Origin of the sequence: Candidatus Aquicultor sp., from assembly GCA_036504445.1 — a bacterium.
Classification (GTDB): domain Bacteria; phylum Actinomycetota; class Aquicultoria; order Aquicultorales; family Aquicultoraceae; genus DASXVE01.
On the sequence record DASXVE010000025.1, the window covers coordinates 229,766 to 287,436 of the forward strand.

Here is a 57,671-nt window from a genome sequence, read left to right on the forward strand (position 1 = left end):
CGGTTATCGCCGCAAAGAAGTTATACACCATCTCAATCTTTACCAGCGATTTCGAAATGTCTCCACAGAATTGGATAAGCGTTTTAATTACCGGAGCGATAATGATATCATTGCCGATCATTAAATTAGCCGCCTTTGCAGCGCCACTTGCCGCACCGGCGATTCCGCTGTTATCTATCGCGTTCGCCGCATCATTCGTCGCAAGAGCGCTGCCGTCGGAGCCATTACCGACGCCGTCGGTAATGGCCGGTGCATCGCCTATTGCAAGCGCCGTATCCGTGCTATTGATCGAGTTTTTTGCGTCCAAACCCTGACCTAAGCTATCACCGCTCGCAGCGACCGCTTCACCGGTTACGATGGCTTTGTAATTGTAGAGGACATCGACGAGTACGCGAGAATCGACGATGTCGCCTTGCGCATTAACGGTTACCGTTGTATCGGGTGTGATAATAACTTTATTATCGTCCATTTTGTTTGAGGCATCGGTATTTCCGGAAGACGCTGCGGCATCTCCCCCGTTTTTGATATCACTTTGGCTATTGTTATCGGCAATCGCGCCTGCCCCATCACCTATCGCCTGCGATCCGGTTCCGCCGCCCTTTTGGTTATCGGTCTTCGATCCGGTTGCGCCGCTATTGCCCGATGTGGCGGACGCTTTGCCGTCGTTTATAACATCAATATTTTCGCCGATTAAGACCTTGACCCCGTCACCATTTGGATCGTTCTGCGAACCTTGGGCACCGACAAGCGGCTCCGGTCCGCTAACGGGTTGGACTGTTTCTTGCTGCGTACCTGCGCCTTGATTATTATTCCCGCCTATTGCCGTGTCGCTAATTGCCACATTCGGCGCCGGCTGTATCAGCTCATCTGCGATTGCCGGTGCTCCTGACACGCTTAGCAAGAGACAAAGCGCGAGTATGCACGATAGTATTTTTCGTTTTAGCATCAATCCACCCCCTTTCACTAAGGAGTAATCTGATTATTTTAAAACTATGAAAGAAAGGGTCACCCCTGCGGGGACATGTAATGCGTTTGGGGAGGGTGACCCTCCCCAAACGCATTCGCTTGCTAGTTTGCACATGCAGAGCCGACTACGCTCAGAGTCTTTGCTGAATTTGCGCTCTTTGAAATAGATAGATTGACATTGTTGGTCGCTGTGTTTGTCGTCGTGGCATTCCCGCTGCGAACATCCGCGTTACCTTCGTTGTTGATCACCGCGCACTCTTTGTTTGTGGCGGTTCCGCCCTCAAGAGCCGTTGCGCTTGAGCAGTTATCGTCGATGATGTTTGCCGAGAGGTTACCGATACCGATAGCCCAACCGCTTGTAGCCTCCGCTTCATTCTTAAATACTACGGTAGCTTCCACATCACCGCTGACGACAGCCGGGCAGCACCCGAATTCGCTGTTGTTGTTATTGTCATGGTTGTCATGGTTGTCATGGCCTCTGCGATCACGGTCAGTATTGCGATCATCACCTGAGACAGTGTCTTGCTCAGCTGCTGTATCTGCCTTTTCGCAAACCGAAATAGTAGCAACGTTGTTCGCTGTATTGAAGACCTCGGCATCACCGCTGTCAACCTTAGCGGTGCCTTTGTTGTTAACGGTCTTGCATACATCATTGCTAGCAAGAGCATCATCGTCCTTAGCAAAAGCCTTGGCTTTAATATCCGTAACTTTGTTAAACGATGCATTACCAGCTGCAACAGCGAGACCGCTTTCTGAGCTAGCTTCATTCTTGAAGATGACCTTCTTCATGACGTCGCCTTTAACAACTGAGCCGCCTTTGAACTTCGCGAACCAATCATTGCCACCGGCAAACGCTACGCCGCTAATGCTGAGCAATACTGCCAGCGCTAGAAGCATTACGAGAAACTTTTTCATGTGTTGTCACCTCCTTTCATCGAATGAGTAATGATCTATGAGCATTTCGTATTACAATCCACGTGCCGTGCGTTCCCGCACGACTACTCCTCGTTATCGATCACGACATCGCGGATTGTGCTCACGATGTCTTTTGCCGACGACCCCTTGAGTAGGTAGGCATCAGCCAGCTCTCCTTCCCCTTTTTCAACCTCATCAAAGGAGTTGAAAATCGACAGGACGATTACTTTGGCAGAAGCGTCGACTTCCCGTATTTTTGCAAGAACGCTGAGCGAATCCCGGTTTACCGAGCTCAGGCCCACAAGAACAACATCCGGATCTGTAGCCCTATACAGGAGTGCCGCCTGATCCATGCCGGAAGCCCTGCCGACAACCTGGATTCCCCGCGAGCCGAGAAGCCTACAGAGTAAGTTCTGGTAAACAACGTCATCATCGACGACAAGCGCTTTTATCATATCTACTTTTGTGTGATGTACTTCGCCTAAACAAATGCTCATGTGTTCGTCGATCCTCGCCCTACAAGTTAAAATCATCCGCTATCTTTATGGTATGACGTCAAACTCTTATTGACTTCCGCCTTCAGTGTAGTTTAGTCCTACACTTACGTTTAGTATCACAACCTTGTACTATGACCATGCGCTTACTGTCCGCGTGCATTCATGCTAAGTCTTACTGCTCAACCTTCCTGCCCATTGAGCTTAAATACAGCCCCACACCGGCTAATGAGATCATGGTGCCGATGAGGTACCAGTTGTAGTCCATTCCGGTGAACGGTAGTCTTTTTCTCTTCTTTACTTCTGCCGTTGTGGTTGTCTGCTTTGGTGCTGTCGTGGTTGTAACCTTAAGCACTGTTGTTGTCACGGGAATAGCTGTCGTAACGGTCGTTGGAGCTACTGTTGTCGGTGCGCACGTCGAAGGCGTAATAACACCGCCCCCGCTGGGCGTTTGTACGGTTGTCGGCACACACGTAGTGCACGTAGCTGGCGGGCACGTTGTTGGTGCCTGGGCCTCGCCAAGCCGCACGCTGATAGCAACCTTTTTCTGTGGATTTTCTGCGGTACCCTCGAGTACCACCTCGGCTGTGGCCATGATCCTGACGTTATCGCCTTTGATGTCCGACGTCGGGATCGAGTAGGAATGATGCTTGCCGCCATCTTTACTGAAGTGACGCGGGCCGCCGGAGTTTCCCATGAGCGTCACAATAGTCTTCTTAAATTCCTTGTCGGTGTCGAAATCGATGGAGATTGAGCCACCCCCTTCCGACATGCTTACACTTCCGACAGTCTGACCATCGAAGACGAGCGGTTCGGATGACCCGGCAACTGCTTGTTGCGGTGACCCTCCAAAGCTAAGAACTGCCGTGACAAGATAGAGCATTATGGCTAATGCCGCTCCCATCGCAATGAATCGTTTTACGTTCACCATACTTTCTTTCCCCCCTATTGATTGCGTTCTTAAACCTGTGACCTGTGTAATGAGAGCACGTTCTTCTATAGACCCATAATAGTGGCGTTGGAGACAAAACTGTCCATCCGTTGGTATATCTTCCGAAAAGCAACGATTCTAAGCCGGACTTAAGGTCAGTATCTTACTATTCAGAAGGTTAGTAACCGCAGGTAGCAACATGTATTTGGGGCTTAAAAAAATTTCCTGATTCAGTATTGAGCTATAAACGCTTAATCGCTTTTTTGCCGTGGTTGTTGGTATTATTGCGATGTATTAAATGCAAGGAGGATAAAGGACCGGGGTGTAGCTTTCTACGTAAAGCTACACCCCGGTACAAATCATACATTATATACATTAACGTAAATCACAGCGGCTTTACGGCTTAGGCAACCGTTGAATTATAGGCGGCTTTTGCGGCTTCGACCCTGTTCTTTACGCCGAGTTTATGAAATACATTTCGAACGTGGAATTTCACGGTGCTCTCCGAAACGTACAGCGCTTTACTGATCTCGGCATTTGAAGCGCCGCTTGCGAGTAGACGCCAGACTTCTTTTTCCCGTGGTGTCAATCGTTCGGATGCCTGATACCGATGACGGGCCATCGGTATAACTTTACCGGTAAGCTGCGGTGAAATTGGGCTTAACCCTTCTGCAGCTTTACGAACCGCGTCAACTAATTCATGCGTGCCGGCGCTTTTTAAAAGGTATCCGTTTGCGCCGCTTTCCAAAGCCCTTATTACATACCGCTCATCATCAAAACCGGAAAACATAAGGACTTTCGCTGACGAGCGCACTCTTATATTTTGCAAGATCGCAATGCCATCGCTATCCGGCAGTTTTACATCCATGATGATAACGTCAGGCTTAACAGAGTCAACCAGCTCGACGGCGGATTTTCCAGTCGAGGCTTCACCGACAACCTGCATATCGCCGGATCTCTCAAGCGCTTTTTTGATACCCATCTGCATTAACGGATGATCCTCAACTACCATGACTTTTAAATGGTCCATCGACCACGCCCCCTCCATGCTGGTATATACCAACTTAGAACTACCGTTAGAACTGTCACTTAGTTTTCTATTTATATGGGAATGCTGAACCGGATACAAGTTCCGTGGCCCGGCGTGCTTTCAACGGTAAAATCGCCGGAAAACTGTGCTATGCGATCCCTCATGCTAATCAAACCGTAGCCGCCAAGTTCGCGCGTGCTTTGCCCGACGTATTTCGGGTCGAAACCGACGCCGTGATCGGCTACCGTACAGCATACACAACTATCGGTAGATGTCACCGCGATAGATGCGCTCGATGCTTCTGCGTGCTTCTGGACGTTGGTGAGCGCTTCCTGTATTACCCTGAATATGTTGATTTCCATAACTTCCGGAAGTTCAATTTCAAACGGCTCGATTACAACATCAATACCGATACCGGTGCACGCAGAAAACTGCTTTACATAGCCAACCAGTTTTTCGCCGAGCCCCCGCCTTGAAAGGCTATGCGGTTTAAGATAATAGATCGAGGCGCGAAGCTCTTGCAGGCTTTGCCCGAGTATATATTTAAGCGACTCGAGCTCGCGCTTAGCTTCCGCCGAGGCTACCAAATCCTCGAGAATATCGGCCTGCAAAAGCGCGCTTGTAATTGCTTGCGCTGGACCATCATGCAAATCAAACGCGAGTCTACGCCCTTCCCGCTCAATAAGCTGGGTTGTGTCAATCAGTGTCTTTCGTATAGAGCGCTTTTCGGTTTCCAGCTTCTCGGCTTGTTGAAACAATGCGGACATAACGTCTGCCGCAAGTGAATCCTGCAGGATACCGACAAGAACGCGGAGCTCACCGTGATCCCGGAACTTTTTACCAACTCCAAAGCTGGTCGGCTCGAACTGCTCGAGAAACGCCCGCGCAAGATTATCTCTTATGATATGGAAACGCTCCGCATCAAGAGGTATGCCTTCACCAAGCAGGCTTTCAGTATACGATGAAATATCCACCCAACCGGCATCTGCAATATGGTCGTGGTCAAGTTGATCGATAATGTATCGTACGCGCTGCTGAAGTATCTCGACCGCACGCTCGTTTACAACACCTTGCAGCGATGCGGCCCACGCCCGAAGCGCGATTTCTGAAACCGTTTTTAGTTTTGATGTTGCTTTATTCAAGGAAAGCGACATTTTCCCACCGGTTATCATACCGTACGGTTGGTTGCTCTAGGAACCAAGTAACCGCACAATGCGTCGTAAACGACGCATAAGCCCCCGCTCTTAACGTGCGACCTATGATTCTAGATAGTCATGGTTATACCTGTTCATGCTTCCATTGTTTACCCGTTCACAATAAGCCTAAACAATAATCTGAGGTATACTGCCCCAAGCATGCTGTAGCTGCCTGCTTTAATAAAATTCCATAGAACAGGCAGCTGAAATGCAAAAAAGAGGCCAAAAGACCTCTTCCTTTACGACATTTCTATTTTATTGGGCAATTTAATAGCGTTTATGCTTCACCTCTAGCGATATACCAGCTTGGCGAGCTTGCGAGCAAGCCACGTTACGCGTCGGCGGCTTTGTCAGATTTCTGTTCGCTTGCTTCTTTTACATCTTCCTTGCCATCCTGCGCTTTTCTAAGCTCTCGGATGCTTTGCCCTACCGCTTTCCCGAGATCAGGAAGCTTCTTCGGGCCGAAGATAATTAGAACGATTACTAAAATAATAATCAGTTCCGTATACCCCAAACCAAACATGGGCCGTCACGACTCCTTTACTAAACGTGCTTTCATAGATAGTAGCACTAATCCGACATCGGCGCTATGAAAACCGTCACGCCGCTTTGTTAGCGCCTAGTACATACTGTCCCTTTTACCTGTTACCGTTATCATATATGCGTTTGGCGTTGTTCCGCCTTAACGCATCTTACTATGGCCTTACGGCTTAATAGTTTTATGGCTTTATGCTGTTACGGCATTTTGACCCGTACCGGCCCTTTTGTGAGGCCGCGTTTTTTCCGAGCCAACTTCTTTTCATTCGCCGATAAGTAGTAAAGTGTGTGTAACAGCTGTTGGACCGGGTCGGTATTATGTAATTGCACGCCCGCGGGAACATTAATCAACGCCGGCGTATAATTCAAGATAACCGATACCCCTCCCTTTGTTAGTAGTTCGGCCGCATCTTGGGCTGCCATCGATGGCACGGCGATAATACCGATCTCGATTCGTGCGTTCTTTACAATACGGGGAAGATCTTTGGAATCAAATATCTCTAAGTGCATGATCGTCTTGCCGACTTTGGACGGATCATTATCAAAGATTGCTGCGATATGAAACCCGTGCTGCAGCAACCCCTCATATGAGGCGATTGCCGAGCCGAGATTACCTGCGCCGACAAGAGCGATTTTATGCGGCTCATCCGATCCAAGGATACGCTGGATGTTTTGAATGAGCGTCTCGACCTCATAACCGACACCTTTCTTGCCGAAATTACCGAAATAGGTAAAATCTCGGCGCACTTCAGCCGGGTTGACGCCACTTGACTGCCCAAGCCGCTCCGATGAGACAGTTTCGATGTTACTCTGCTGAAACTTGATCAAGCAATTAAGGTATGTTGATAGCCGCTCAATTACGCCTTCAGGTATATCGTTCACTCTTATCTCCTCACCTAATCGCTTTATCTCTTGCCCACTTGACGCACGAACCATCACGTTTAGGGCATGAAAACAATTAGTCAGTTTTCTATATTGTAATCAATGCTACATACTATTTCCACAATTATTTTTCAGGGAGTCGAGCTTAGAACGCAAACCACCAACAAATATGAGCCGAAATGAGCGTAAACGACCCTCGCCCGAATTGCAACAATATCTTGCAGTCGTGATACGTCAGCTGTTACATAGTATATATCCTCTGGTAAACACCTTAACATATTTCCGGATATGTCTAATATATGCAAATATTACATACGCGCGCCTTCAAGCGCATTGTAACAACTGCAGTCACGCACTTTAGGAAGTTTTGGGACAAGCGCGAACAAAAGATCTTTGAGTTTGTCGTTATTTTCGGTAAAGACCTTGATAACTTCCTCGTGGCTAACCGGCGGGATATCGGGCATGCCCTCAAGACCGACATCGTAATCGGTAATAAGTGAGATATTGAGGTAACACATCTCAAGCTCGCGGGCAAGATACGCTTCAGGGTACTGGGTCATATTGATGACTTCCCAACCCATCGCTGAGAACCACTTGCTCTCAGCGCGCGTGCTAAAGCGCGGCCCCTGAATAACAACTACCGTCCCGCCGTTTACAACCGGGATTCCCAGCTCTTTAGCGGTATCGGCCGCCAGCTCCCGCATGCCCGCACAGTACGGATCGGCCGCGCTCACATGCGTCGTAAGCGGACCGTCGTAAAATGTGTCTTTGCGGCCGGTGGTGCGGTCGACGAACTGATCGCAAATTACGAACATACCGGGTCTAATTTCCGGCTGCAAACTTCCGCTGGCGCATGGGCCGATAATCTGCTCGACACCGAGAGACTTCATTGCGTATGCGTTCGCGAGGTAGTTAATTGCCTGCGGTGGATACTGGTGGTCGCGCCCGTGGCGCGGTAGAAAAGCGACTTTTGTGCCGCCGATCTCACCGATGGCGACTTTATCACTTGGCGGCCCATACGGTGTTTCAACGGTTACTTCTTCAACGTGGTCCAAGAACTTATAAAAGCCTGAACCTCCGAATATTCCAACCTGGGCTTTCTTCTCCATTTAAGTTGCCTCCTTCACACGACGCTATCTCGCGCCGCCGGTTCCTCTTTTTGTAATCGTATTGTACCCTAATAATGAAACACTACTTATCGAAGTAGCACAAAGCTATTATATAGGTATTACCGCATTTTGCGCTAGAAGTATGCGCCGTTAGTTAGAAACCCGCTGGATACAGCGGGCGGCCTTGTAACGAGGATGTTACGTATACCGGTCGAGACATCTATGATTTGGGCACGACACGTGCGAGCGTATCGCCCTCACCCGGAATTACATCAAAGGCTTGAGAAGGATTTTTCACGAGGATTGCGCATTTGGTTTCCTCTCCGAACTTCCAGCCTTCAACCTTAACCTGGGGCTCGTTCTTGGCTTTGCCGTAACGCGCAGTGAGCGCCGCGGCTTCATGAATCGTTTGCTCGCCAAAAGAGTTGCGGACGATAATGGTGAGCGGTCCGGCTACGTCCTGCGCCTCAAAGATCATATCGCCCTCTTCGGCAAGCTCTATCAGCCGGTGATTTTCCTCTTCGTTTCGCGATACGACGATTATCGCCTCTTCGCTTGAAAGAAACACACGGCCGATTTTCATGAGATTGACTTCTTTTACCGTCGGCTCGCCTTCGACGCGATACAGGTTACGCAGGCGAATCGAGAACATTGGATCGGTAAGGATGCAGCCTCCGGCCGGTGTCGGATACTCATCGATTCCGTATTGTCGCGCCAGTTCCATCTGGGGCTTGCGCGACCTGCCGCGAATCGCGAGCAATCTCTCGCGGTCGGCCAGGCCTTCCTGCTCGACGATGGTTGGGTCAAGCAGCTTGGCCGAAAGAGGCCGGAGCACATAGCCCTTCATTGTGGATTCTTCCTCGACAATACCGAGCGCCTGGCGGTTTTGTGATTTCGGACGCTCTCCGAGCACCTCACCTGTGGCAATAAAATCGGCGCCGATCTCACGCATAAACTCACCGGCGCGCTTAATCATGAGCGCATGGCAATCGATGCAGGGATTCATGAAACGCCCGTAACCATGTTTTGGCGTTTTTAACATTTTTAAGTGCTCTTCGGTAATATCGATGATATGAACCGGGATGCTCAGTATTTTCGCGGCTTTCTCGGCGTTGACCGAATCAAAAAACGGCGTCACGAAGGTGACCGCCTCTACCTCTATCCCCTGTTCCTGAAGAACCTTAACCGCCAAGATACTATCTAAACCGCCCGACATCAGAACCAGTGCTTTTGCCATACATACACCTCAATGCGCCCGTGCGGGCATCTTATTCAATAGCAGATTTCGCACCTGCATATCCTGCAATTATGCGCCATCTACCCGGTCAAATCCATATGTTCAGTAACACTGCTACTTACGTGCGAGGGCTTTAAACGAGCGCACGCGCCCGGCGAAGGTTGCGAACATATCGTAGCCGGCCTGCCCCGCCACCGCACATGCCCGTTCAAACGCCATACCCACCTCGCCGGGCGCGTGCGCGTCCGAACCGAAGGTTATCGGAATGCCGTTCTCAAAGCAACGCTTCAATATCTCACTACCGGGATATATCTCACCGACGGGTTTGCGCAAACCGGCCGTGTTGATCTCCACGCACATCCCGGCATCATGAATTGCGCCTAGCGCCTTGCCGACGAGCGTTGTTACATCCTGCTCAGGTACAAATCCATACTTCTTAACCAAATCTATGTGACCAATAATATCAAAAAGACCGGTGCGAGCCGCTGCTTCCAGCAGCTCATAATAGGCCTTGTAAATATCGAAAATATCGCGGGTTTTATACCCGTCTATGTAGCGGCTATCATCAAAGCCCCATCCCTCGATGAAGTGAACCGAGCCGATCACGTAATCAAACGGATAGCGGGACAAAAGATCGCGAGTTGCCTGCTCGTAACCGGGAAAATAATCCGCTTCGATGCCGGTCTTAATTATAATACCGGGGAACTGTGTTTTTAGCGCTTCAATCTCAGCGATGTAATCGTCCAGCTCTTCATGGCGCATGGCTAGTGTCGGGTCTTTCATGCCGATTACCAGGGGAAGGTGGTCGGCAAAGCCGATTTCAGCGAGCGAGAGCTCTTGGGCACGGCGGACGTACTCGGCCACCTCCCCGCTTGCATGCCCGCAGCGTACGGTATGTATATGATAATCAACCATTGTGTATATTGTTGTCTTTGTCATCGTTGGCGAACTCTTTCTCGGTAACCACATCAAGTCCTGCTTCTTTAAGAAGAGCGGCGGTAACGCCGTCTCCTTCCACTATAGTACCGGAAAAAGTGCCATTATAAATAGCCCCCGCACCGCATGACGGGCTGCGCGATGCGAGAACCGCGATGGTGGCGCCAATCATCCGGGCCAGCTGAAGCGCGCCCTCGGCGCCTCTGAGATAGGCATCGGTAACATCAGCGTCATCTGCATTGAGGACGCGCGCGCGTCCGGCAATAACATCATGTCCGTCGCCACCGGCAATCTCGGCTGCCGGTCGCGGTGTCGGCAGGCCGCCGCATTGCTCCGGGCAAAACGGCACAGCAATACCTTCCTCCACGAGATCTTTTACTTTTTGGCAGGGCTTACTATTGCCATCGTAGCGGGTTTTAAGGCCGATGAGGCACGAGCTTACGATATATGTGGTCGTCCGTTGCCGAGCGGTTTCGTTATCCAATGTATTTCACTAACACCTTTTAGACATGCAAGTCGCGTGATGATTTCACTCTGATCGACGTGTGCCGGTATGTCTAATCCTAACTGTACTATATTCATGCCCTCGCCTTCGAGTTGTTCAATCTCGATGTTGCCGACCCGCACCTCAAGCTCACCGAGGGCGGAGAGAATGTACCCGAGCTGTTGTGGGTTGTCGAGCGCAAGCATCTGAATGAGCCCCCGCCCGGGAATTGCACGCACTTCGATGTATTTAAGCGCTGTCAGCGTGAGAAGTATAAATACTGTTGAGATAATGGATACGGCGTACATGCCGCCGCCTATTGCCAAGCCGACACCGGATACGACCCAGACGCTTGCCGCAGTGGTAAGCCCCCGAACAATATTCCCCGTGCGGATGATTGCACCACCGCCTAAGAAACCAATGCCGGTAACCACGCTGGCGGCGATTCGGGTAACATCGGTCTGAGGCAGTCCGAGAGCCGCTTGTAGATCAATGGAGATGATCATGGCGATTGCCGAACCCAGGCAAACCAGTGCGTGTGTGCGAAGCCCCGCCGGCTTCTCAGCGATCTCTCGCTGATAACCGATCACGCCACCCAGGATAACGGCAAGCGCAAGGCGAAGCATTATTTCAAGAAACGGGGTTGGCATGGCGACCTCCACATCTACATTAAAGTTGCATAAAGAAAAGCTGCATGGGCAGCCTTCTATTATGTGTATCGACAATTAGCCAGTTGCTTTAAATGCCCTATAATCAATTGCCGTATCTTTTTATGTTTCGTTTATTTCTCAAAATTCAGCCCATAAACGCTGCACTTTTACTTGCGGAAACCCATAGAACAGATTATTATAATATCGAACATATGTTTGCTTTTGTTGTCTCACGGGAGCTGATTCCAACTAGAGAGCGCCGGATGCTGGGCGCTAATTAAAAGATAATTTCCTCGGTGCCGGTTGGATCGAACCCATCAACGTCAGGCGTGCTAGCCTCCAGCAATTTCTTTGCGGCTGTACGAAGCACGTAATCGTATGCTTCTTTGGCCAGCCACTCAACATACGTCGGATCTTCGACCAAGACGTCTCCGAGCGATTTATCGGCATGTTTGCCAAATGAAAGAACAACGGCCTCGGGGCTCTCGAGCCACTCCGATTTTATGGTCTCATCGACCTCTTTCTGTTCCTTATGAGCCGGTTTCTTGCCGGTGCCATTACCATTGTTATTGCCGCTACCATTGGCCCCGATAACGGGCTCGTTGGTGTTAATCTCTTCGAGCGCCGTCATGCCGACATTGACCGCCAAACGCATGGCGCGAGCGATTGCCCGGGTATCGGCAAGCCTAACAAGGTGCGGCTGCATGGGCCGCTCGGCTGATTCGGGCGAAGCATCGCCGAGCGCGGAAAATATCCCTTTCTCCGTCTCGATAACAGCGCGCACGATTGCAAGCATACCGTTGTCTTTGGTCGGTGCCTGCAGTAGTTGGGTCTCTACGCGCTTAAGACCCGCGGCGTGCGCCATTTCAAGTAATCCCTCGAATAATACGAAATCTTTTCCCTGGATTTTCTTGATGAATTTCCCTGGTAGTTTGTGATCTGACATGTCCTTACCGCCTTTCAACAACGAACTGGTGTTCGTATATATTGTAATATATTGCCATATAGCATGCAATTGCATACGCTTGCCTAGTGTCCTGTTCCCGCAAGGATATTGCGTATTCGCACAATGCCCTGCCGTTGTAATATAATTTATCTAGTATTTGAGCTGCGTTGTGAAATACGTTTTTATATCCGTCGAACGCGGTATGTTCATACCGCATTCCTTATTTGGGTAATAACTGTAATAAAGGGATGAGAGGCAAGCATGCCTCGATTATAAGAAGGAATGGTGTTATGTTCACGCTTATTGTAATCATCATAGTCGCGGCGCTACTGGCGCTGATATTTGTAGGTTCCTATAACCGCTTGGTCGCACTGCGCAACCGAATCGATAACGCCTGGTCGCAAATCGACGTGCAGCTCAAACGCCGGCACGATCTAATCCCCAACCTGGTCGAAACCGTCAAAGGCTACGCGTCTCACGAACGGCAAGTGTTTGAAAACGTCACAGAAGCTCGCTCGAAAGCGGTTGCGGCCGGCGGCGGTGTTGCCGAGCAAGCTCAGGCGGAAAATCAGTTAACGCAGTCGCTGCGAAGTCTGTTCGCCGTCGCCGAGAACTATCCCGAGCTTAAAGCCAATCAAAACTTTCTCTTACTGCAGGAAGAGCTATCGGGAACCGAAAGTAAAATCGCGTATGCGCGCCAATTCTATAACGATACCGTCTACCAGTTCGATACCGCCATCCAGAGCTTTCCCGGAAATGTTGTAGCCGGCATGTTCGGGTTCAAGGAGCGTCAGTACTTCGAGGCCGAGCCGGAATCACGCGAACCGGTGAAGGTCGAGTTCTAAATGTATGAAGAGATTGCCCACAACCGACGCATAACTTGGCTGCTCATTGTCGGTTTCATAATCTTTATTGCCCTTCTCGGCTATGTCTTTGGCCGGCTTACCTACTTTGGTTACTGGGGTGTTGCCGTCGCGCTTGCAATAGCGATTTTTATGAGCTGGACGAGCTACTACTACAGTGACCGAATCGTGCTTTCGATTAGCGGTGCGCACGGCGCCGAGAAAACGGAGTATCCATACCTCTACAATACCGTTGAAGGCCTTGCCATTGCCGCAGGAATCCCCATGCCCAAACTCTATGTGATCGACGACCGGGCGCCGAACGCATTCGCGACCGGGCGCGACCCGGAGCACTCGGCCATAGCTGTGACCGCAGGGCTTCTTTCGATGATGGACCGGCTCGAGCTTGAAGGAGTTATCGGGCACGAGATGAGCCATATCGCCGATTACGATATCAGGCTTTCAACCATCGCCGTGGTGCTTGTCGGCTCGGTATTTCTTTTAAGCGCCTGGATGCGGCAGAGCTTTTTTTGGGGCGGGATGCGGCGCAGCCGTGACTCTCAAGGTGCCGGGCCGATCATCGCCATCCTCGGGTTGATTCTCATCATTCTTGCGCCGATTGCCGCGCAACTAATGCGCCTCGCGATCTCGCGCAACCGCGAGTACCTTGCCGATGCGCAAGGCGCTATGCTTACACGTTATCCCCCCGGACTTGCCGGTGCCCTTCGCAAACTTGCCGCCGATAAACATACCTTGCGAACCGCTAACGAGGCGACCGCCCATCTCTTCATCGTAAACCCGCTCAAGAATGAAGGTGAGACCGGCTCGCGCGTTACTGAACTCTTTTCCACCCATCCACCGATTGAGGAACGCATTAAGCGCCTTGATGAAATGAGCCTCGGCGAAGCCCCCGCCGGCCCGGGCGAGCTTCCGGCGCAACGGTGATACCGTTCTTGAGGCTTTAGTTCCGTGCGGCTCTGCCGATAAAATAGGGGTAACGAAAAAGCCTGCCGCCCGCGTTACCTATGTTATCTGTGTTGGAGAGAGCATTGTGAACAGAACAAGTTTAACTATCGAGCAAGTTAAGAAGATACGAAGCACCGATGAGGATTACAGCGAAAAAAACTTAAGCAAACTCAACCTCAGCGGGATGAGCCTGCGTGGTGTGAAGATGTACGCCGCAAATTTAAACCACACCAACTTAACTGAAGCCCACTTGAACAAAAGCGATATGCGCAAGATTATTGCGTACTGGGCGATCTTTCACAAAGCCGATTTGCGCGATGTTGACCTGCGCGAAGCAAACCTCGGCTACGCCGATTTTACCGAAGCCAACCTCAATAATGCAGATTTGCGAAACGCTAATCTGGCTGCGGCAAATTTCAGTGCAGCAAACCTTAATATCGCCGACCTTAGAGGGGCGCATCTGGGCGAGCCCGATATGGTCGGCGCGGAGTTCCCCTACCGGATAACGAACCTATCGAGGGCTAACTTACATAAGGCTTATCTCAGTGAGGCTGACCTGAGCTGTGCCGACCTAAGTTTCGCCAACCTAAGCGGGGCAAATTTGAGCGGCGCTAACCTAACTCGCGCCAATCTCAGCCATGCCACCCTAAGCGGGGCTAATCTCACCAACGCCGATCTAAGCCACGCCGATCTAAGCCACGCTAATCTCTCATATGTGAGCGGCGTTAAGGCTAACTTCGTCGAGGCCGACCTAAGCGGGGCAAACCTGCATTGCGCTAAGATGAGTGATGCGCGGTTTAATATGGCCGACCTCTTCGGAACGAATCTCGACGGAACGATTCTCACGAATGTAAAACTGGCTCACGCAAAAAACGTCGATTGGGTAAAGAACCTGCTAAAAACAAAGGGACTATAACCGTTCCAGTCATAGTCCCTTACTTGTTTAATTTATTCGGTCCCTTGCCACATAATTCTCTTCTAATTACTTGGCCGATCTTGCAAATAGAGTCCTTAGCGCACGGCGCTTGAGCGGCACGTGATCTGCTAGATACACATACGCTGCGGCGGAAAACCCTTGCAGGCCGCACCCCCACGACTCAAGAGCTTTGGCTGAGCTGATCTCGCCCGGGCAGCCGGCATAGTTATGCCAGAGAATCTCGTTTGTCGAAGCGTCAAGAATCCCATCAATGTACTCTGCATATCTGGCCTCGTTGATGTTGTGCATAACCAGAGCTGCGATATTGTTGACGAAGAACCAGCTGTCGCCGTTATGGTAGCTCGTATCGTGCTCGCCCGCCGAGGTATTGCAATAGCACTCGTGACGCGTGTCAACCGATGCGAGGCCTCCCCACTCGAGCCAGAGCGCCGGCAGTACCTTATCGAAGCATGACTCCCATTCGTCCTTGCTTAAGATTTCGGGAGCAAAAAACGCCGCCAGGAAAAGGTTCGGGCGCATCGTCTCGTCGTAGAGCCGATCGTGTAAATAGCCGTCGATAAAGTAATGCTTGCGTACATTCTCTATCAGGGCTTTTTTCTTCGCCTCGAAGCGCTCGTTCTCTTCGTGCACGAGCAGTTGTGCGAGGTGTAACGTGCGCACGTAGAGCGTTTGCGTCTCTACCGGATAACCGACCCGCTCGATGCTGTCCATCCAGCTCTCACGCGGTCCCGAGGGAATAAACCCGAATTCGTTCTCGACAAGTTCAAGCTCTGCGATGGCACACTTGATCCTCTCCGCGAGCATATCCTTCTCTTCTTCGGTAAGCCCAATCCTTCCAGACATTATCGCCCAGGCCAGAAGCCCAAGACCGTCCGAACAGTTGTTGGCTCCGCCGAAAATTACCGGTAATTGGCCGCCCCAGGTTGCACGAACGTGCTTGGATGCGACGGCATGAGCCCGCTCTTTAGGTAGAGCCGGCGCAGAAATTAACTCGTCACGAACCCAGGCTTTAGTGAACCACGGCATGCCTGCAAGCATCCGGTTATCGATAAACAGCGCATCAAGCGCGTCGACCGCGTAATTGCGAGCCAGGTTTTTGGCAACGACATCGACTTTGCCGTTCATCTGTTTTGGGCGCATACGTTTCTTTGAAACGGCTTTCGCGCCCGAGATTTCGCGGCATTTTCTCGCCCGTTCCAGCGCTTCCTCCACGCTCAGGCCAAATGCTATGGTAAGCTTGCTTGCGTCAAAATTACCGAGGACGTATTCATAAAGCTCTGCGGGCTCTGAGTTTCGCTCGCGATCCCGTCCGTAATTGACCGGGATCCATTCACCGCGCAGCGCAAACGAACCATCGTGCGCGATTGCCAGGTATACGGGCTCGGTAATGCAATCATCGCTATAGCGAACGATAACGATATCGTCTTCCTCATACGCACAGTAGTTGCGCCCCCATTTCGGGATGTAGAACTGATCGCGCATATCGAGCCGAACCGTTATTGTATCCTTTTTAAGCGCTTCATAGATAAGGACCGGCTCATTTTTGACTGTGGCGTAGATCTCGGTTGCCCCACCCTGTAGATAGCGGGTTGCAACGGGCACGCCCTGGTAGAGCTCGATGCCCTCAACAGGTTTTGCCCGGGTTATGCGAGCAACCGTTTTTAGGAACGTGTCGTTATGCGCAACGAAGAATCCCTCATAGCGGGATTCTTCGTTACCGTAGAATGTTGCGAAGTCTTTACGTTCATTTACCAGAATGAACGCCACTGCATGTGAAACTTGTTTTACAATGGCATTTTCGCCATTAATATGAGTTACATTCACCGATGTTCTCCCTGTAAAACGCGGCTGATTCTTCGGGAGTCGTCGTTATAACAGCATAATTCGTGCCGAGCTCGAACCCTGCTTTTACCTGATGCGGAATGCGCGGTGCGATTTCAATATGGAAATGGAAGTCTGCGCCCCTTGGCCCATAGTTGATCATCATATTGTAATTCGGGGTTAGCTTCTCAACCACGCGCAGCGACCGCAGCAGTATTGCCGCCAGGTCCGCCATAGCCTCGTCCGAGATGTCGTTTAGATTGCGCACGTGCTCACGGGCGACAATCCAAAGCTCGTGTGTATAGCGCGGCGCGAATGCGCAAAACGCGACAAATGAGTTGTTGACGCATACTAGGCGCTGCGAGATGCGCTCTGTGTCGGCGATCTTGCAATAGATACAATCATCCTCACTGCTGTGCTCAATCTTCTCGCTGATGAAGTTGGGTACCTGGCTTACCGCCAGAATCTGCGTATGCGAGTGGTCGAGCGACGCGCCTGCTTCCCGCCCCTGGTTTTTGAAGACCGAAACGTACCCGACGGCGTCATCTTTTTCGAGGGCGTTGATGCGCTCGCGGTACATCTTGAGCGTATCTATCATATTCTCGACCGATATGTCGGATAGCTTCTGGTAGTGATCAGGCGTCTCCACGATGACCTCATGATGACCGTGCGACGAGTCTACTTCCCAGCTTTCGGTGCACATATCTTCCCCGCCACAGATTGGGAACTTGTTTGGGAAGACGCGTACATGCCACCCGGTCGGGCCTTCGACACGGTCGATTTCCGGCGGTGTCGTATGCTCGTTTCCGGGGCAGAAAAAGCACCCCGAGCTATCACTTACATTGACCTCTTTTGAGTCGAACGGTCTGAGCGCCCTTCCCGGCGCAACAAACGTCCAGAGGTCACGAAAATAGTCCTTTCTCATGCTACATTCACCTTACTCTTAGCGAGCGCAAGCCTATGCGCTTCGAAATAATACTTGACTAAGATTTTCCAATCATAATTCCTGGCCTGTGTATTAGCGTTAAGCCTGAGCTCCATCCGCTCATTGCCGTCGAGCGTTGAATACTCATACAGAATCCTGAGGAGTTCTTCCTTCTCGCTATCGTAGTCAAACGCGCTACGGCTGATGACATAGGTGCCTGGAAGTTTTTTCTTCACTAAACCGGCCTCTTTCAAAGCAAGCCCGTAACCGGAGAGATCGGTCGTGACCGATGCAACGCCGAGTGCGCCTGCTTCGAGCGGTGTATAGCCCCACGGCTCGTAGAACGATGGGAATACGCCGAAGTGTGAGCCGGCCATAACGTTGTAGAACTGCAGGTTGAGCAACCCGTCACCACCGGATAGGTATGTCGGATAGAACACGACTTTAACCTTGTCTTCCTCTGCATTGAGGAGCCCTTTGCGTTTGAACATATTGATTATCTCGTCGCCGTCTTCGTTAAAGAGATCGTGCGTGACGAGCGGCGGTCTGCCCATGCGTTTGAACCTGCGCTGGTTTGCGACCGCTTTATCAATAAAGTCTTTGCTGAGCAGCCACTCGAGATCGAATTCGTGCTCGCCGAGATACGCGCGCACGATACGCTCGAATATATCGTCTTGGTGATGGTGGACGGTCTGCCTGATGCTCTGATGGATCGATTTGCTCTCGATCAATTGGTCTTTTACACCGGAGCTGCCTGCTGGTATGCAGAAGAGCGCAACGATAGTCTTATCGCTCTTCTTCGCTTTAAGCTTCTGGTTAAGATCTGCCAGCGCATCGATAAAGAGGTCGATTCCTTTACAGCGCATCTCGTAACGACCAAGAATAAAGTAGTAGAGCGTGTTTTCAAGGTCGAAGGTATAGTGCGGGAAGAAATAGTACTGCGTGAACATGCGCAGGAACTTCCTGTAATCGCGATGGTGTACGGTGATATCTTGCGCACCCGGGAATGAAGTCATATTCAAACCGTTCGGCAAGATAACATCCGGTTTTCTGCCATAGAAAGCTTCGGCTTCTTTGCCCGTGATCTCAGACACCGTCGTTAAGACATCTACGTGAATCGCGGTGGCTTTCTCCAGGCTGTGCTTTGCCATAATGCCGATTTCGGCAGCTTTGGCGTCGGCATCGATGCTGTTGATATCGGCATAGAAGTTGATTCCGGACGATGCGAGACAGCGGCCTAAGAAGGTCGCGTGTGTTGTAAAGATAGTCGAGAAGTCGAGTCCTGTGTGTTTTAAGTATAAAACAACTGCGCCGGTCAGCCATTCGTGCGCATGCACGATGACCTTATCTTTCTTTAAACCGACACGTTTGATCGACTCGAGCAGTTTGCCGACGGCCCATGAGAACGCAACCGGCTCATCAAAATCATACGCTGAGAACAGTGAGTCTACCCAGTAGGTATTCCACAGCTCTGATTTAAACTGGCCGATATTGTTGAGCTCATGCATAAACTCTACAAGAATGACCTGCGGCTCTGAATCGAGGAGCCATGTGCCGTAGTGGAATTGAATCCCTTCAGGTGCGAGATCTTTTTGAGCATTCGCTAGGAATGTCGGCATCGGTTTCGGAATAAACTGGCTATCAGATTTCCCTGGCAAATATGGGCCAACGAAAAAGTAGTGATCGCCGTACTCCTCCTTAACAAGCGCTGACTTGGACTCAAGAACGGTGTAAATACCGCCCACTTTGTTTGCTACTTCCCAAGATACTTCAAATAGATACGGTTTTTCGCTCATGTTAGTCCTCCAACTACGATTAAGCTTGGCCCGCTGGGCCTGGATGCGGTGCTGCTACAATTGGTAATTCCACCCCAGGCGGTATCTCTACACCGGGCACAGGTACCTCGATATCGGGTACGGTTGTTTCAAATACTATGCGAGGCGCCTCCCTGCGCGTGCTCGCAAGTTTTGCGACTTCTAGATTATCAAGAACGCGCTCATTAAAATCGGCTAACGCGTTCGTGAAATATATGTAGGCGTCATGCGGGCGATCGTATGCATTAAAGTACTTGTGTACATCGCCATCACTAAACCACTTCGTGCACATATAGTAAAAATGATCCGACGTCTGCATCTGGCGCCATGTTTTCAAAAGGTCAAGATCGTTTGTTTCTTTTACGCTCTCTTCAAGTGCGTAAAGCGCATCAAGCGCTGTTCTCTGCATTTCATTGCCGAGCCACGCTGAAAGGTCCCGCTCGGTATCAGCCCATGAAACCGGCTGCGGCATTGATAGTTCGGCAACCGAATTATTCCGGTCCGCTTCCTCGGACACAGTAACGAAGTCCATATCCGGGTGGCCTAAAATCGCCGCCGGCATATGCTTCAAGAACTCAAAAATACCGGTATCCGACCACTGGTGCTCGCCAAGCGTCTCGTAATCCATGAAGAGATTTATGACTTGGCCGTTGCCGTTTACCCTATGCACCCATTGTGCGAACTTGTCTGCTGTAAGCGGCCAATCGCTCCAGGCGCGATTAGAGAACCTAAAAGCGATATCGTCTGAAAGCCGGTAATTCTTTAACAAAAGCTTGGCATTTGAGCCTTGTGCCTGGTACACGTAATTCGGGCTTCGCCATCCGAGTACCCCATCCCATCCTTCGGCAAGAATTGCTTTAAAATGGAAACGTTTCACAAGCTCGGGCAAATTATCGAAATATACAAGCTCTGTGTTCCTGAAAACATTCGGCACCTGGCCAAAGAGCCGTGCGATGAGGAGCATGTGATCCATTACTTGCTCGAACATTTCTTCTTCCGAGTACAACGAGGCAAGCGAGTGGTAATAGGTCTCACTCAGGAACTCGACACACCCGGTTTTTGATAGCCGGTAAAAACTATCGATAAGCCCCGGCTCAAATTCCATCGCTTGATCGAGAAAAGCGCCGGAGACCGAATAGCTAACCTTGAATTTACCTTCAAAGCGCTCGATAAGCTCTAAGATGAGACTGTTTGCCGGGTAGTAGCACTTTTCAGCAACTTTGTGCATAATGCTTGCATTCTGCTTATCGTCGAAATAGTCACGATCGGCTCCAATATCGAAGATGTTGTAGCGCTTTAATCGTGTCGGCTGGTGTACGTGAAAATAGAGACATACACTAGGCATGAGCTACCTCCTGTGCCGAATCCCGGTAAACATCGACCAGCTTGCTTGCCGCCAGATCCCAGGTAAGACCACGCACTTCCTCTTGAGCGCGGGTTACCATCGTGCGCGCAAACCGCTCGTTTTGCAACAGTGCGACAATTGCAGACGACATTTTGTCAATATCCCAGAAATCGACCGGGATGCAGTTACGCACAACCTCAATAACTCCGGCGTTCTTCGAGACTACAACAGGTGTTCCGTTTTGTATAGCCTCAAGCGGTACTATGCCAAACGGTTCGGATACCGATGGCATAACGAACACATCAGCCAGCTGATACGCTGCATCCATTTGGTCGTCTTTGAGCCACGAGCTAAATAAAAGCTTGCCGGTAAGCCTTTCACGAGCAGCCATTTCAACCATCGCCGCTTGCATATCGCCGGCGCCGATCATCAAGAATTTCACATTTTTGTATTGGTCGGTTACCTTTTTTGCGACCCGCACATAGTAATCAGGACCTTTTTGGTAGGTAATCCTTCCAATGAAGAGAACGAGTTTGTAGCGACGCTTCAGGACGTGGCGAGGATAGCGCCGGATCGTGCGGGGCTCGATGCCGTTATGAACGACGCTGATTTTATCGGCGCTCACGCCGTAGTGTTTGATGACCATCGATTTGGTGTAGTTGCTTACGGCGACGACGCGGTCGGCCGCCTGCATCCCCTGTTTCTCGATGTTATAGATTCGTTGCCCGTCATGGCGATCGATTTCGGTGGCGTGAACATGCGCGATAAACGGCACGCGCTTGCCGCGCGCTGCCGCGACTTTACGCGCGAGCACCGCAGCATGGTATGTCATCCAATCATGCCCGTGCACCGCCTCGAAGTTAAGCCGCTTAGCCACCTCAAACACGCCTCTTGAATAGAGGCTTATGTGTGAGAGATCATCGCCTTTGTTGATACGGTGAAAACACTCGCTGCAAAACGTCTCTGAGCGGGAACTCAAATTCGGCAGGTAGCCGCGCACGAGCGCGCACTGATGCCGCGTAAGATATTGCATACATGTTTCATCACTGAAGAGTTCTTCTCCAAGGTTGTCGAATGCAGACGCGCTAGCATCGTGCACGTTCATCCAGTCGTATTGCGCGCCGGGAAACATCTTTGGTAGCACAAACGACACGTCGACGCCCGAGCGTGCAAGACCCTTGGTCATGCCTTCGCATGCCCGCCCTAGACCGCCTGAATGGTATGGGGGTAGTTCCCACCCCAGCATTAAGATGTTAATGTTCTCCTCCAAAAGCTTCAATAACTGCTATGAATAATTCTACTCTGTTACACATCAAGAAAATCTGCGATACATCTTATCTGCTACTATCTTACTATTTTACGCCAGGTAATATAGCCGTAGTATTAGTGCTTGAGGGCACGTATAATGCCAACCCTTATAGTTTCGACACTTTTTCGCAAAAACCCTACAATAATAAGGCAACTGATTTGAGTATTTTTGCACGGTATGTTTTCAGTAACATACGAAGAAAGCGCATGGCGTAATAAGAGCCCTTCCGTATACCCACAAATCAAGATAATACCAAACAATCAACATTTTCGCATATATCCCGGAGAGTGAAATTCAGGAATGCCACTTATCTAACGATATCATGGTCGGGGGGGGTTCTTACCTTAGCTGCGCTCAACAAGAGACCGATTCAGATCGAGAGGCGAGTTGAAGCAAAAGCTCTACAACTCGCAGCATAAATGCGTTGTATCTAGTGAAGGCGGTGGAAGGCCGCTTTAGGCAAGCGGCCTTTTTCATCGCGCTGCGCCATGTACTCCCTAATCGTGAATATCCCCTAGTATGCTTCGCTTGCGTAGCTCCATCTCGATCTCTACCAGATCATCGACGATGATGTCTTTACGCATTTGGTCGGTCTCTCGCTCAAACATTCTCTGTAATTTGCAATATTGAGCAAGCAACATACGGTCAGATAAACTGAGCCGTTTACCTAAAGCGACATTGCCCAGAGCCACAGCTTGGCTGTCGCCGCCGAACAAAACTATGCCTAACCGATCTATCCCTTTTTCTGCCCATTGCTTCAAACGTTCCAACTTTATTTCCACCCACCTCAATTCAAGTAGTCCATTATGTAATACGTTTTCCTTCGCTTAATCCTTTAGTTGAGCAAAATGCAGGGTCAAAAAATATTTCTTGCTCACTCAGGCGTAATTCACGAGCGATTTTGGTCATGAAATATACCGACGGAACATGCTTGCCCTTCACCCATTTATTCATAAGACTTCGGTCAACACCGATACGTTTTGCAAGCGCGTTTTGTCTGATATTTCGTTCGCTTAATATCTTTTCGAGCTTTGTTGCATAAACGGCCACGAATAGCTCCTTCGTATTAACCTTTTAGTGAAAGGTTAATTATATTCCGGGCCGTTGTCAATATATGTTGTCAACAGTTACCACTTAAAGCGTATAATTACCGTATGAATAAAGAGGCACTGAACAACCGGACTCGCCAAGATTTCGCCGAGGCGTTACGCGAACGTATGCAGGTGCAGGGCATAAGCTTTCCTGGCCTGGCAAAAGAAATCGATTTTAAGCTATCGGCGACGTATATTCATAACCTGGCATCCGGTAAAGCAAAACCAACCAAAGATAACATTGAGGTTCTAGCGAAAGGGCTTGATACCGACCCTTCTTACTTCAAGGAATACCGGGAATATAAAGCTAAAGATAAAATCAATACCGACCCTGAGATCGCCGATTTCATCCTCGACGAAACGGCTGCGGAAATACCATCGGAATTTGCCAAGCTTACCGCTGAACAAAAAAAGGCGGCTGTCGAATTTATTAAGGAATTACAACATACGTACCGCATCTAAAACGACCGACACGGCCGGTGGTTAGCTGGCTTCCTACCGGCTGCTCCTGCCCTCAATGCTATGCTCGATGTTCTTAAGGCTTTTCTTAATCGCCTGGATGCTGATGATAAGCCAGATGGTAATAGCAAGCGGGATGAGACTGAAAATGACCATGATAAAAAGTACGCCGAGCTCTGTTGGGCCAACTCCGACCACGTGCAACCCCTCCCTATGTTATATACCGGTGACCTCTTCCTACAATACTATGGTATGCATTAGTAGTCAAATAGTCGTAGTGTACGGAAATGCTTGGTTAGTAAGGGCTAATCGTTAGTCTCTTTGCCTGCCTCTTCGGCAAGCTTTGCGAGGGTTTCTTCATCTATAGGTTCGGTGGTTTCGAGAAGCGGGCGCAGCGCTTCGCATGCGCGGGATTCGTCCTCTTCGAGTACCCGGATCAGGTACGGCCTGATGCCGATATTCATATCGCCGAAAATGCTGTATCCTTCGAGGCTTCTGAAGCCATCCCCGACAATCGAATACGGAATGCCCGCAGCGTCGAGCAGCCCCTTTGCAATAAACGCTAAGTCACGGCTGTTCGCTTTGTATGCGGTTACCAGTCCTTGCTCGATCCTGTCCACACTACACCCTTCTTTTATGAGGTCGTATTCACGTGCCACTTATTATTACAGATTATAGACTTTGTTGCGAGACCATGAGCGCTGCATCTATTCAATCCCCGATCCTTTTGATACAATAACACCGAACGGCTGTTTGGGGGTAGATGAGCGTGCTAAACTTGAACAAACTTTACGAGCAAATAGCAGCACTCGGCTCGTACCAGCGCAACCGGGCGCAGAGCTTGGCGTCGGCCCTGCATGCCGCCGAAGATCAGGTTGGCCTTGCCTCTGCGGATGTTGTGGCTTTCAAGAGAAAGATTGAAAATGCAAAGACCTCGTGGCTGGTCGCCGAATTAACCGATGAAAACCCGTTTGAGGTGCATTCCCCTCTTCCCCGTCCGGAAACATATACCGTATTGTCGACGGACGGCTCGCAGATAAGCCCCGACCGGCACGGCCCAACGCCTGCCTTCCTTATTAATATTGGGAGCGTCGAGATAGGCTACGGCGGGTTCCATGGTTACCGGTTAGATAGCGAACCAACGTTATTTTTTGAAGAGAAGGATACGATTCGTCGATTCGGCGGTAAAGAGCGCGATGTGTCCGGCCCTGTGCTCGCAGCACTCCGACAGAAAATGGAAGTAGAAGTCTTAGGGGATATGATCTCCTCGTGTGAGAACAAGCCGGCGGTCGCTCTGGTCGATGGTACGCTGATACTCTGGATGCTTGAGACCGACCCCAAAAGTATCACCAGTTTAGGAACCGCTGATCTCAAACAACAATCGTTCCTCGCTTTTATGCAGCTTATAAATACGGCGTGCGACAGTGCGCTTCCTGTCGCCGGATACATCAGTTTGCCGGGAAGCGCCGATGTGATAAATGCACTAAAAGTGCATATTTGTCCGATCGAGCCGGTTAACTGCGACAGATGCCCCTACAAGGGCTCTGTCCTTGATGAATATCCCCCTTGTGATAAGATAAATGGGATTACCGACGCAGCTTTGTTTCGCCGTTTACTCAAACCGGGTGAACGGTCCTCGCTTTTCGGCAGCATCTCTGACATACTGCAAGCGTATGGTGACCAGCGCGTATACTTTTTCTACGTTAACGTCGGAAAAGAAATTGCGCGGGTCGAGGTGCCGGGCTGGGTAGCGCACGATAAAGATGCGCTCATGCTTGTCCATAGCGTATGTCTCGACCAGGCGGAAAAAGGCATGGGTTACCCGATAGCGGTTGCCGAGGCGCACGAGCAGGCTGTTGTTAAGACAACCGACAAAGCTTCATTTGAGCGTCTCGTTATGAGAGCATTAATAAAACAGGGTACTTCTGCGGCGGAGTCACGCAAAGCTATTCGTAAAAAGGGAGGCTTTATATAAATGGCCGATCGGATCGGGGAAATTATCGAGGTCTATACGACCAGATTTAGAGCACAAAGCGACTCCCTTACCAACCCGCCGTATTTCGGCAGCTTCGTAAAGGCGGAAAGCCAGGGCACGGATATTTACGGGCTCGTCTATAACGTATATGAGACCAGCATTGATCCGGGCAGGCGCCCGATGGCGTACGGTATCCCACGCGATGAGCTGCTGCGGTACCGCCCTGAGATCGCCGAGTTTTTAACGGTCGAGTTCGAGGCGGCGATCATCGGCTTTAACGATGGTTTTACGAGGGCATATTTGCCGCCGTTCCCGCCGCGAATTCACAGCTTCGTCTACCCCTGCGAGAAAAATGAAGTACTCGATCTCACCGAAGACCTGGAGTTTATCCGCAGCATCAATGCCCTGCCGGGCTTGCCGCTCGAAGAACTGGCCGCCGCATCGATTCGCCTGGCGTATAACGAGCGTGACTGCGACCAGGCATTTTTAGTGCGTGCCGGGCAAGAGATCGCGCAGCTCTTAAAAGACGAATACGAGAAGGCGCGAAGCATAATCAGGAGAATCAGCGATGTCAGATAAGAGACAAAGAATCGCAAGCATAATCGGCGGCTCGCTTCTTGCCGGGCTCGAGGCGAAGCTCGCCGAAGACATAAACGTCGAGGGGATATCGGTCGGAAGGCTCGTCGTTATCGACGGCAAACAGAACAAGTTCTTTTGTCTTCTCAAAGACGTATCGCTTGAGGCGACAAATGAGGATATTCTGCTTAACCCGCCGCATGGCGAGTTTGCGCAGCTCGTGCATGCCGGCATTAATACTTTTTACAAGCTCTCGGTACAGCCGATGTTGGTGACGGCGCAAGACCCGGCGGAAGATGACCGGCCGCGTCCCTCAACCACGGTGCCGCCGCACTTCTCCCCCGTCTGTGAAGCCGGGGCCGAAGACGTCGCACTCATTTTCGGCGAACCAAGCCCGACCAACCCGGAGATCGGCTCCCCGATCTTTATGGATGTGCCGGTCTGTCTCAATCTTGATAAATTCGTAAAACGAACGAGCGCCATATTCGGCAAGAGCGGCTCAGGCAAGAGCGTGCTCGCCCGCATGGTACTCGGGCATTTGATACAAAGCGATATGGCGATCAATCTGGTCTTCGACATGCACGGTGAGTACGGCTGGAGCGCGACCAGTGAGTCCGGTATCGACGACCCGAGCTTGAAGCAGCTTCTGGGCGGTAAAATCGCGATTTTTACCGTAGATGCGAACTCACCGCTGTATCGGCGCATCCGCCCGGACTACGATGTGCAAATCCCCTACTCGGTGATTGAGATCGCCGATCTGGAACTTGCCGCCAGTGAGCTGGGCATAACGACTGCCGGTATCGAAACGATGTACCGGCTTGCCGACCGGTGGGGCGAAGACAAGTGGCTCGCCCGTTTTATAAAAATGGATACCGAAGAATTCCCGGACGTCGTGGAGAGTACCGGCGTGCACGAAGGGGCGCTGCAAAAGCTGCACCGGTGCTTAAGCCGTTTGAAGAAACTGCCCTTTATTAAAGAGAGCGTGGCCGACGATACGGTCGAGCGCATCATGAACGAGATACAAGCCGGAAGGCACACGGTACTGCAATTCGGCCGCTATAACTCGATGCTCGCCTATATCTTAGTCGCAAATATTATAACGCGCCGGCTTCATAAGCTGTATGTCGACACAACCGACCTTGCGCGCGCCGAAGGCGCCGACGGGCCGAAACCGCTCATCGTAACAATTGAAGAAGCACACAAGTTCCTCGACCCGTCCGTTGCCCGCCAGACGATTTTCGGAACGGTCGCCCGTGAGATGCGCAAATACAATATGGTGTTGTTATTGATCGATCAGCGCCCCAGCGGCATCGACGACGAGGTGTTAAGCCAGGTCGGTACACGTATCGTCGGCGATTTAGGCGACGAGCGCGACATAAACGCCGTGTTAACCGGTCTTCCCAGCCAGAGCACGTTGAAAGTGCTGATAAACAACTTAGAAGCCCGGCAGTTTTTGCTCACCGGTTATGCCATGCCGATGCCGGTGGTCATCGACGCAAAAGATTACGGAGACTTCTGCCGGGAGCTTTCACTCGGCTCCGGCATAATTTTAGATGAAATCGAGCGGCGAAAGTCGGTCGACGATCTTAAATCGAAGGTGTTTGGCGATGACGAAATTGTCTTCGACTAAAGTATCTTCGATTAGAGTCATTCATTTTGCCGACCTTCACTTGGGGATGGAAAACTACGGCCGCGTTGATGCAAAAACCGGCCTCAATCAGCGCGTCATCGATTTCTTACGCTCGCTTAATTTCCTCATCGATAGCGCGATCGAGCGCGATGTGGCACTCGTCGTGTTTTCCGGCGACGCGTTTCGCAACCAAAAGCCGAACCCTACATTACAGCGTGAATTTGCGCGGGCAATACGCCGTTTAACCAGGCACGATATAAAAGTATTTTTACTTGTTGGCAACCATGACCTGCCCAATCTCGATAAGCAAGCGCACTCGATGGCGATTTACGACGTGCTCGATATCGACGGCGTATACGTCGCCCGCTCACCCGAAGTGTTCTTGATTGAAACAAAGCAGGGGCCCGTTCAGGTTGCGGCGCTCCCCCACTTTTCGCGAAGCAAACTTATCGCAAGCATTAAAGATACGCATCCTGAGTATAAAAACAAAACACTCACCGAGTTAAACGACCTCATGGTGCTGATGATCGAAAACTTTGTAGCCGATCTCGCCGCACAGGTTGCGGAAAAGCCGGATGTACCTGCCATTCTGGCAACGCATGCCAGCATATCAACCGCAAAAATCGGCAATGAGGGGCGCAGTATTCTCATGGGAAGCGAGATGACGGTGCTCCCGAGCACGCTGCAGCGGCCCGAATTCGATTACGTGGCGATGGGCCATATCCATAAATTTCAGGATTTGAGCAACGGCGCATACCCGCACCTGGTGTATTCGGGAAGCATCGATAGGGTGGATTTTGGCGAGGAGCGCGAAGACAAGGGCTTTTGCCTGGTGCGCCTGGTACGAAGAGCGACCACATATGAATTCATGCCTACACCTGCACGGCGCTTTGTTACGATTGATGTCGAGTGTGCGACCGACGACCCGACCGCAGAGGTGTGCAAGCGTCTTGAAGGCGAAACGCTTGCCGAAAGCGTAGTGCGCGTGCGTGTGAAGGTGCCCGCGCAGCTTAAGGATCAGATCCGCAAGGATGAGATCATCGGCGCACTCGCAGACGCCCACTATGTCGCCCACGTAACGGTTGAAGCGATCGGTGAAGCGGCGCGCGTGAGAAACCCGCACCTGACCGAGTCGCAAACCCCGGGGCGGGCGCTTGCCGAATTTTTAAAGACACGCGATGATTTGCGCGAACGCCAAGATGAACTCTTGCAATACGGGCAAAGGCTCATCGAAGAGCTGCAAGCGCGAGGTTTGAATTGATTCCAGTCGAGTTGAATCTTACTAATTTTATGAGCTATAAACGTATGGATGAGCCGCTGAGCTTCTCATCCATACATACTGCGGTGCTCTGCGGGCCTAACGGCCACGGCAAGAGTTCATTGCTCGATGCCATCACCTGGGCGACCTGGGGCCGGGCCCGCGGCGTCGATAAACGCGGTACCGGTACCGATGACCTCATCCACCACAAAGAGGCGCACATGCAGGTCGAGTTTACCTTTGATCTTGAGGGCCAGCGCTACCGGGTTATCCGTTCGCGCTCACGCAAAGGCAAAACCGGCCAGTCGCGCCTCGAGTTTCAAGTATTCGATAACGGCGTACCGCGCTCATTGACAGGCGAAACAATCAACGCGACGCAAGATGCAATAAACCGCGCGCTCAGAATGGATTACGAAACCTTCGTCAACTCGGCGTTCGTCGTGCAAGGGCGGGCGGATACTTTTATGACGAAAAGCGCAAACGAGCGCAAAGAAATCCTCTCTGAAATTCTCGGCCTCTCTATCTACGATGAGCTTGAAGAGCTGGCGCGGGAAAAACGTAAGGGACAAAATGACAGCGTTAAGGATATCGATAATCGAATCGCTTTCATTGACCAGGAATTGGATCAGCTCCCGGCATACAAGCAAGAACTCGAGGTGGTTTCCGCCGAACTTTCCGGTATACAAAGCGATATTGCGTCGTGCGAAACAGCCCTGACGCAGCTTCACGGTAAAAAAGCCGTCTTTGGCCTAAAGTCATCGCAGCTAAGCGGGCTTAAAGAGGAAAATGCACGGATCGAGTTAGACGTCAAAACGCTCGACATGCAGCTTATTGCTCTTAATGAGAGCGTACGGAAAGCGCAGTCGCTTATCGAGCGTGAGGGTGAAATCAGCGCGGGTTACGATGAGCTTGTGGGGCTGCGCGCCCGCGAGGAGAAGCTGGCTTCCGCCGGCCAGCAGTACGGCGCGCTTGAGGCCAAGGCAAACTTGGTAAAAACAGCGCTCGCCACGATAAAGAGTACGCTCGACGCAGAGCTCAAACACTTAACGTCGCGCAAAACGGCGCTTGAAAAAGAGTGTGCGCAAAAAGCCATGCTTGAGGCCGAGCTCGCCGCAAACAAAGCGGGATTAGCGCAGTTTGCTCAGATAGAACGCGAGCTTGAAGAAAAACGCGCGGCGTACACCGAACTGCAGCAAAAAAAGGCGGCGGCCGAGGCAACGGCTCAAGCCCTCGCGGCACATTACGCTGAAGAGGCGCAGCGCCGCAGCCTCTTCAGCGATGGCGATTCGTGTCCGCTATGCAAGAAGCCGCTTGATCAAAAAGAGCGAACGGCGCTTGCCGCCGATATGTCCCAAGCCGCCGCAAAGATTGCGAACGAGCGTGAGGCCGCACAGCGCGAGATCGAACGAATAACCAGGGATCTTGAAGCCCTAAAAGCAGCCGGCACCGCGCTGAGCGAAAAGGCTCGGGGAAAGAGCGGCCTGCAAGTAAAAGAAGGCCGTCTCGTGGAGAAATTGCAGGCGCTTGAGAAAGCAGCGCAGGAAATCAGCGCAATTAATAATAAGCTAACCGAGCTTAACTTGCAAATCACGCAGCAGGCATATGCGCAAGCCGAGCACTCGGAATTACAGCGGTTGGGTTTAGAGATGCGAGCTACCGGTTATTCAGTTGATGCGCACAATAAGGTGAAAGTGCGGCTCAAGGAGCTGCTTATCTACGAATCGCTGCGGGCAAACCTCGAAAACGCAAAAACCGCCATGCAGATGACGCAGGTCACCATCGGCACGCTCTCATCACAAAAAGAGTCAAAACTCACGACAATCGCCGTCTCGGCCCAAAAGATTGTATCTCTTGAGCAGGATATCGCCGCATTGGCGGGTATCGTCCGCGAGATCGAGCAGCGCGAAGCCGAGCTTGCGGACACAAAGAAACTCGAAGCAGCCGTATTGCAAAAATGTTCCGCAATCCAGGCAAAGATAGACACATGCACCGCGCTTACCAAACGAAAGAAGGATCTGGTTAAGACGCGCAAAGCTGCCGCAAAAGAGGCCGAAATATACGACCGGCTTGCGTTCGCCTTCAGCAAGAAAGGCATTCAGGCTCTTATCATCGAAAACACGATCCCCGAAATTGAAGAAGAGGCTAACGAGCTTCTGCACCGGCTTACCGACGGGCAGATGAGCCTGCGGTTCGTAACACAAAAAGACCAGCGAACCGGTGGGGTTATCGAGACTCTCGACCTCATTATCACCGACGGCGAACTGGGCGAACGTAAATACGAGCTCTTCTCCGGCGGCGAAGCGTTCAGGATTAACTTTGCTGTTCGCATCGCCCTGTCGAAACTCTTGTCGCGCCGCTCCGGCGCCCGCCTTGAAACCCTGGTTGTCGATGAAGGCTTCGGCACACAGGATGAAGAGGGAAAGGAGCGCCTCATTGAGGCGATAAGCGCTATTCAAGACGACTTCAAGAAGATAATTATCGTGACGCACCTTGACGACCTTAAAGAACTCTTCCCTACCCGTATCGAGGTCGTGAAGAAACGCGGGCTCGGCTCGGTTGCCACAATAGCTTGAGCGAGTGGGGCCCCGAAGAGCCCCCCTGTTTCTATACGAAGTTCAAATTAGTTTACGCGGTCTTAATCTTTACCTCCTGCGCTTTCTTCTCCTCAGCCTTCGGCAAAACGATCTCCAGCATACCGTTTTTATAGGTCGCCTCGATATCTTCCGATTTCACCGGTTCCGGTAACTCGATTATCCTCTCGAACGTGCCGTAGAAACGCTCGCTTCTTCGGTAATTTTCTTCCTTTACTTCCTGTACGTGCTTACGCTCTCCCCGAACCCTCAGCGTACTATCGGTGACGGAGATCTCGATATCATCCGGGTTCACATCCGGCAAATCCATCGTCACGTAGTACTTGTCGTCTTTTTCATAAACATCGGTTGCCGGCATCCAGACGTCCATCACCGCTGCCGGGCCAAATGTGCGTGAGAGCATTCTGCTAAATTCATCCTGCAGTCTCGTAAGGTCCTGCCAGGGACTACTTCTGCGCATTGCCATAGTTTTCACCTCCCTCAAAAAGATCACATTTAGTATTTACCCACGACGCCGAAACATGTCTGCTTACGCGTAAAGAGCGCCCGTGTCTGGAATATAGAGTCGCATACGGCTACAATTGAGAGACAAGTATTTTACCAGGCAAGGAGTCGCAAATGATATCTCGAAAAGCTCTCGACATGCCTCCGTTTATTGTTATGGAAGTGCTTGAGAAAGCCCAAGAAATGGAACGCCGGGGAGCGCATATCATTCACATGGAAGTCGGAGAGCCGGATTTTGCGACACCGCAAGCCATTAAAGATGCCGGCTGCAAAGCGATCCTCGAAGACAAAACGCAATATACTCACAGCCTGGGTCTTCTTGAGCTTCGCGAAGCAATCGTAGAGCACTACCATGTCAAATACGGCGTTGAGCTTTCTCCTGACCAGGTAATTGTAACGTCGGGGACCTCACCTGCAATGCTTCTCGTTTTTGCCGCACTTCTCAACGCCGGCGACAACGTCATTCTCTCCAACCCGGGCTACGCCTGCTACCCCAATTTTGTCCGCTTTGCCGAAGGGCAACCGGCGTTTGTTAACGTCTATGAGGAAGATGGTTTCCAGTATCGCCCCGATGATATCAAGAAAGCGCTGACCGAAGATACGAAGGCGATTATGATTAACTCGCCTTCTAATCCGACCGGCAATATATTCTCACAAAACATTATGCGCGAGATCGCCGATTTAGCGGACACGGCAAAGAGCGGATTGTATATTATTTCGGACGAGATATACCACGGCCTTACCTACGAGGGTGCCGAACACTCGATTCTCGAGTTCACCGATAATGCGTTTGTGCTAAACGGATTCTCCAAACTCTATGCAATGACCGGCTGGCGCCTGGGCTATGCTATTGCCCCAAAAGCGTTCGTGCGCCCGATGCAAAAGATCCAGCAAAACCTGTTTATCTCGGCTAACAGCTTTGTGCAATGGGCGGGTATCGCAGCCCTTACTGAAACCGCCGATGACATTGCCCGCATGGTGGCCACGTATGATGAGCGCCGCCGCTACCTTATCCCCCGCCTGCGCGAACTGGGCTTCGGCATTACCGTTGAACCGACCGGCGCATTCTATATGCTGGCTAACGCAAAACGCTTTGGCGCCGATTCATATAAGCTCGCGTTCGATATCCTCGAGCACGCACACGTTGCCCTTACCCCCGGTATTGATTTTGGCAGTAACGCCGAAGGATACCTGCGTTTCTCCTACGCCAACTCGCTTGATAACATTACAGAAGCCTGCCGCCGGCTTGAAGCCTATCTAAGCTGATAAGGCTATACCACGCGTGTTTGTCCTTCGCGCGTGCGGGAACAAACTTGGTGCTACTGCATGCAGCAAGAAAAGGAGGACACGTATGAAAAACATCGTCAACGTCGGTGCGAGCAGCTATACCGGTGAATTTTTGTTACCCCAACTAATCGCTGATTGGGAACGGCAAAACCCGGATATTGAGCTTAAGGTCGGTATCTCCGATAGCTCACAAGTATTCGAGCAGGTGTTAAACGGCGACCTACATGCAGGCGTTATCGGCATGTCGTTTGAGAACGATAGCGTGACGGCCGAGACATTCTTAAACAAATTCGATGAGCTCATCCTGATTTGTCCACCGCAGCACCCCTTGGCAAATAAAGGGCAAGTTGCCCTTGAAGATCTTAGGGGCCAGGACTTTATCATCCGCGAGGCCGGCTCGGCTACCCGGATGTGGTACCGTGAGTTCTTAGCCACACACGGCATAACCTTTGAGAACCTTAATATCGTTGCCGAGCTGGATACCAACCCTGCGATAATCAAAGCCGTAGAAAGCGGCTCGGGTTTGAGCTTCGTATTAAGAAAATCAGCGAGCGATGCACTCGAGCTCGGCAGGATTAAAGAGCTAAAGATTAAGGATATCTCCCCGCTCATGGGCAACCTCTACGTGATTTATAATTCGGTGCGGGCGCCATCTGATGAAACCAGGCGTTTCTTAAGTTTTCTAGAAGCAGAAACACCGAAGCTGCAAGCGGCCTAAAACAAAAACACATAAGGACGGAGTCCCCGTCCTTATGTGTTGCTTTAATGATTAACGAGTTCGCCACTCGTTAGCTTGTGCTATATCCTACTATTCGGCCGCGTCACGGTTAGACTTTAACGAAACGTTAACATTTAGTAGAAAAGTTTCGACATCTCGTACACGCGCTCGTCTATCTGCCGAACTTTCAACGCATCCTCAAGAGCTATTGACGTCACTTCGCCGCATGAATACGCGGTCATACGATCGAACTCACCCTTCTCTATCAGCTCAACCGCCGCTACACCGAATTCGGTGGAGATCAAGCGGTCAAACGGGGTTGCGTCTCCGCCTCTCTGCAAGTGTCCGAGGTTCATGAACCTGGTCTCGAGACCGGTCTTCTCTTCGATAACGCTTGCGAGATACTCGCCGATGCCGCCGAGGCGAACATGTCCGAAGGCATCGGTCTTTTCACTCACAACCACCTGGCGGCCTGCAGGCTTAGCGCCTTCTGCAACCACGATGATACTAAAGGTTTTTCCCCTTTGGCGGCGCTTTTTAATCCTATCTATAACATCGTCAACATTAAAATCATGTTCCGGAACGAGAATCATGTCGGCGCCGCCCGCGATACCCGCAAGCAGTGCAACGTGACCCGCGTCACGGCCCATGACCTCGACTACCATAATCCTATGGTGCGACTCGGCGGTTGTGTGCAACTTATCAAGCGCCTCGGTCGCGACCCATAATGCGGTATGAAAACCAATTGCATAATCGGTACCGGCAATATCGTTATCGATAGTCTGCGGGATACCGACTGCCGGGATCGGCGGTTCTAGCTGGTTGATCTTATGCGCAACACCAAGCGTATCGTCGCCGCCGATGCAGATCATCGCATCGACACCCGCCTTAAGCAGGTTATCGCGCATCTTTTCCGGCGCACCGTCGAGCTTAAATGGGTTCGTTCTTGAGGTACCGAGGATGGTACCGCCTCGCGGCAAAATACCCGATACCGAATCAATCGTCATAATCTGGTACTCACCGTTGATCGGGCCCGCCCAACCATTCTTAAAGCCAAGGATCGTGTGCCCGCCTTCAATACCCCTGCGGACAACCGCCCTGATCGCAGCATTGATGGCGCTTGAATCACCGCCACCGGTTAACAGTCCTATTTTCACTATGCAACCCTCCCGGCCATGTATGCTATTTCTTGAGTCGCTTTGTGCGACGAACCAAACAGTTTGATCTTACCGCTGACGATCTTATACATCTCTTCCATCGCCGGCTTCAGGAGCTTGCGCGGATCGATAACATCCGGGTTCTCCTGAATAAACTGAGCGATGCCGCGTTTGAACGCGTCGCGAATCTCGGTATCGATATTTATCTTTGTAATACCGAGCGATACGGCGGTGCGGATATCCTCATCCGGAATACCCGATGCGCCGTGCAGAACGAGAAGCGCTTTGTTGCCGACCTTGTTATGGATCTCTTCAAGTCGCTTGAAGTCGAGCTGAGGTTTTCCCTTATACCAGCCGTGCGCATTGCCGATCGAAACCGCAAGCGCATCCACGCCGGTGCGCTCGATAAACTCAAGCGCCTCGTTAGGATTGGTCATCGATGCTTCACGCTCCGAGACCGAAATATGGTCTTCCGTGCCGACCAACCGGCCGAGTTCGCCTTCTACTGAAACGCCGACCGCATGACCGAGCTCTACCGCCTTTTTAGTAAGCGCGATGTTCTCCTCGAAAGGGTACTTCGAGCCGTCAAACATAATCGACGAAAACCCTGCTTGGATTGAATGCACGACGTGCTCCCACTCAGTACCGTGATCGAGGTGAACCGACACCGGCACCCCCGTCTCCTCTTCTGCAACCCGTGCGAGAGCTAAAAGATTTTCCATACCCGCATACTTTGCCGCGGATGGCGAGATAGCAAGGATAATTGGCGATTGTTCTTCCTTTGCAGCCTTAAAGATCGCTTTCGTGATTTCAAGATTGTTGGTGTTAAATGCGCCGACAGCATATCCTCCCTCACGCGCTTTCATCATTAGCTCGGTGTTGGTCTTAAACACGTTAACTCCTCCTATTGCCCGATAATCTTATTTATTGTCTACCCATTCGATAAAAAAATAAGCACTGCCTGAATGCCTATCAATGGATTGACTGCTTTAGAATGCAACCATCCGTTGTCATTATCGGTTAACAAAACGGAGGGCTAAAGGGTGATAAGGGAATTTTACAATGGTAATATCTACCATATTACCTGGCAGCGAGCTTGGGGTCCTGTTTAGCGACCGGCTTGATACACGGCAATCATACCGACAACAACCAAAACGACGCCTATGAGAAGATATGAGATCGGATATCCGACAAAATGCACGAGCGAGAGGAACAGGCCGACCGTGATAAAGATGGCCGCGAGCGAGAAAATACTAAACGCGAAGAGAAGTAAGGCGACTTTTCGTCCGGCTGACTTCAGGGGTTTAGCGATACTCTCATCAATTACGTTCTTCAGCTGCTTGCGGGCATATTCTGCGATAAGATCGATGAGTTCTACGATCGTGTCTACAAATGATGCCACGCCTTTGAGTTTACCTCTCATCTTAACTCCAAGCTTGTATTATCATGCCTGGATGCGAGAGGTTACGCCGCGTCGAGTCGACTCTCTTTTGAGCTACACGTCTTAACGGATACGTGGTCGCCTGCGATACTGGATGGCGATAGCCCCAGCTCACACCGCTCAGTAAAGTGACTACACTCAAGGCACCCTGGCCATGTAATTTGCCACGAGAGTGATTCCAAGCCCCGCAAGTACTCCGCAAAGTGCTCGGGGAACAACGACTGAAACTTCTCTCGTGCATCTATCATTTTATCAAAATCGAGAAGCGAGTAAATCTCAGACTGGAGAGAAAGAGCTGCTAACATCTCTTCTCGTGCTTCCTGTCCCATCTCGTTCCCGGCCAAGCGCTCGTCAATATAAATATGGAGCCACTGCGCTTGTTCCTCTAGCGTTCTAGCCTTTGAGGTTGCGAGCCGTTGGAGCTTCGGTATATGCTTCCAGCTCTCAACCAATTCATGCTCTGCACTCACGGCAGAACACCTCCCTATATTAGTCGGCAAACGTTGCCGCCCTCTTAATTAAATTTAGGAACAAAACTGCGGTTTCTAGCGGACTTCCGGAGACGCTTCACCCGGCCCGACGTTTGTCGCAGTAGCCGCGACATTCTCCTGGCGCTCAATGAGAATGAGCCGGTCAAGCTTATCGTCTAGACGCTGGATATCGTGTCTGGTCGGCAGTTCCAACTCATCTATGGCCTTCTTGACCTCATCCTTGATCATATTACGCATGTCCATGCGCGCTTCCTGGCCGCGTTTTGTGAGTTCGCTAACCATAGCTGATGCCTGGTCACGCGACATCTCACCGCGCTCGACGAGCTCGTTAGCCCATTCCTGCAATTTATCGGCCGTAAGCGCAACCGCCCCGATGCCGAGGTAGAAACTTTGTCGAATAAGATCACCTATGTTCGCCATACCCATCCTCCTTGTATACCTTCTGCTACCCGGTTTCATCTACAGATAAACGTAATCCACGTAAAAGACCCAAGAACCGCTTACGCTGCATAGGGCATGCGTGTTAGTCGAGAAAGTTAAGGAGGTGCCGCAGATCACCGATCGTTATACAATCGGTTTTTATGGGGTTATTAGCCCGGTCGATAAGTACGGGGGTGATCCCCGCGCCGCGAGCGCCGAGAACGTCGGCAAAGTAGTGATCGCCGACGTGGAGTGCTTCGTGCGGTAAGACATCAACCCGCTTGAGTGCCATTGTAAAGATGCCCGGTTGCGGCTTGATCATGCCCACAACCGCCGAGCACATGATAAAATCCAGATATTTATCTGCGCCGATGCCGGACAGAAGATCGGTTAAGCGGCTATCCCAGTTCGAGATCACCCCAACTTTTAAACCGTGATCTTTGAGGGCTTGCAAGGTTTCTTCGACGTCCGCAAAAAACTGCCACCTGTGAGGATGGCCGAACTCGTCATAGATTTCTCGGGCGAGACGGTCCGTGTCGCCGTTAATGCCGAGCTGGTGAGCTACAACCGTATACAGGTCGACCCAGAGCGCAGCCGCCTCTCGCTCCGATTTCCAAAACGTATCATCCTGCCAATATCGCTCTTCGTAGTACCTATCGCCCGCACCAATCGCCGTTTTAAGCTCGTCAAAGGGGACTGCGTAGCCGCTCCGGGCAAAAACTTCGGCGCAGACGTCCTCAACCGATGGATAGGGCGTCAGCAGCGTATTGCCGGCGTCAAAAAAGACCGCTTTATATTTCACGATTGCATAATCCTTTTATTTCGATTTAAGCTCGCTCTCAAGGCGATCCATCGCTACACGAAGCTCATGCTGGCGAACGGTCGTGGTGAGATCGCCGCGCGTCTTCTCCAAAACCGAGCGAGCAAGATCAGTATTGCGGCGAAGCCCCGGCGTAAGCGCATCCGGATAGTCGAAAGAGTTTAAGAAGTAATATACGTCATCCATGATTGTTAGAAAGTGCTCGCCTTCGGTCAGTTTCCCTTGCCGTATAATATCGAGAATATGCCGGCGCAGCTCGCCCATCGCTTCGCCAAGCCCGGCGAGATAGGGCGGATAACCTACGCCGATTTCATCCGGATCGGGTAGCGGCCTACCGGCAACCAGGGCGTATGTCGCCATGCCCTCGCTATACTCCTTTTCCGCATCCTGCAGATACCCGGCAAAATAGATCTCGGGGTAGCTCTTAAGCGCTTCTTGTGCCTGTACGAGCGATTGTTTGGCCTCCGCTAAATGCTGCTGCGCCTCATCGAATTTTTCGCGGTGAATCGACCGGATTGCGACGCTGCACGACCGGATAACTTGCCTGGCCTTAGGAAGCGCAATTTCGCGCGCTTTATGTTTTGCGTCAAGGCTCTGCCGTATCTTTCCGCCTATACCCTCGAGTTCCATATCAGTCCCTTTCCTTTCGCCGAAGCCTACTACTGCACCTGTCGCAGACCGCTCTTCTCTTTAATCTTATCCACAAGTTCTTCTAGTTCATCAATGGAGAACATATAGGCCTCATTACAGAAGTTGCAGCGAAGCTCGATCGGCTCACCATCATCTATCATTTCTCTGAGCTCTTTTACGCCAAGAGCAATGAGCGTACGTTCGGCGCGCTCATGCGAACACCCGCATGAAAATAAGATATCACGGCGCTCTTTAACCTGCATATCGAGGCCATCAAGAATACGTGCGAGAATATCCTCGGCGCTATACCCCATATTAACCATATCGCTTACCGGCAGGGCGTGCGAGATGTTTTCCTCGATTTTTGCGACAACCCAATCGGGGGCTCCCACCAACGGCTGCACGAAATATCCGCCCGCGGCTGCAACCGAGTTATCCGGCACAACCAGCACACCTAAGCCTACAGCGGACGGCTGCTGCTCACTTGAGGCAAAGTAATGGGTAAACTCATCGCCGATTTCACCGGTTACCAGCTCGATGATGCCCCGGTACGGCTCCCGTAAACCCATGTCTTTTATAACGGAAAACGTCCCGTGGGTACCGACAGCACCGCCCACATCGAGTTTGCCGCGCTTTGACGGCAAGTGGACGTGCGGCCTGAGAACATAACCGCGAACGCCACCCTGGGCATCCGCATCGCCGGTTACCTCACGAAGCGGACCGTCGCCTTTTACCTGGACCGTAACTTTCTGGCGGTCTTTTAACATATTAGCAATAAGCGCTGCTCCCGTCATCACTCGTCCAAGAGCGGCTGTGGCCGTCGGGTAGGTATCCTGGCGGCGGCGCGCCTCATCAACCGTATTTGTTGTAACAGCTGCGATCGCCCGCACCATCGCATCGGCGGCAACCACACGTACTAAATGATCCTGCATATGTAAACCAATCCTATCTATATAAAAATCCTATCCGCAAAAATCTTACTTTGCAAAACGGCTAATAGCGCACGCTATTAGCCTCAACGTCAAATATTTTTGTGCCCGCACCCGTCCAGAACTATACTGGTCGCAGTAGGCTTGTTAACTCCCAAACCGGGTTATGCCGCAGTTAATGCCGTACTGAAAACCCGGTAAACCGGTTGCACGGCTCGCGCCACTCAACGATAACGTTATCAACCGCTGCGTGTGCCGGCCCCTGCCGACTCCAGTCGATGAGGTTCGAAACCGCCGGCTCATCGCCTTCGGCAATCGCTTCGACATTGCCTGAATCGAGGTTGCGCACCCATCCCTTTACGCCGAAAACATCCGCCATTTCCTTCATGCTCTGGCGAAAGTAGACGCCCTGGACACGGCCCTCGATCGTTAAGTGCGCACAACGCTCAGTCAAAACAACCACTCCTGCTATATAAAAAATGAGGCTGGAAGATACAACCCCCAGCCTGCAATAATTATCGCCACCGTCTTCAGTCGGTCCGAAGCGCCGCGTCCAAGAACGGTTCGATATAGGGGCGCTGCTGCTCGTGCATAGACTCGCTTAGCAAAACCAGAGCGATATAGCGCGGCTCGAATGGTGTCGTTTTCGGATACATCCGAACCTCGTACGGCAGTTTGTCGCCCTTTTTGTGGTTGCAAGTCGAGCACGCGGTCGTAACGTTATCCCACGTGTCGGCACCACCTTTCGACACAGGCTTAACATGCTCTCTCGTCAGACGCTCTTTCTTCTTCAAGTCACGCTTGTGCCTGCCGCAATACTGGCAGGCATAGTTATCGCGCGCGAATAGAACAGCGTTGCTGACGACAGAGCGAAACCGTCGCGGGATTTCCACATAATGCACCAGACGGATGACAAGAGGATACGGATACTCCTGTTTCTCGGTTCGTATACGCTTGCTTACATGCGTCTCGACAATCTCCGCCTTCTCCTTGAGCACAAGGATGAGCGCCCGCGTTACCGGTACAAATGTGAGAGGCTCGGTGCTTGCGTTTAAAATTAACGTCTGAGTCATACTTACCACGGCCATCCGGCCACCAGGGTTTAATGCTATATATATTATACCAGAATATGCAATATTAGCACTTCGGTAAACGCACTAAATCTTCGCAATATCCTTAGCTTGCTTACGTACATTCCCTAGTCAAGAGAGCCGATTGCCTGCACTTCATAAATCTTACATCTGTAAGTGCCGCCTGTTTTTGCGAGCTGATTAATCCAAATGAGGTAGTACCGGTAATTCTTAGCTTTGATTGTTAGCTTCATGTTGCTTTCCGCATTATCGAACTGTTTGATCGTATCCCAGGCTAGGATATCGTTTGATCCTTTAATCTCGCCGGCCCAATGGCCTGATGAGCGTATATCCAACTCTTTTAGGCTAACGATAGCGCCGTAATCAATATATACCCCAGTGCCGCCTTTTTGATTGTTAAACGATGCCGATTTATAGCTTTCAGTCGACCATGCGGTTGTGGGATTGCCATCGAAGATATTCGCCAGCTGCGACGGGTTTTCGTCGCCGTTGCCGTTGGGATCGTAATCGGTTACCTCAACGGGGTTGAGTACGCCGAGCTTTTCACCCTGAACGGCCGTTGTCGGCACTACGGCTACAGCGCTTACATCCTGCTTGATCATATCCTCCGGTTCAATTGCCACATTTTCCAGAGCGCGCAGCCCAAAACCGATACAGCCGATAACGCTCACCGCGATGAGCGTTTTCGCAAAAGGCGTAAGCTTTTTCTTGCGCGCGCCTCGCCGCTTTGATTGCTCACTGCGCCGATTCGAGCGCTCCAGGTCGTGCCGCTCGCGCCGGGTTAACGGAATCGGCTCTTCGCCCCACTCCGGTGTGATTTCAATGACCCGTCGTTTGCGCTCTCTAATTTTTTCACTGCGCGACTGGGGCGGCATTGTCGCCATAAGATCGAGCTTCTCAGGCGAATCCCAGTACGAGAGATCGTCAAGCAGCTTGTTAATATCCTGGTACCGTTCATCCGGGTCTTTTCGAAGCAGGCGCTCGATAATAACTTCAAGCGTAAATGGAATATGCGGATTGATGCTGCATGGGTGCGGTGGTGTTTCCGAAATATGCTTGCCCGCAACCTCAACCGATGATGAGCCTTCAAACAGGGCTTGCCCGGTTACCATCTCAAAGAGGATGACCCCGAGCGAGTACATGTCTGAGCGGTGGTCGGCTTGCAGGCCTCTCGCCTGCTCGGGAGAAAGATACCGCGCCGTCCCCAATACTTTGCCGGTCTGCGTTAAGCCCGGCATCATCAGCGCCCGGGCAATACCAAAGTCGGTGACTTTAACCATGCCATCTTCCGAAATCAGGATGTTTTGCGGCTTGATGTCGCGGTGGATAATTCGCCTGCTATGCGCTATCGCCAGCGCTTCCGTTACCTGCTTGACGATATGCACGGCCTCGTGAACCGTCAGGGGCGCCCGCTCGTCGATGATTTGCTTGAGTGTCTTACCCTTCACGAATTCCATCACGATATAATATGATGTTTCAGTATTACCGGTATCATAGATTGTCGTGATGTTGGGATGGATGAGGCTTGCGGCGCTATAGGCTTCCCGCCTGAAACGCTCGATGAAGTGAGCGTTCGTCGTAAACTGATTATGCAATATTTTCACGGCCACAGGGCGTTGCAGAACCGCATCGAACGCTTTATACACGTACGCCATTCCACCACGACCGATCACCGTATCGATCTTATAGCGGCCTTTTATTATTTGTCCTTGCATGTCGTCCTTTATCGCTTCGTCTTCTGCTGCGGTGCTATGCCACCAAGAACAATGATGGGGGCGGCTGAACCGCCTCCTTGAACACTTAAACCATTTTACACTTACCTACCCCCGAGTGGAACGCGTTGATGTAACATTCTTGATACAACGCCGCCCGTTCGGGAATAAACCCATGTGATAAGCCCGAGTTGGAGGTGGAGAATGCAAGAAAGATCCTTTTTGCAGGAAGAGATTGAAGAGAGGCTTGCGCTCGATCCGCGCGTTAATAACCCTATTAAGGTTGAGGTGAATGAGCGGCATGTGCGTTTAAGCGGTGTCGTCGATACGTTAGAAGAGCGGGAGGCCGCAGAAGAGATTTCACGCTCATTCGGCCCGGTACAGCTGGACAGCGATATCGCCATTGAGGCAAATCAGGTGATCGAAGACCCAGACGTGCTCGCCGCCGCCCGGCAAGCCCTGGCGGAAAATCCGGATCTCGCCCACGATGTAGGTGTAGAACGGGTTGTCAACGGGGTGGCGTACTTGCGCGGCCAAAGCGAGAGCGTGGCTGAAATCTCGAAAGCGGCCGACATTGTCGCCCATGCGGCCGGCGTAAAAGACGTGGTATCCGAAGTACGCATTAAGACGAGCGTCCCTATTACGGATGTCGACCTACACAATGAGGTTGTACAGGGCTTACACCACGAGATGCCGCTTCAGGCCGAGTTTATCGATGTTAAGGTAAAAGACGGCACGGTGGTGCTTGACGGTAATGTGAGCACGATGGAACAGAAAGCGCGCGCCGGTGCGATAGCAAAAAGCATGCCGGGCGCTGTAAAAGTTATTAATGACATAACTGCCGGCACAGCAACAAACGATATCGACCAGGCGATCGAAAACGAAGTGCTAAAAGCGCTCGAAATTAGCCACATCAACATGCGGGACGCGCGCGTATCCGTTCTGGATGGTGTGGTTCACCTGGACGGCACCGTCGATACAATCAAGCAGCGCGGCCGGGCTCGAGAGATCGCCGAGGCGGTACCGGGCGTACGCACCGTACAAAACGATCTGGCCATCGGGTTTCATATCGAGCCGAAAGCCGGATAGCGCTCTATTCCCGATGCTTCGTACACACATCGATGAAGTTCTCGATGAGGGCGATATTAGGCGCGTTTTCAAATGCGTCTTTGTCGTCCCAGGCGGCAACGGGGTCGGCGAAATACGCGTTGATGCCAAACCGAATCTCGGGGTGAAACTGCACCGACCATATCGGCAGTTCATCGTGCACCATGGCCTGAACCGCACAGTAATCCGATGTCGCGATGAGCGAAAAGCCATGCGGAACAGCCATAACACAGTCCTGATGGTAAGCGGGCGACCGCCAGCATTCGGGAAGCCCACGGAATAAAGGATTGCTTCTCACCTGCTCGATTTTAGCAAAACCGATGTGCTTCTCGCCGCGCGCAACCTCAGCTCCAAATGCCTTACCTATAAGCTGATGACCGAAACAAATCCCAAGAACGGGTAGAGCGGCGGTTGCGGCACTCCTAACAAAGGCGGTTTCCTCGGCGATCCAAGGCCTTGCATCATTTACCGATGGCAGCCCGCCCCCTACAATCACGCCGCATACTTCACCCGGTATCGGCCGGGCGAACCCTGTGCCGGGCTCAAATACAATGCTGTCTATTCTTTCCTCGATAAGCCGCTGCATTACCGCAGATAGGTTTTGTTCCTCGGGTACATCGTCATTCTCAAGTATTAAGATACGTCTGTTCATCGTCCCTCCAGTTTGGAGAATTATACTTCTTCACCCCATCTGTGACAAGCCGACTTGCGGCCTTTCAGGTACACCCAACCCATACACGCCGGTTTTTTGTCCCGGGAAAGTGGGTATAAAAAGCTGGGCTACTTGCCTACCTAGAGAGAGAAGGTTTGCTTGCATGATTTGAAGTTTAACATGGAATCCATCACAACGATGAATACCGCAGCGGAGGAATTCCGGGACAATATTTGGATGATAGTCGAGAGCTGGATGGAACAGCTTGCCGGTCGTGACGGTGATTATAGCTGGAAGCGGCTTCCGGAGACGCAATTGATTGATAACTTGCCGACGCTTCTTAGAGGTATATCAAAAGTTATCGAAAACCCCGGGCGCATCACCGATTTTGAACCGGACGGCATCATCAATAATGTCGCGACCGAGCTGGGAAAAAACCGTCGCCAGTACAACTACAAAGCATCTGAGGTGCTTTACGAGCAAGAGCTTTTGAGAGATATCATCTGGCAGTTCTGCCAGAAGAACGTCACTGCCCCTGATTTTTACGAACTTGAGCAGAGAATAAACCGGCCGCTCAGCAAACTTACGTCGACAATTACCGACAGCTATATCGCTATGTACAAAGCCGAGCTTAAGTACCTGGCACGTTACGATAAGCTAACCGGATTCTTAAATTATGAATCCTTTAAACAAGCGATTGGTGGGGAATTGAAGCGGTCGAGACGATACAGGCATCAATGTACGCTCATTCTGGTGGATATCGATGGTTTTTCCGACTATGCCGAGATCTACGGACATGACGAGAGCAATAGTCTCATTCAATCGATGGCGGAGGTTATATCGCACGTGATACGAAATGTCGATATACCAGTACGCTATAGCACGGATGAATTCGCTATTTTACTCCCCGAGACACCGAAAAAGCAGGCACGAAAGGTCGCAGAACGCCTGCGAAAAGTGGTTAAAACCGAGACCAGGCACTTGGCTGAAGTGCGCGGGATTCTTAAGACCGCGGTAACCGTGAGCGCGGGGCTTGCGACATATCCGAAAGACGCCGAAACCGCCGACGGGATAATCAGTCTTGCCGATGAAGCGCTCGATGAAGCCAAGAAGTCCGGCAGCGATATTGTTATGTGGAAGTAGACGAGCAATTAACGGCTTTACTGGAACCGCGAGCGGGCTTATTAATTTTGGGCAAGCTTATCTTTTGCTTTGCGTGCAATATCGTTTTCAAGCGAAAGCATCTTTTGCACGAGGCCTGCTCGCGCGCCCGGACGTCCTACGATCAGCCTGGTATTGTGGGTTTCCCCGGCGAGCCATTTTTTCTTATATGGCTCATGCCCGCGTAAGAAATCAAACCGCTTGCAACCGGCGGCAATTGCGTCTTCCATCGCCTTTGCAATGAGAACCGTGGATACGCTCATCGCCCCCAACTCGGGCTCGAAGCCGCCGAGGTAATAATAAAAAGTGTCATTGAACGAAAATCCATAAAGAGTTGCGATCGCGATGCCGTTGAGTTCCATTACATAGAGGCGCAGACAGTTGCTCTCGCAGAGCGCCGTCGCAACTTCGGTATGAAATTTTCTAAATTTGGGGCTCATATATGCACCGGGTTTTTTCTTGCTAACAAAGCGCTTCCGGTGAAGCTTAAGAAATGTGCTCATATCATCTACGACCGCTTCGGGCTCGCTCAGGCGAAATGTGACTTCGTAATCACGCGCAAGGCGGCGACCGTAGTACTGCACATTCGAGCGGAACTTCTTGCTCAAACATGCCAAGTAATCGTCCCAACTCTCGGGAAGCTCAAGGCTGTATGTGGGGTCGTGCTCCATCCGCTGGCAGGAATACCCGGCAGCACGCACTCGAGATTCCATAGTACTGGCAAGATCATCGGAGGGCATCTGATGCAAATCGATTGCATCCCAGCCTGCAGCGTCGAGTAGAAATTCGTTGAGTGCTGCTATAACGTCGGGGCGGCGGTTCTCAATAATAAAATCGAGGTAATCTGCGCCGTTGGTGCCTATCAAGGCAAGGGTTTTAATCGGTATTCCCAGATAGGAGGATGATAGATAAAGCGGCGCTATGCCTATGAGCGCACCGTCATCGCGAGCAGTAAGAAGCCATAGTTTCTTGCCGCGCCGGTTTGCATTCCACCAATGCCACGACCACTCCCATGTCTGAAAGATGGAATGTCCGGGGCTTCGGGCTATGTGGTTCCACTCGTTTCTAAGAGCCTTAAACTTATCCAGACCTGTTACTACATCTACTGCTAGCAAGCATTACCTCCATGAAGTGCGGCGATTATTTGGCGCTGGCGATTATCTGTGCTTTAATAATTCTCTCTTTTAACTCGTCCTCGTCTTTTACGCCATGCACGTCGACATCGAGGTCCATCATAGCCATAACACATGCCCGCACAATCGCGGTATTAGCGAGTTTTCTACCGCCTGATACCTTGGATTTTATACTCACCGATTCGAGGTACGCGAACATCTCTTCCGGCATAGTAATTGGAACGCGAAGATAGTTTTCTTTTCCCATATAGCGCCTCCTGTGATTGCCATAGTAGCGACAGCTGCTATTATATGCTTATCTGTCCTTATCATTATAAGCGCATTGGCACAGATATGGCAATTGTTGGAATACTAATACTATATGAGAAGGCTAACCCTTTATGGCTGAAGAACCGCGGCTTCAGCTTCTGCGCGGCTGGCATACATCGCAATACCGGACTCACCGAATATGCCCAGGTGACGGAATTTCTGCATGAGGTAATTATTGTCGCTTAGTAAGACCGCCATGCGGATATCCGCATCCTTAAACTGCGCATAACATGACAGGAAAAGGCCGATACCTGAGCTATCCATGAATGTTATCTCGGTAACATCGACGATAAGACCTTTGGGATTATCGGCAAGTACTCCTTGTAAATAATCCCTCACCCTCTCCTTCTCTGAGAGGTCAAGCTCACCGGCAAAAGCTAAAACCTGCATATCTAAGCGGTCATTCTTGCGTAAGTTGATTTCGAGCATTCACACCACCATCAAAAGCGACTGCGAAAAGTGCTACGGTCCTTGTTTATACCCCGGTTTACACACTTTGAAACGCGCTTTGTTAATATTTTTAGGACTGATTGTAGTACGGCCGAGCAGAACCAAAAACAAGGCCTGGTAAACGCCACACTAAAGGTGAAAAGTTAATCCAAAAATAGTGCTGGTAAACATCACTCCTTAAGGGTGATAATAGCGCAATTGCAAGCATTTTTAAAGCTATGCGCAGAATCGCATGCCTTGGGCCAGTAGCTTAGTGAGTTTGTCTGCCGGAAGGGGTCGGCTGAAGATATAGCCCTGTATCTCGTCACATTTAAGAGAACGCAAGAACTCGAGTTGTTCCGCAGTTTCTACCCCTTCAGATGTTACCTTTAACGAGAGGTTTTGCACCATCGCAATAATCGCCGTAACAATGGCGGCATCGTTTGGGTCTTCCAACAATGTGCGCTCAACCATATCGGTCAGATACTGCTGGCTAAATTGACGTGCTGACAGATTGACCGATACTCTAAATGGTTCGAAACCGGCGTCTTGCCATTCCTTATTCTGACGGCACGCCATAAGATAGGCTAAATATCGAAACAAATACGGGGCAAAAAGAAAATATCGCAGTATGTGGCATTATTCTGTTTTTATATCTAATTCCTAGGTATCGGTATGCGGTTTTTGTAGCGCCTTTCTGCAAATCGTAAGAGATTATGCTTGATTGTTGGTCGAAATAAGCCGAAATAAAAGAAAGATATAAGAGGAGAGGCGATTATGGTTAATATTGAGTTAGCAAAGCCATTTGTCCGGGCAGCATACGATTTTCTTAATATGGAGCTGGGCATACCGGTTAAACAAGGCCCGCCATCAACTACGGCTACACAAGGTACTACTCAAGAGATTAATATCTTAGTCGGGGTTACCGGTGCGGTAAGAGGTCAGATTATTTACGGTATGTCGGCCGCGACCGCTAAAAGCATTGCTTCGATGATGCTCGCCCATCCTATTCAAGGGCTCGATCGTAATGCGCAAAGCGCCCTCTGCGAGCTTGGAAATATGGTATCCGGCATGGGTATCTCGCAGTTCGACCAGCAACACGCCGATGTCGCCTTAACACCGCCGAGCCTCATAGCAGGCAAGAACATCTTTATCTCCGTCCTTAAGCTCGGTTGCTTCCACATCTCCTTCGTTACCGAAACCGGCAACATCGATGTGACGATTGCACTCGAAGAGCATGCAATGCCGCCTCAAACGGTGGCTGTGTAATACATCACGTCGGCATAATAATCGTGTAATTGGTGTAAGCAAATTTAATTAGCAGTTAACAAGTATTAAGAAGTTAGGAAGCACTGCTGTCTTGCGTGACCTTCATAACCGCTTCGAGCGAGGTTTTCCCCTGGATAACTTTTGCAATTCCAGCGTCGCGAAGTGTCCTGAAACCTTGTTTGACAGCGATCTCACGGATTTTAGCGGTGGCTGCCCGCTGCATGATAAGCTCTTTTATCTCATCGTTGACTTCAAGGATTTCGAAAATCGCTTCTCGACCCTTATAGCCTACGCCACGGCATTCGCTACAACCCCGCGGTTTGTAAAAATTAATATTGCTATCGGTAGGCAACCCTAAATCCGCTAAGAGTTCGGGCACCGGAGCGTACGGCTCTTTACATGCCGGACATAGCAGACGGACTAAGCGCTGTGAAATGATTCCAAGAATCGCGGTTGCAGCAAGAAACGGCTGAATGCCCATTTCGATAAAGCGCGCCGGGGTTGAGGGCGCATCGTTTGTGTGAATCGTTGACAAAACCAGGTGACCTGAGAGCGCGGAATGGATAGCGATCTCGGCTGTTTCCTCATCTCGAATCTCGCCAACCATGATAACGTCGGGGTCCTGGCGAAGCACCGAGCGCAAGCCGGTTGCAAACGTAACACCGGCTTTCGGATTAACCTGAATCTGGTTGATCATATCAAACGTATACTCGACTGGGTCCTCAATCGTAATAATATTTTTCTCAACCGTCGACAGGGTGTTTAATGCCGTATACAGCGTCGTCGTCTTACCGCTACCCGTCGGGCCGGCAACGAGAATCATGCCGTACGAGGCGTTGATCATCCGGCGGTACTTATGCAGGTCTTGCTTATCAAAACCGAGCCGTTCCTCGTCGACACAGACCGCCTTTTTCTCGAGCAAACGTAGAACAACCTTCTCGCCGAAGACCGTAGGGACCGTCGAGACTCGAAGGTCGATTCTATGGCCGCCGGCCTTGAAGCCGAACCGGCCGTCTTGCGGTGCACGCTTCTCTGATATATCGAGATCGGAAAGCACCTTAAGCCTGGATACGACTGCCGGATGAAGCGACTTAGGCGCGGTTGCTATCTGGTGCAGGATGCCGTCAACCCTGATACGAACCCGCAGTTCCTTCTCCCCCATCTCTACATGGATATCGCTGGCATGGTCCGTTAACGCTTGCTTGAGTATCATATCGATAAACCGCACGGCGTCACTTTCGGGGCCTCCCGGTACACCTTGCTCGTTGAGTTCAGTAGTATTGGCGGCCGCTTCGTTCTTTTCGCCTTGCATCCAGTAGTATTTATCGAGCGCCTTTTGGATGCTCTTCTCTGTAGCTACAACAGGGATAAGCTGGCAGCGAGTGATGCTAGCCGCATCATCCATCGCAAACACATCAAGCGGATCGGCCGTAGCCAGTGTAACGAAGTTATCGACTTTAGCAATCGCGAGAATCTTGTACTTGCGTGCGATCGCTTCGGGGATGAGCTGGACAACCTTTTCATCCGCTTTCGTTTGGTCGAGATCGACAAATGGGATGCCAAGTTGCTTTCCAATAAACTCGATAAGGGTTTCTTCGCTTACAAAGCCAAGCTGACGCAACACGTCCCCGAGGCGTCCACCGATTTTTTTCTGCTTAAACAGAGCCTCTTCGAGCTGCGCTTGTGTTATTACACCAGCATGTACTAACAGCTCTCCGAGCCTTATTCTTTTCGATGGGTCTTTTAAGGGCTGCGTCACATTGCTACCTCTTTGTCCGGAACAAATTCGTTACTACACTATATCGACGAGTTCCGGCTTATTTTAATAGTAATTTGCAAAGTTGCAACCGGTCCACGTTTATAGCAGACGCTCCAATTGGGTATAACTAGCTATCGAGGATATCTCTTGCTGAACATTCAAAGTGCAATGGCTTGCAGAGCAATTACTGACTAAAATTACTAAACTTTATGATAAGTAATAACTATGCCTCCTGTTCACAGGTTACAGAACCCAATATAGACCGATTTGGTGAGTTGACCTAGGGCAACATTACTGGTAAACTAAAGAGATATATGGTAGCTTTTCGCACGCTTTATAAAACAAGGGTTTTAATAGTTTCCACACTTACGCTTCTACTTCTCGCGCCTACAGCGTTCGCCTCACAACTGGATAACCAGCGGGCGAAGCTAGAGAGCTTAAACGCTCAAATAAAAGCGACCGAAGCGAAGCAAAATAATGCCGCAAAACGGCAAGCGCACGTTCTCCGGCAAATCCAAACAAGCAACCAGAAAATGGTCAACGTACAAAGACAGCTCAACACCCTGCAGACGCAGCTCAACACGATGATCGCGAAAAAACATGACATTGACGCAGAACTAAAAGCTACGCAAGAGAAGCTGGACCAAACAGAAGCAGAACTCGCCGATGCGCAGGCGCGGCTTGTATTAAAACGGCAGGTATACAATAAGCGGCTGATCAATGCCTATAAAACCAAGAACCTTAGTATTGTTTCGGTAATTCTAGGGTCACAGAACTTCAGCGACCTTATGGATCGCATGACGTTTGTCGGCTTGATCGCCCAGTCGGATAGCAGGAACGTCTTTACTATAAAGCAGCTCACCGCAAAAATCTCTGGCGAGATCGCCCAGGTGACCGCTACAAAGAATGCGGTGAACAAGCAGCGCGGATTACTCCTTGCCGAGGAACAACGCATCAGCGGTAAAAAATCCCGCATAATTGTGGCACAGAAACAGCTCGTCGTCGAGACACGTAATCAGCAAAAACTGTACGCTCAGATTCAAAAAGAGAAAAAACTGCTAGCGCAGGCCGCTAGCAGCCTTAAAGCCAGCTCAAGCGTAGTCGCCGGTCAAATCGGCACTCTTGAGAACCAGTTGGCTACCGGTAGCATAAGCAGAGGCGGTATGGCTAAGGCCGCCAATCTGGCTGACTTAACGGCGATAGCTACGCAAGCCGCGAACAAATACGGCATCCCAACCAAATTGTTCTTTGCGCTCATCAGGCAAGAATCAGGTTGGAACTACAGGGCGGCATCGTCAGCGAGTGCGGTAGGTCTTACCCAGATAATGCCGTTCAACGTCACAGCAATGGGCTATAATCTGGAGAGCTTTAAGAATTCACCCAGCGACCAACTCGAGGCGGGCGCATACTACTTAAGCATGCAGTATAAAACGTTCAATAGGTGGGATTATGCTCTCGCGGCTTATAACGCAGGCGCCGGCGCGGTTATGATGTACGGAGGAATACCGCCGTACTCCGAGACGAGAAACTACGTGCGAAATATTATGAGCATGGCCGGGATGTAAAGGTAAACAGTCGGCCTTACACCTTCAGGCTCTCCGCAAGCTTATCTAATTCATTAGACATGCTTGCCAGGGACTGTACCTGAGCCGCAATTTCTTGGATCGACGCGGATTGCTCTTGCGTCGAGCTTGAGACCTCTTGAGCTGAAGCTGCGGACCCTTCCGAAGATGATGCGATTACATCTATTGCACTTACAACATGGTTTGTAGCAGCAGCCACTTCTTCTGTCGTAGCCGAGTTCTCCTCGCTAATCGCGGTGATCTGGTCAATGGCTTTGGCTACTTTGCCTGATGCTGCCGCCATCTGGTCGCAATTGGTTGATACGGTACTGATTTGGGTAACGATTTGTTTGATTGAGCTCGATATCTCTTCAATAGCAGAACCAGCATGCGCCGCGAGCTGGCTTCCTTCCTCAACTTCTTGCGTACCGTGCTCCATCGCTTTAACAGCATCCATCGTTTCATCTTGTATGCTTTTGATAAGCCCTGCGATTTCACCGGTTGCTTTGATGCTTCTCTCAGCAAGTTTGCGTACCTCATCGGCAACAACTGAGAACCCTTTGCCATGCTCGCCGGCTCGTGCCGCTTCTATTGCCGCGTTTAGTGCTAAAAGATTTGTTTGTTCGGCAATGTCATCAATAACTTCTATGATGTCGCCGATTTGCTTGCTCTTCTGCCCCAGTAACTGTATCTTGTTTGCGCTGTTCAATACGGTTTCCTTTATCCGATGCATACCCGATACAGTCTCCCCGACAGTACTCGTGCCTTTATCCGCAACAGACGATGCTGAGTCAACAACATCCGCAACAACACGTGCGCTGTCAGACACCTTATTTATTGAGTCCGCCAGCTGTTCCATCCCAGCCGCCATTTCATTTACTTCCGTGACCTGTGCTTGAGCGCCTTGGGCGATTTGCGAAACTGCACTTGCAACTTGCTCGACAAGACCAACGGCTTCTCCGGCATTCCTGCTCTGCTCCATGGCCCCCGTTGCGACTTGACCTATTGCAGACATGATCTGTTCGGTGTGCTGGTTCATAGTTTTGGTATTATTTGATAACCCTTGGCTTGAGTCCAAGAGACTCCGAGACGAATCCACCAATCTCAGGCATATATCATGAATCGGCTTAATGATAATGCGCCTGGTAAATATGTTAACCATCAAAGCGTAAACGAGCGAACATAATAATAATTCAATAATGTAATTAATGCCATTGTCTAGTGTTCGGATGTTTTGGATCACAGCGATGCTAATTATGGCAGGCGGAACGAGCATAAGGACTATTGCAACGGTAATCAGATCCGCGAGTTTCCTATCGTGTAACCAGTTAATGTAAGCTTTAATCAACTTCATCTCATCCCCTATACAAATTCAGTTAATATATGTATATGTAACCATCGACAAATTATTCTAATACTTAATATTTAATACTTAACTTATGTAGTAATTGGCAGCATTTGCTCGGCCGTGTCCTTAAGTTCACCCGCCAGAAAGGCTATCCAAACCTGTCCCTAGGCAATTTGCGCTTGTCTAATAAGAAATGCTGAAGCAAAACCATACTCTTTAAGTAGCTGCACGTATCGCTCTGAAGCATACTGCACGCCTCTGTCCGAGTGATGCACAAGACCAGCTGCGGGTCTTCTCGCTGTTATGGCCATGATAAGCGCCGCCACACAGAGTTCTGTGTCGATTCTTTGACTTATGCCAGCCGACGACTTTTCGTGAGAAGGCATCTAGGATGACAGATATATATACGGATTCTTTGAGTAGGCATATATAAGTGATTTCTCAACTACCTTCAACCAATCCCTTAACCTGATCTTATTATGTTACTGTGCTACGGCTATACCATAAATGCCTCCTTTTGTAAGTGATCGCACACACTATCACTTTTACATACTTGTTATAAATACCGTTTATTAAATTTACTAATATGTTATATTTAATACAAGCGCTTATTGCTAATATTATTATAGCTGTATCCATAACAAGCTCTATAAATAAAAATAATGGCTCGTAGAGCCCTTATTTGCCATATTGCTCCTCGGATTGGGCAATTTTCGAATTTTTGGAAATGCTAAGCCTAATCATCGGTCTTACCGTTGTAGCTATCGGCACATCGTAGTTTGAATTTATTATTAATATTTTCTCTGTCGTTCGCGGCTCTACTGAAATCGCTTTTGGCAACGTAGTAGGTAACTATTGCAAATACATTGTTCATCTTAGGTATGGTCACACTCGTCCGGCCACCTAAAATAGTGCAAGCAAATGTTTGCAGAGGGATTCCTTTAGCTTGCTTACAACTATAGTTTTGGCGACGTTGGTTAATATGCCACCGGATTAGGTGCTTAGATCTCTTCTGTTGTACGAGAGATACACAGCCAGCAGCATTACGGCAACAATACCTACTGATAGCGCGATATAAATCGGGTCTAACGAGGTGTCTCGTATTATATTCCTGGCGACAAAGTATTGGAATGGCGTCAAATACTTGAGGCCTGGCAGTTTACTGTAGATATCCAGCCATACCGAGAGAAAGAACGTAACCAGCAAGAAGCCGGTTGCTATCGGGGCTGCGCGCTTAGGTTTCTTAGATATTGCGGCGGCAGCCATTCCTATAGATGCAAATATTAGTTGCACGAAGAGCAGTCCGACCATAAGAAGAACGATATCGGTATTGGCAGATGCCCCCTTATTGAATGCAGCCACAATGGCTATCGACGAGACGAGCGCTACCAGATTAAGTACGACAATATTGAAGACCGACGCAAGGAGCTTTTGTGTTATGACCTGCGTTCGCGAAACCGGTTTCGCGAACAAAAACTCGGCGGTTTTATCCTGCTCTTCTTTTGAGATGATTTCCGCTCCCAGCAAAGACGCATGAATCGATGCCATTACTATGATGTATAGGAACAAAACCGAGTAGAAGCCGATAGCTGTCGACAAGTCGACGCCTCCACCCACACCCAGCAACGCCTGGAGTGCTTTCGGCAGATGCTTGAACAACTCATTGGCGGACGTGCCGGACGCGGAATAAGCCGAGTATTTGCTCATGCCCGAAAGGACTAAGAAGAACATTCCGACCGACCACGCGATCAATGACTTTCTGTGTGCCCTTAGTTCTCTAAAAAAGATATTCATAAACGTCTCCCGTGATCCCGCTATGTCGAGCGGATATCTCGATTCTGATAAACATAATAGCTGGTTACGACTGCCGCTATAACAAGAACCGCTTCCAGTAAAACGAACCCAATTTCGTAAGAACCGTGCTTTGCTATGTAAAGAAGGTCATAATACTTAAAGGGCGTAAAATATCGTATCGTGGTGCTGCCGATTATCGAATCGAGCGTACCGAGAATATAGAACGCGAAAACCGTCGACAAAGACACCGATAACACCGACCTTATCTTTGGAGCAGCCACCGACACTAGAAATCCTAATCCTAAAAAGAATATTTGAACAAACAGGAGCGTTAATGACAATAGTAGAAATGTGTTAAAAGCGATTGTCTGGCCGACGAGCGCGTTCAAAAGTATCGGAATCGAACCCATGAACACGGCGTTTGTGATGAGCAGAATCGTTAGCCCTGCCAAAAGCTTTGCGGTTAAGACTTGCGACCTTCGAACAGGTTTCGCTAAAAGAAACTCGGCTGTCTTCTCGCGCTCTTCTTTAGATACGATGGATGTTCCGATAATCATCGCTTGTATCGAACCCGCCAGTATCACATAGCTCAATATCATCGAGTAGAACCCGGTTATCGATAAGTCGGCCAGCGTTATCCCGAAGGCTTTTTTAACAACATCCGGAAGACTCGCAAGGAGTTTTTGTAGAGCCGCGATATCTTTTGTGAATGACGTATATATCGATAAAAATAACACAGCAACCGCTATTAGCGAGATAGTCCAGATTATTGTCGATTTTCGGTATTGCTTTAATTCATGCAAGAACATGTTTCTCATGTCGCAGTCCTTATTCGTAATAGTGCATAAAGATCTCTTCAAGATCCGGCTCTTCGACCCACAGCGTCTGAAGATCCAATGCAGCAATCAGCTTTGTCATGGAGTTGATGTCGCCTTTGAACACGAAGCTTGCTGAATTGTTCTCTACTTTTAATCCGGTTACCCCGGCAACATCAAAGTAACTCTTCTCGATCGGGGCTTTCGCCTCAATCTTGAATCTGCTGTAACTGCTCTTGGCCAAATCGCTCATTTTCTCTACGTTGACGATTCTGCCTTCTTTGATGATAGCCACTTTGTCGCACAATCTCTGGACTTCGCTTAGCACGTGAGACGAGAGCAGTATCGTGGCCCCTCTTTCATTCTCCGCTTTTAGTAGATTGAAGAACTTCTGCTGCATCAAAGGGTCGAGACCGCCGGTCGGCTCATCCAGGATTATCAGTTTCGGCTCATGAAGCAATCCCTGAACAATCCCCACCTTTTTCTTGTTGCCGTAGGAAAGGTCATCGATTCTCTTACTTGTGTCCAGGTCCATGATCTCGGCCAATTCCTGTATCCTCTTTTTAGAGTCTTTCTTATAGAAGCTTGCGCTATAATTCAGCAAGTCTTTTACCTTCATGTTGTCGTAGTAAAAAACCTCGGATGGCAGATATCCGATATCTTCCTTGATTTCAGCGCCATATTCGATTACGTCTTTTCCAAATATCGTGGCGCTTCCACTGGTCGGGTAAATCAACGAAAGGAGACAGCGAATCGTGGTCGATTTCCCCGCGCCATTCGGCCCGATAAAACCATAGAGCTCCCCTTCTTCGACAACGAGGTCCACATCGATGATGCCTCTCGACTCACCATAGTATTTAGTTAATTTTTTTGTCTCGATTACTTTCATCGAACCTCCTATTCGCAGCTTCCAGCCTACTCATAATGTTGGTCTAAAGCGTTTTCCAACCCACGAGTCTTGAAGCTCATTTCATTATTGATACTGATTTGTGTTTTTTGCAAGAGTCATGTTGTTTGAACGGGTAGCGGTTATAGCAAATCAATATACCCCTTCTTGCTGGAAGGGGTATATAAAAAGCGTTTAATGATAGTATCGGTGGTTCTATAAAACAAGAAAATGGCTCTACGGAGCCATTTTCCAAGTTTGAGGTCTTTGTCGGGATGAGAGGATTCGAACCTCCGACCTCGTCGTCCCGAACGACGCGCGCTAACCAAGCTGCGCTACATCCCGAGTGCGAATTATATTATAGCACTTTTTATGAGAAATGCTAGTTTATTGAC

62 protein-coding genes and 1 tRNA gene (1 of these 63 cut by a window edge) are annotated in these 57,671 nt (G+C 50.4%); 15 read left to right on the top strand and 48 right to left on the bottom strand.

Features of this window, described 5'->3' with window-relative positions; genetic code table 11:
- From VGK02_08560 to VGK02_08625, 14 genes are all read right to left on the bottom strand, one after another.
- On the bottom strand, positions 1–946 hold the start of the coding sequence (locus VGK02_08560) for a hypothetical protein (protein HEY3375097.1). It extends 1,553 nt beyond the left edge of the window; the window shows 946 of its 2,499 coding nt (coding positions 1–946); it begins with the start codon at positions 944–946; its stop codon lies beyond the left edge, outside the window.
- Between the two features lie 122 nt (positions 947–1,068).
- Positions 1,069–1,881, bottom strand: coding sequence for a hypothetical protein (locus VGK02_08565; protein ID HEY3375098.1), 813 nt, complete (start codon positions 1,879–1,881; stop codon positions 1,069–1,071).
- Positions 1,882–1,964: 83 nt separating this feature from the next.
- Positions 1,965–2,378: a response regulator gene (locus tag VGK02_08570; GenBank protein ID HEY3375099.1), complete on the bottom strand. Its 414-nt coding sequence runs from the start codon at positions 2,376–2,378 to the stop codon at positions 1,965–1,967.
- A gap of 172 nt (positions 2,379–2,550) precedes the next feature.
- Positions 2,551–3,306, bottom strand: a complete 756-nt coding sequence (locus VGK02_08575) for a hypothetical protein (GenBank protein HEY3375100.1) — start codon at positions 3,304–3,306, stop codon at positions 2,551–2,553.
- A 403-nt stretch (positions 3,307–3,709) separates the two neighbouring features.
- On the bottom strand, positions 3,710–4,336 hold the full coding sequence (locus VGK02_08580; protein ID HEY3375101.1) for a response regulator transcription factor: 627 nt from the start codon (positions 4,334–4,336) through the stop codon (positions 3,710–3,712).
- A gap of 71 nt (positions 4,337–4,407) precedes the next feature.
- Positions 4,408–5,490, bottom strand: a complete 1,083-nt coding sequence (locus tag VGK02_08585; GenBank protein HEY3375102.1) for a sensor histidine kinase — start codon at positions 5,488–5,490, stop codon at positions 4,408–4,410.
- Positions 5,491–5,863: 373 nt separating this feature from the next.
- Positions 5,864–6,055: a twin-arginine translocase TatA/TatE family subunit gene (gene tatA / locus VGK02_08590; GenBank protein HEY3375103.1), complete on the bottom strand. Its 192-nt coding sequence runs from the start codon at positions 6,053–6,055 to the stop codon at positions 5,864–5,866.
- Between the two features lie 212 nt (positions 6,056–6,267).
- Positions 6,268–6,951 (bottom strand): redox-sensing transcriptional repressor Rex, encoded by a 684-nt coding sequence (locus VGK02_08595; GenBank protein ID HEY3375104.1) that lies wholly within the window; start codon positions 6,949–6,951, stop codon positions 6,268–6,270.
- A gap of 308 nt (positions 6,952–7,259) precedes the next feature.
- The gene (locus tag VGK02_08600; GenBank protein ID HEY3375105.1) at positions 7,260–8,060 is read right to left on the bottom strand and encodes an S-methyl-5'-thioadenosine phosphorylase; all 801 of its coding nucleotides are present in this window, start codon (positions 8,058–8,060) and stop codon (positions 7,260–7,262) included.
- 220 nt (positions 8,061–8,280) lie between these two features.
- The gene (locus VGK02_08605; GenBank protein ID HEY3375106.1) at positions 8,281–9,297 is read right to left on the bottom strand and encodes a hypothetical protein; all 1,017 of its coding nucleotides are present in this window, start codon (positions 9,295–9,297) and stop codon (positions 8,281–8,283) included.
- Between the two features lie 114 nt (positions 9,298–9,411).
- The gene (gene hisJ / locus VGK02_08610) at positions 9,412–10,236 is read right to left on the bottom strand and encodes a histidinol-phosphatase HisJ (protein HEY3375107.1); all 825 of its coding nucleotides are present in this window, start codon (positions 10,234–10,236) and stop codon (positions 9,412–9,414) included.
- Positions 10,205–10,717, bottom strand: a complete 513-nt coding sequence (locus tag VGK02_08615; GenBank protein ID HEY3375108.1) for a DUF523 domain-containing protein — start codon at positions 10,715–10,717, stop codon at positions 10,205–10,207. The genes hisJ and VGK02_08615 overlap by 32 nt, the downstream gene beginning before the upstream one ends.
- Positions 10,672–11,367, bottom strand: a complete 696-nt coding sequence (locus tag VGK02_08620; GenBank protein HEY3375109.1) for an MgtC/SapB family protein — start codon at positions 11,365–11,367, stop codon at positions 10,672–10,674. Before VGK02_08620 ends, VGK02_08615 begins: the two co-directional genes overlap by 46 nt.
- A 277-nt stretch (positions 11,368–11,644) precedes the next feature.
- The gene (locus tag VGK02_08625) at positions 11,645–12,313 is read right to left on the bottom strand and encodes a hypothetical protein (protein HEY3375110.1); all 669 of its coding nucleotides are present in this window, start codon (positions 12,311–12,313) and stop codon (positions 11,645–11,647) included.
- 290 nt (positions 12,314–12,603) lie between these two features.
- Here VGK02_08625 and VGK02_08630 point away from each other — a divergent pair, with 290 nt between their 5' ends.
- The 3 genes from VGK02_08630 (at position 12,604) to VGK02_08640 (ending at position 15,037) form a co-directional block, all read left to right on the top strand.
- On the top strand, positions 12,604–13,158 hold the full coding sequence (locus VGK02_08630) for a LemA family protein (protein ID HEY3375111.1): 555 nt from the start codon (positions 12,604–12,606) through the stop codon (positions 13,156–13,158).
- Positions 13,159–14,100 carry a zinc metalloprotease HtpX gene (htpX, locus tag VGK02_08635; GenBank protein HEY3375112.1) on the top strand — a complete coding sequence of 314 codons (942 nt, stop codon included), beginning with the start codon at positions 13,159–13,161 and terminating at the stop codon, positions 14,098–14,100.
- Between the two features lie 106 nt (positions 14,101–14,206).
- The gene (locus VGK02_08640; GenBank protein ID HEY3375113.1) at positions 14,207–15,037 is read left to right on the top strand and encodes a pentapeptide repeat-containing protein; all 831 of its coding nucleotides are present in this window, start codon (positions 14,207–14,209) and stop codon (positions 15,035–15,037) included.
- A 66-nt stretch (positions 15,038–15,103) separates the two neighbouring features.
- On the opposite strand, the gene VGK02_08645 is transcribed toward VGK02_08640, so the two are convergent.
- The 7 genes from VGK02_08645 to VGK02_08675 all read right to left on the bottom strand — a co-directional run bounded on the left by VGK02_08645 (position 15,104) and on the right by VGK02_08675 (position 23,322).
- Positions 15,104–16,882 (bottom strand): amylo-alpha-1,6-glucosidase, encoded by a 1,779-nt coding sequence (locus tag VGK02_08645; protein HEY3375114.1) that lies wholly within the window; start codon positions 16,880–16,882, stop codon positions 15,104–15,106.
- A complete protein-coding gene (locus VGK02_08650) occupies positions 16,863–17,804 on the bottom strand; it encodes a DUF4931 domain-containing protein (GenBank protein ID HEY3375115.1) in 942 nt (313 codons plus the stop codon). Before VGK02_08650 ends, VGK02_08645 begins: the two co-directional genes overlap by 20 nt.
- Positions 17,801–19,600, bottom strand: a complete 1,800-nt coding sequence (locus VGK02_08655; protein HEY3375116.1) for a glycogen/starch synthase — start codon at positions 19,598–19,600, stop codon at positions 17,801–17,803. The genes VGK02_08650 and VGK02_08655 overlap by 4 nt, the downstream gene beginning before the upstream one ends.
- Before the next feature lie 19 nt (positions 19,601–19,619).
- On the bottom strand, positions 19,620–20,963 hold the full coding sequence (locus VGK02_08660; GenBank protein HEY3375117.1) for a glycoside hydrolase family 57 protein: 1,344 nt from the start codon (positions 20,961–20,963) through the stop codon (positions 19,620–19,622).
- The gene (locus tag VGK02_08665; protein HEY3375118.1) at positions 20,956–22,209 is read right to left on the bottom strand and encodes a glycosyltransferase family 4 protein; all 1,254 of its coding nucleotides are present in this window, start codon (positions 22,207–22,209) and stop codon (positions 20,956–20,958) included. Before VGK02_08665 ends, VGK02_08660 begins: the two co-directional genes overlap by 8 nt.
- Before the next feature lie 560 nt (positions 22,210–22,769).
- Entirely contained in the window at positions 22,770–23,042 is a 273-nt protein-coding gene (locus VGK02_08670) for a hypothetical protein (protein HEY3375119.1), read from the bottom strand.
- Between the two features lie 34 nt (positions 23,043–23,076).
- The gene (locus VGK02_08675; GenBank protein ID HEY3375120.1) at positions 23,077–23,322 is read right to left on the bottom strand and encodes a helix-turn-helix transcriptional regulator; all 246 of its coding nucleotides are present in this window, start codon (positions 23,320–23,322) and stop codon (positions 23,077–23,079) included.
- Positions 23,323–23,426: 104 nt separating this feature from the next.
- Between VGK02_08675 and VGK02_08680 the strand changes: the two genes are divergently transcribed.
- Positions 23,427–23,825 (top strand): helix-turn-helix transcriptional regulator, encoded by a 399-nt coding sequence (locus tag VGK02_08680; protein ID HEY3375121.1) that lies wholly within the window; start codon positions 23,427–23,429, stop codon positions 23,823–23,825.
- Positions 23,826–23,858: 33 nt separating this feature from the next.
- On the opposite strand, the gene VGK02_08685 is transcribed toward VGK02_08680, so the two are convergent.
- Together VGK02_08685 and VGK02_08690 are read right to left on the bottom strand one after the other, a co-directional pair.
- Positions 23,859–24,020: a hypothetical protein gene (locus VGK02_08685; GenBank protein HEY3375122.1), complete on the bottom strand. Its 162-nt coding sequence runs from the start codon at positions 24,018–24,020 to the stop codon at positions 23,859–23,861.
- A gap of 107 nt (positions 24,021–24,127) precedes the next feature.
- Positions 24,128–24,442 (bottom strand): DUF2007 domain-containing protein, encoded by a 315-nt coding sequence (locus VGK02_08690; protein HEY3375123.1) that lies wholly within the window; start codon positions 24,440–24,442, stop codon positions 24,128–24,130.
- 143 nt (positions 24,443–24,585) lie between these two features.
- Between VGK02_08690 and VGK02_08695 the strand changes: the two genes are divergently transcribed.
- Genes VGK02_08695 through VGK02_08715 form a run of 5 tightly spaced genes read left to right on the top strand, consistent with a single transcriptional unit; the run spans position 24,586 to position 31,834 of the window.
- Positions 24,586–25,797, top strand: a complete 1,212-nt coding sequence (locus VGK02_08695) for a DNA double-strand break repair nuclease NurA (GenBank protein HEY3375124.1) — start codon at positions 24,586–24,588, stop codon at positions 25,795–25,797.
- Positions 25,798–26,376 carry a hypothetical protein gene (locus VGK02_08700; GenBank protein ID HEY3375125.1) on the top strand — a complete coding sequence of 193 codons (579 nt, stop codon included), beginning with the start codon at positions 25,798–25,800 and terminating at the stop codon, positions 26,374–26,376. It abuts the gene before it with no gap.
- Entirely contained in the window at positions 26,366–28,003 is a 1,638-nt protein-coding gene (locus VGK02_08705) for an ATP-binding protein (GenBank protein ID HEY3375126.1), read from the top strand. The genes VGK02_08700 and VGK02_08705 overlap by 11 nt, the downstream gene beginning before the upstream one ends.
- Positions 27,981–29,264 (top strand): exonuclease SbcCD subunit D, encoded by a 1,284-nt coding sequence (locus VGK02_08710; GenBank protein HEY3375127.1) that lies wholly within the window; start codon positions 27,981–27,983, stop codon positions 29,262–29,264. The genes VGK02_08705 and VGK02_08710 overlap by 23 nt, the downstream gene beginning before the upstream one ends.
- 11 nt (positions 29,265–29,275) lie before the next feature.
- Positions 29,276–31,834, top strand: a complete 2,559-nt coding sequence (locus VGK02_08715) for an SMC family ATPase (GenBank protein ID HEY3375128.1) — start codon at positions 29,276–29,278, stop codon at positions 31,832–31,834.
- 52 nt (positions 31,835–31,886) lie between these two features.
- On the opposite strand, the gene VGK02_08720 is transcribed toward VGK02_08715, so the two are convergent.
- Positions 31,887–32,318 carry an Hsp20/alpha crystallin family protein gene (locus tag VGK02_08720; GenBank protein ID HEY3375129.1) on the bottom strand — a complete coding sequence of 144 codons (432 nt, stop codon included), beginning with the start codon at positions 32,316–32,318 and terminating at the stop codon, positions 31,887–31,889.
- 152 nt (positions 32,319–32,470) lie between these two features.
- Here VGK02_08720 and VGK02_08725 point away from each other — a divergent pair, with 152 nt between their 5' ends.
- On the top strand, positions 32,471–33,622 hold the full coding sequence (locus VGK02_08725; GenBank protein HEY3375130.1) for a pyridoxal phosphate-dependent aminotransferase: 1,152 nt from the start codon (positions 32,471–32,473) through the stop codon (positions 33,620–33,622).
- A gap of 85 nt (positions 33,623–33,707) precedes the next feature.
- Positions 33,708–34,361 (top strand): LysR substrate-binding domain-containing protein, encoded by a 654-nt coding sequence (locus VGK02_08730; GenBank protein ID HEY3375131.1) that lies wholly within the window; start codon positions 33,708–33,710, stop codon positions 34,359–34,361.
- A 134-nt stretch (positions 34,362–34,495) separates the two neighbouring features.
- On the opposite strand, the gene VGK02_08735 is transcribed toward VGK02_08730, so the two are convergent.
- The 11 genes from VGK02_08735 to VGK02_08785 form a co-directional block, all read right to left on the bottom strand.
- Positions 34,496–35,518: an ATP-dependent 6-phosphofructokinase gene (locus VGK02_08735; protein HEY3375132.1), complete on the bottom strand. Its 1,023-nt coding sequence runs from the start codon at positions 35,516–35,518 to the stop codon at positions 34,496–34,498.
- Entirely contained in the window at positions 35,518–36,411 is an 894-nt protein-coding gene (gene fba, locus VGK02_08740; GenBank protein HEY3375133.1) for a class II fructose-1,6-bisphosphate aldolase, read from the bottom strand. Before fba ends, VGK02_08735 begins: the two co-directional genes overlap by 1 nt.
- A gap of 215 nt (positions 36,412–36,626) precedes the next feature.
- Entirely contained in the window at positions 36,627–36,941 is a 315-nt protein-coding gene (locus tag VGK02_08745) for a hypothetical protein (GenBank protein ID HEY3375134.1), read from the bottom strand.
- A gap of 41 nt (positions 36,942–36,982) precedes the next feature.
- Complete coding sequence (locus VGK02_08750) at positions 36,983–37,429, bottom strand: hypothetical protein (protein ID HEY3375135.1); 447 nt, start codon at positions 37,427–37,429, stop codon at positions 36,983–36,985.
- Between the two features lie 75 nt (positions 37,430–37,504).
- Positions 37,505–37,870, bottom strand: coding sequence for a phasin family protein (locus VGK02_08755; protein HEY3375136.1), 366 nt, complete (start codon positions 37,868–37,870; stop codon positions 37,505–37,507).
- Positions 37,871–37,973: 103 nt separating this feature from the next.
- Positions 37,974–38,672 (bottom strand): HAD-IA family hydrolase, encoded by a 699-nt coding sequence (locus VGK02_08760; protein ID HEY3375137.1) that lies wholly within the window; start codon positions 38,670–38,672, stop codon positions 37,974–37,976.
- A gap of 15 nt (positions 38,673–38,687) precedes the next feature.
- Complete coding sequence (locus tag VGK02_08765; GenBank protein HEY3375138.1) at positions 38,688–39,320, bottom strand: hypothetical protein; 633 nt, start codon at positions 39,318–39,320, stop codon at positions 38,688–38,690.
- A 29-nt stretch (positions 39,321–39,349) separates the two neighbouring features.
- Entirely contained in the window at positions 39,350–40,252 is a 903-nt protein-coding gene (hslO, locus tag VGK02_08770; GenBank protein HEY3375139.1) for an Hsp33 family molecular chaperone HslO, read from the bottom strand.
- 172 nt (positions 40,253–40,424) lie between these two features.
- On the bottom strand, positions 40,425–40,703 hold the full coding sequence (locus VGK02_08775; GenBank protein ID HEY3375140.1) for an acylphosphatase: 279 nt from the start codon (positions 40,701–40,703) through the stop codon (positions 40,425–40,427).
- A gap of 76 nt (positions 40,704–40,779) precedes the next feature.
- On the bottom strand, positions 40,780–41,337 hold the full coding sequence (locus VGK02_08780) for an HNH endonuclease (GenBank protein HEY3375141.1): 558 nt from the start codon (positions 41,335–41,337) through the stop codon (positions 40,780–40,782).
- A gap of 110 nt (positions 41,338–41,447) precedes the next feature.
- Positions 41,448–43,055 carry a protein kinase gene (locus VGK02_08785; GenBank protein HEY3375142.1) on the bottom strand — a complete coding sequence of 536 codons (1,608 nt, stop codon included), beginning with the start codon at positions 43,053–43,055 and terminating at the stop codon, positions 41,448–41,450.
- A 201-nt stretch (positions 43,056–43,256) separates the two neighbouring features.
- Here VGK02_08785 and VGK02_08790 point away from each other — a divergent pair, with 201 nt between their 5' ends.
- Positions 43,257–44,141, top strand: coding sequence for a BON domain-containing protein (locus VGK02_08790; GenBank protein HEY3375143.1), 885 nt, complete (start codon positions 43,257–43,259; stop codon positions 44,139–44,141).
- A 4-nt stretch (positions 44,142–44,145) separates the two neighbouring features.
- Here VGK02_08790 and VGK02_08795 read toward each other — a convergent pair whose 3' ends face one another.
- A complete protein-coding gene (locus VGK02_08795; GenBank protein HEY3375144.1) occupies positions 44,146–44,811 on the bottom strand; it encodes a type 1 glutamine amidotransferase in 666 nt (221 codons plus the stop codon).
- 180 nt (positions 44,812–44,991) lie between these two features.
- Between VGK02_08795 and VGK02_08800 the strand changes: the two genes are divergently transcribed.
- Positions 44,992–45,954 (top strand): GGDEF domain-containing protein, encoded by a 963-nt coding sequence (locus tag VGK02_08800; GenBank protein HEY3375145.1) that lies wholly within the window; start codon positions 44,992–44,994, stop codon positions 45,952–45,954.
- 41 nt (positions 45,955–45,995) lie between these two features.
- Here the strand turns inward: VGK02_08800 and VGK02_08805 are convergent, their stop codons facing one another.
- The 4 genes from VGK02_08805 to VGK02_08820 form a co-directional block, all read right to left on the bottom strand.
- Positions 45,996–47,087 carry a GNAT family N-acetyltransferase gene (locus tag VGK02_08805; GenBank protein ID HEY3375146.1) on the bottom strand — a complete coding sequence of 364 codons (1,092 nt, stop codon included), beginning with the start codon at positions 47,085–47,087 and terminating at the stop codon, positions 45,996–45,998.
- A 25-nt stretch (positions 47,088–47,112) separates the two neighbouring features.
- A complete protein-coding gene (locus tag VGK02_08810) occupies positions 47,113–47,352 on the bottom strand; it encodes a hypothetical protein (protein HEY3375147.1) in 240 nt (79 codons plus the stop codon).
- A 131-nt stretch (positions 47,353–47,483) separates the two neighbouring features.
- Positions 47,484–47,843, bottom strand: coding sequence for an STAS domain-containing protein (locus VGK02_08815; GenBank protein HEY3375148.1), 360 nt, complete (start codon positions 47,841–47,843; stop codon positions 47,484–47,486).
- A 237-nt stretch (positions 47,844–48,080) separates the two neighbouring features.
- Entirely contained in the window at positions 48,081–48,422 is a 342-nt protein-coding gene (locus VGK02_08820) for an EAL domain-containing protein (GenBank protein HEY3375149.1), read from the bottom strand.
- Positions 48,423–48,620: 198 nt separating this feature from the next.
- On the opposite strand from VGK02_08820, the gene VGK02_08825 reads away from it, so the two are divergent.
- Positions 48,621–49,112: a chemotaxis protein CheX gene (locus VGK02_08825; protein HEY3375150.1), complete on the top strand. Its 492-nt coding sequence runs from the start codon at positions 48,621–48,623 to the stop codon at positions 49,110–49,112.
- A gap of 73 nt (positions 49,113–49,185) precedes the next feature.
- Here the strand turns inward: VGK02_08825 and VGK02_08830 are convergent, their stop codons facing one another.
- On the bottom strand, positions 49,186–50,871 hold the full coding sequence (locus VGK02_08830; GenBank protein ID HEY3375151.1) for an ATPase, T2SS/T4P/T4SS family: 1,686 nt from the start codon (positions 50,869–50,871) through the stop codon (positions 49,186–49,188).
- A 314-nt stretch (positions 50,872–51,185) separates the two neighbouring features.
- Here VGK02_08830 and VGK02_08835 point away from each other — a divergent pair, with 314 nt between their 5' ends.
- Positions 51,186–52,436 (top strand): transglycosylase SLT domain-containing protein, encoded by a 1,251-nt coding sequence (locus tag VGK02_08835; GenBank protein ID HEY3375152.1) that lies wholly within the window; start codon positions 51,186–51,188, stop codon positions 52,434–52,436.
- A gap of 16 nt (positions 52,437–52,452) precedes the next feature.
- Here the strand turns inward: VGK02_08835 and VGK02_08840 are convergent, their stop codons facing one another.
- From VGK02_08840 to VGK02_08870, 7 genes are all read right to left on the bottom strand, one after another.
- On the bottom strand, positions 52,453–53,787 hold the full coding sequence (locus VGK02_08840) for a methyl-accepting chemotaxis protein (protein HEY3375153.1): 1,335 nt from the start codon (positions 53,785–53,787) through the stop codon (positions 52,453–52,455).
- Positions 53,788–53,945: 158 nt separating this feature from the next.
- Positions 53,946–54,167 carry a DDE-type integrase/transposase/recombinase gene (locus tag VGK02_08845; protein ID HEY3375154.1) on the bottom strand — a complete coding sequence of 74 codons (222 nt, stop codon included), beginning with the start codon at positions 54,165–54,167 and terminating at the stop codon, positions 53,946–53,948.
- A 350-nt stretch (positions 54,168–54,517) separates the two neighbouring features.
- On the bottom strand, positions 54,518–54,670 hold the full coding sequence (locus VGK02_08850) for a hypothetical protein (protein ID HEY3375155.1): 153 nt from the start codon (positions 54,668–54,670) through the stop codon (positions 54,518–54,520).
- 104 nt (positions 54,671–54,774) lie between these two features.
- A complete protein-coding gene (locus VGK02_08855) occupies positions 54,775–55,575 on the bottom strand; it encodes an ABC transporter permease subunit (protein ID HEY3375156.1) in 801 nt (266 codons plus the stop codon).
- 20 nt (positions 55,576–55,595) lie between these two features.
- Positions 55,596–56,393 (bottom strand): ABC transporter permease subunit, encoded by a 798-nt coding sequence (locus tag VGK02_08860; GenBank protein ID HEY3375157.1) that lies wholly within the window; start codon positions 56,391–56,393, stop codon positions 55,596–55,598.
- Positions 56,394–56,403: 10 nt separating this feature from the next.
- Entirely contained in the window at positions 56,404–57,279 is an 876-nt protein-coding gene (locus VGK02_08865; protein ID HEY3375158.1) for an ABC transporter ATP-binding protein, read from the bottom strand.
- A gap of 267 nt (positions 57,280–57,546) precedes the next feature.
- Positions 57,547–57,621: transfer RNA gene (locus tag VGK02_08870), tRNA-Pro, on the bottom strand.
- Positions 57,622–57,671: the final 50 nt, after the last annotated feature.

Coding starts and splice junctions, on each gene's coding strand:
- VGK02_08845 (HEY3375154.1), bottom strand. CDS start 54,167: ATGCCTTCTCACGAAAAGTCGTCGGCTGGCATAAGTCAAAGAATCGAC.
- VGK02_08820 (HEY3375149.1), bottom strand. CDS start 48,422: ATGGCGTGCCGTCAGAATAAGGAATGGCAAGACGCCGGTTTCGAACCA.
- VGK02_08815 (HEY3375148.1), bottom strand. CDS start 47,843: ATGCTCGAAATCAACTTACGCAAGAATGACCGCTTAGATATGCAGGTT.
- VGK02_08790 (HEY3375143.1), top strand. CDS start 43,257: ATGCAAGAAAGATCCTTTTTGCAGGAAGAGATTGAAGAGAGGCTTGCG.
- VGK02_08710 (HEY3375127.1), top strand. CDS start 27,981: ATGACGAAATTGTCTTCGACTAAAGTATCTTCGATTAGAGTCATTCAT.
- tatA (HEY3375103.1), bottom strand. CDS start 6,055: ATGTTTGGTTTGGGGTATACGGAACTGATTATTATTTTAGTAATCGTT.
- VGK02_08565 (HEY3375098.1), bottom strand. CDS start 1,881: ATGAAAAAGTTTCTCGTAATGCTTCTAGCGCTGGCAGTATTGCTCAGC.
- VGK02_08695 (HEY3375124.1), top strand. CDS start 24,586: ATGAGCGTGCTAAACTTGAACAAACTTTACGAGCAAATAGCAGCACTC.
- VGK02_08810 (HEY3375147.1), bottom strand. CDS start 47,352: ATGGGAAAAGAAAACTATCTTCGCGTTCCAATTACTATGCCGGAAGAG.
- VGK02_08765 (HEY3375138.1), bottom strand. CDS start 39,320: ATGGAACTCGAGGGTATAGGCGGAAAGATACGGCAGAGCCTTGACGCA.
- VGK02_08660 (HEY3375117.1), bottom strand. CDS start 20,963: ATGCCTAGTGTATGTCTCTATTTTCACGTACACCAGCCGACACGATTA.
- VGK02_08795 (HEY3375144.1), bottom strand. CDS start 44,811: ATGAACAGACGTATCTTAATACTTGAGAATGACGATGTACCCGAGGAA.
- VGK02_08745 (HEY3375134.1), bottom strand. CDS start 36,941: ATGAGAGGTAAACTCAAAGGCGTGGCATCATTTGTAGACACGATCGTA.
- VGK02_08780 (HEY3375141.1), bottom strand. CDS start 41,337: ATGGCCGTGGTAAGTATGACTCAGACGTTAATTTTAAACGCAAGCACC.
- VGK02_08755 (HEY3375136.1), bottom strand. CDS start 37,870: ATGGCGAACATAGGTGATCTTATTCGACAAAGTTTCTACCTCGGCATC.
- VGK02_08865 (HEY3375158.1), bottom strand. CDS start 57,279: ATGAAAGTAATCGAGACAAAAAAATTAACTAAATACTATGGTGAGTCG.
- VGK02_08575 (HEY3375100.1), bottom strand. CDS start 3,306: ATGGTGAACGTAAAACGATTCATTGCGATGGGAGCGGCATTAGCCATA.
- VGK02_08655 (HEY3375116.1), bottom strand. CDS start 19,600: ATGAGCGAAAAACCGTATCTATTTGAAGTATCTTGGGAAGTAGCAAAC.
- VGK02_08840 (HEY3375153.1), bottom strand. CDS start 53,787: ATGAAGTTGATTAAAGCTTACATTAACTGGTTACACGATAGGAAACTC.
- VGK02_08835 (HEY3375152.1), top strand. CDS start 51,186: ATGGTAGCTTTTCGCACGCTTTATAAAACAAGGGTTTTAATAGTTTCC.
- VGK02_08580 (HEY3375101.1), bottom strand. CDS start 4,336: ATGGACCATTTAAAAGTCATGGTAGTTGAGGATCATCCGTTAATGCAG.
- htpX (HEY3375112.1), top strand. CDS start 13,159: ATGTATGAAGAGATTGCCCACAACCGACGCATAACTTGGCTGCTCATT.
- VGK02_08705 (HEY3375126.1), top strand. CDS start 26,366: ATGTCAGATAAGAGACAAAGAATCGCAAGCATAATCGGCGGCTCGCTT.
- hisJ (HEY3375107.1), bottom strand. CDS start 10,236: ATGACAAAGACAACAATATACACAATGGTTGATTATCATATACATACC.
- VGK02_08720 (HEY3375129.1), bottom strand. CDS start 32,318: ATGGCAATGCGCAGAAGTAGTCCCTGGCAGGACCTTACGAGACTGCAG.
- hslO (HEY3375139.1), bottom strand. CDS start 40,252: ATGCAGGATCATTTAGTACGTGTGGTTGCCGCCGATGCGATGGTGCGG.
- VGK02_08860 (HEY3375157.1), bottom strand. CDS start 56,393: ATGAGAAACATGTTCTTGCATGAATTAAAGCAATACCGAAAATCGACA.
- VGK02_08625 (HEY3375110.1), bottom strand. CDS start 12,313: ATGTCAGATCACAAACTACCAGGGAAATTCATCAAGAAAATCCAGGGA.
- VGK02_08730 (HEY3375131.1), top strand. CDS start 33,708: ATGAAAAACATCGTCAACGTCGGTGCGAGCAGCTATACCGGTGAATTT.
- VGK02_08600 (HEY3375105.1), bottom strand. CDS start 8,060: ATGGAGAAGAAAGCCCAGGTTGGAATATTCGGAGGTTCAGGCTTTTAT.
- VGK02_08800 (HEY3375145.1), top strand. CDS start 44,992: ATGGAATCCATCACAACGATGAATACCGCAGCGGAGGAATTCCGGGAC.
- VGK02_08855 (HEY3375156.1), bottom strand. CDS start 55,575: ATGAATATCTTTTTTAGAGAACTAAGGGCACACAGAAAGTCATTGATC.
- VGK02_08585 (HEY3375102.1), bottom strand. CDS start 5,490: ATGTCGCTTTCCTTGAATAAAGCAACATCAAAACTAAAAACGGTTTCA.
- VGK02_08620 (HEY3375109.1), bottom strand. CDS start 11,367: ATGCCAACCCCGTTTCTTGAAATAATGCTTCGCCTTGCGCTTGCCGTT.
- VGK02_08665 (HEY3375118.1), bottom strand. CDS start 22,209: ATGCTGGGGTGGGAACTACCCCCATACCATTCAGGCGGTCTAGGGCGG.
- VGK02_08570 (HEY3375099.1), bottom strand. CDS start 2,378: ATGAGCATTTGTTTAGGCGAAGTACATCACACAAAAGTAGATATGATA.
- VGK02_08725 (HEY3375130.1), top strand. CDS start 32,471: ATGATATCTCGAAAAGCTCTCGACATGCCTCCGTTTATTGTTATGGAA.
- VGK02_08605 (HEY3375106.1), bottom strand. CDS start 9,297: ATGGCAAAAGCACTGGTTCTGATGTCGGGCGGTTTAGATAGTATCTTG.
- VGK02_08700 (HEY3375125.1), top strand. CDS start 25,798: ATGGCCGATCGGATCGGGGAAATTATCGAGGTCTATACGACCAGATTT.
- VGK02_08785 (HEY3375142.1), bottom strand. CDS start 43,055: ATGCAAGGACAAATAATAAAAGGCCGCTATAAGATCGATACGGTGATC.
- VGK02_08650 (HEY3375115.1), bottom strand. CDS start 17,804: ATGAGAAAGGACTATTTTCGTGACCTCTGGACGTTTGTTGCGCCGGGA.
- VGK02_08630 (HEY3375111.1), top strand. CDS start 12,604: ATGTTCACGCTTATTGTAATCATCATAGTCGCGGCGCTACTGGCGCTG.
- VGK02_08825 (HEY3375150.1), top strand. CDS start 48,621: ATGGTTAATATTGAGTTAGCAAAGCCATTTGTCCGGGCAGCATACGAT.
- VGK02_08680 (HEY3375121.1), top strand. CDS start 23,427: ATGAATAAAGAGGCACTGAACAACCGGACTCGCCAAGATTTCGCCGAG.